This window comes from Fervidicella metallireducens AeB (assembly GCF_000601455.1).
GTDB classification, from domain to species: Bacteria; Bacillota; Clostridia; order Clostridiales; family Caloramatoraceae; genus Fervidicella; species Fervidicella metallireducens.
The window spans coordinates 1-57,671 of sequence record NZ_AZQP01000015.1; the positions used below are offsets into that span (position 1 = coordinate 1).

The window sequence follows — 57,671 nt, forward strand, 5'->3', positions numbered from 1 at the left end:
AGCAGAAAAATTATTATTTTTAATTATCTTATTAATTTATTAGATTAAATTCTTTACATACACTTCGGTGTGAAAATTAATAATGTTTGTTTTATAAATATTAGTCATGTAACAAATAATCTAAAATTTATTATTTTTTATTAATAATTATTTAGTTTATTAACTATAACTTTAAATAGCTCACATAACAAAAATTTGATTATGAAGCATTTGATTTGCAAATAATTTGGTTAAAGAAAGGATAAATATTTTATAAAGATAAACCTGTATGTTTCATAATATTTAAGCATGTATTAATAGTTTTTAATATTCTAAAATATTTATTTAATTATTATTATGTATAATTACATGGATAATAAAAGTAATATTAAATAAAAATGTAAAATTAGGAGAATGGAGGAAAATAAGTGATATTTAGTTCCATAAATTTTGTAATCTTTTTTTTAATAACTTTTTTTCTTTATTTTACTGTGAAAAGTAAATATAGATGGCTTGTTCTATTATCAGCAAGCTACTTTTATTATATGTCCTGGAGTTTTAAATATGCAATTTTGTTATTAACAATTACTATCATATCTTTTATTTTAGCAAAATTAATCGATAGAGAAAAGAACAATAGCCATAAGAAAAGATATCTATGCCTTTCTTTATTCTTAAATTTAGGCATTCTATTTATGTTCAAATATTTTAATTTTTTTAATGATATCTTTAGCTTGGTATTAACAAAAATGAATATACCTCAGGTAGTTCCAAATTTTAAACTGTTAATGCCCCTTGGAATATCTTTTTATACATTTCAAATAACAGGATACATGATAGATGTATATAAAGGTAGAATTAAAGCAGAGAGAAACTTCGGTGTCTTTGCATTATTTGTATCTTTTTTTCCACAGATTGTGGCAGGACCTATTCAAAGGGGAAATGAATTTTTATATCAGTTTTATCAGAAGCGTCAATTAGATTTAGTCAAAATAAAGGAAGGATTAATTTTAATATTGTGGGGATTATTTAAAAAAATAGCAATTTCAGATAAATTAGGGATATATGTAAATAAAATTTATAATAATCCATATGATTATTCAGGAATTATTTTAATAATTGCAACATTGCTCTTTAGCATACAGCTTTACTGCGATTTTTCAGGATATTCAGATATAGCAATAGGATATGCTAAAATCCTTGGATTCCAGTTAAAAACCAATTTTGATAGACCTTATTTTGCAAAATCTATTCAGGAATTTTGGAGAAGATGGCATATATCATTATCAACATGGTTTAGAGACTATTTATACATTCCTCTAGGTGGAAATCGTGTTTCAAGAATAAGATCGTATTTAAATATATTCGTAGTTTTTTTATTAAGTGGATTATGGCATGGAGCAAATTGGACATATGTAGTGTGGGGAGCCATTCATGGCCTATATCTAATTATATATCAATCATTTAAAAAAGCCGATGGTGGATATACTGTAAAAAAGATGCAGCCTCTTAAATTCCAAAAATTAAAAGATTTTATATGCATAGTTGTTACATTCAGTATCGTAACATTTGCTTGGATTTTCTTTAGGGCTAATAAAATATCTGATGCAATATATATAGTTAAAAATTTATTTACAGACGTAGGTCATATTTTTGATATTCATTATGTAGGAAAATTATTGATTGAAATAGGTCTTACAAAGTATGACTGTATTCTTATGTTTATTCCTGTCCTTATTTTATTTATGATACAAATTGGGCAAAAGGAGAATACAGTTCCAGAATTTATAACAAATAAACCATTGATAATCAGATGGAGTATTTATTATTTGTTGATTTTCTCAATAATTCTTCTAGGAGGATATGGTAATGCTGAATCAACCCAGTTTATATATTCACAGTTCTAAAAAAATTTGTTACTCAATAAGAATATTAAAGATATTTTTATTTATACTTATATTTTTATTATTAGATTCCTGGTTAGGATATGAATTAAAAAAAATTGATGGGGCAAAGGATACATATGCAAAGTATAAATGGCATGAGTTTTATAACATGCCTGAGGAAAGTATAGATTTAGTTTTTTTAGGCTCCTCACATGCCTATAGGAGTTTTGATCCCTTCGTATTTGATAAGGAGATAGGATTAAAATCCTTTAACATGGGAAGTCCATTGCAAAAACCAGTTGAAAGTTATTATGTCCTGAAGGAAACGTTAGAATATCAAAAACCATCGGTAGTTATCTTTGAGGTGTATTGGGCAATATTCAATGATGAGAAATATTTCAGCACAAAGATATGGAACTTCGATTCTATGAAACCATCACCTGCAAAATTTGGTTATTTATTAAATGTATTTGATACTGATCAATATCTTAGTGCGTTATTTAAATCTATCAGATATCATGAAAATACAGGTGAGTATATAAAAATTTTAACAGGTAAGGGTTCAAAAAAATTTACTGAGATTAACTATAATATAAAACCTAAAAACTATAAGGGTAAAGGCTTTGTTATTGAAAATAAAGTAGCTGAAAAAGAGGATATTGTAAAAGAATTTAAAGGCAGGGTAAAAGAAACTACAGCTGAGTTTAGATGGGACAAAAAACAAATAAGATATCTTGACAAGATAATAAAATTATGTAAAGAAAAAAATATAGAGTTGATACTTGTAACAGCACCTGTTGCTCCATCCTATTTTGATGCAATGCAAAAGTATAAATATAATTATGAAGACATTCATAATAAGGTAAAAGAAATTGCCCTGGAAAATAAATTGGAATATATTGATTACAATTTAAAAAATTCAGAGGCAGCTCTATTCAGTGATAAAGATTTTTCTGACAACAATCACCTGAATTATGAAGGAGCACAGAAAATTTCTTTACATCTTGCAAAAAAATTAAAGATTGATTATCTGGAGATGTATAACCGAAAAAAATAAACAGATATAATTAATTTTACTTGGCGTATAAATATTATTGTAAAAATTCCATGAGGGGTTTTGAGTGAATAAGAACATATATTCAAGAGTTGGAGCCGTAGAATATGCAAAGCAATATGCTTTGAACCCTAATATTAATTTTAGATATTTTAATAGCCATGAAGATGGTGGTGGAGATTGTACCAATTTTATATCACAGTGCCTGTTAGCAGGGGGTGCTTCTATGAATTTTGTTTTACAGCCTGTTTGGTGGTATAAAAAGGGAATGAGCAGCGTATTTGACACCTGTTCAACATCATGGTCGGTGGCACATTCTTTTTATTGGATGCTGAAAATACGTAGTGAGATGAACTATCCAGGTCTTAAGGGCTTTGAGGTTGAAAATATAGATGATTTGGAACTAGGAGATATTATCCAATATGAAAATATAAATAGAAGAATTTATCATTCGGCTATTGTGACTTCTTTTACATTTAACTCTGGTATAAAGGAGCCATTAATAAGCCAGCATTCAGTTAATTCATTAAATATCTATTATAAGAAAAAGGAAGCTGTAAGACTTCATTTAATAAAAATAGTGATATAAGGGGCAAGTAGCCCTTTATATTATTTTTTGCAATAACTTTGCCTATGAAATTATCTATCTTGATAATTTTGACGGTGAAAATATTTGAAAATATTACAGATTGAAATAGAAATTATTCAAATAAATGGTGTAAAATAAATATTAAAGAAATTATTGGGGGGATTTTTATGTTGAAAACCAATATTGATAGGGTAGTAATGCAGTCTGTACAGGGGAAAATACATCATCCATTATCAACATCATCACCATACAGAATAAGTCATGAAGGCGTTCCTCTTGTTCTTCCTGCCACAGGGGGCATAACATATAATGTAAAGCTAGGTGATTCTGCTTTTGGATGGGCAGGAGATCATATAGAGCCTGGAGTATCAATAAAAAATGATAACTCCTCTGAAAATGCAGCGTTAATGGCATTGTCATGTATTGGTAACGAAGCAAGAGTATTATCAGGGGATGCAAAGGGTGCTAAAGGGTTTGTAACTGGGACTCATGGAGGAATCGATCATGTATTAGCGTATTTTAAACAGGAAGACCTTGAAAATATGGGTGTAGAGGACAAAATATTAATAAAAGCATATGGTCAGGGATTAAAACTATTGGATTATCCAGAGATAACCGTAATGAATATAGATCCAAATTTATTTTTAAAACTTGAAATAGAAGAGGTAAATGGAAAACTAAGGATACCAGTTGTAGCAAAGGTTCCAGCTTATCTTATGGGTTCAGGAATAGGTTCATCTTCAGCTTATTCTGGGGACTATGATATCATGACGGCTGATGAAAAAGAGATAAAAGGACTTGGAATAGATAAATTGAAATTTGGGGATTTTGTATTGTTAGAGGATTGTGATAATACTTTTGGACGTGGATTTTTAAAAGGTGCAGTTACTATTGGTGTAGTCATTCATAGTGATTGCATTAAAATGGGACATGGCCCCGGGATAACAACTGTGATGACAAGTAAAAAACCTCTCATAGAAGGTATAATAAAGGAAGATGCCAATATCAGTAAATTTATAACTAGGGACATATAAGTACTGCCTAGATCCAATTTATAACATCTCCTTTCAAAGGAATACTTAATTTTGAGTAAACTTTGAAGGGAGATGTTTTCTTATGCCAAGGTATACAAAGCATAATTAACAAAACACTAAAAAGTGTAGAGAAAGCTATATAAAATTAAAATAAATACTTTGGTTAAGACAATAAGTATGTGTCCCCATTGAACTATTGGTTGATTGTGGGGTTGTCAGAAATATTAAAAAATTATGAACGTAATTAAAGCTATTGACAGACAAGCATAAAAAGATTTAAACTAATACTGACCAGTCAGTACAAAAAATGAGAGGAGAGGTGAGTAAATGAAATTCTTAAAAATAGCAACCAGGGATATTTCAAGTATTTTTAAAGACAGACTTTTAAGGGTTTCGGTGGTTGCTATCATTATCGTTCCGCTTCTTTATAGTTTACTTTATTTAGCAGCTTTTTGGGATCCATATAGTAGACTTAAAGATATGCCAGTGGCAGTTGTGAATTTGGATTCTGGAGCAATTAAGGACGGGGAGAAGGTAAACTACGGTAACGATATTATTGACAAATTAAAAGACAATGACAAAATTGGCTGGAGATTTGTTTCCCAGGAAGAAGCAGAAGAAGGACTTAATGGTAGTAAATATTATGCTGAGTTTATTATTCCTGAAGATTTTTCTAAGAAGGTAATCAGTGCTAAGGATAGTAAACCAGAGCAGCCACAGATACTATTTTCATCAAATGAAAAAAGAAATTTTCTCGCAGCACAAATAAACAGCAAGGTTCAATTAGAGTTAAAGGACGAAATTTCAAAAACAATTACAAAGGAGTATGCTGAAGTAGTCTTCGATAATCTGTATGATTTAAAGGATGGCTTAAATAAAGCTGCTGATGGAAGTGGAAAACTAAGGGATGGACTTGATGCTGCTAAAGATGGAAGTAAAAAATTAGCAGATGGTATATCTCAGGCGAAAAGTGCTGTAGATAAAGCGGCTGTAACTATGGAAAATAATAAAGAAATCATGAATCTATTAAAGAAAGATAACATATCTGCCGTTAAATCAATTATGGGTCAGGCAGATGCTTTAGCTAATGCGGATACTTCAATGCTTAAACTACTTCCTAAATTTGCTACTAAAGAATCAATAGATTTAGCTAAAAAGATATTGATAGATTATAAAGCAATAGACATTGAAAAACAGCTTAATAATCCTTTAATTAAAACTTTACCTTTGATAGCTACACCAGAAAATTTAAGCAATGCAAATAAATTGATTAAAGACACTGAGTTATTATCAAGTATTGATGTTAAAAAGTTTGAGCCTGTGATAGGTTTATTACAAAACAGCGAAAAAATCAGCAAGCTATTAGGGGATGCAAATGCTATTTCACAAGTTGATACTAAATCAATTAATAATTTTATAAATTCTCAAAAAAGCGGGGCGGAACAATTTATTAATTCAACAAACATTTTGAGTACCGAAACCAATAAGAATGCTTTGATTATGGCTGTAAATACCAATCAAAACCTAAGTGAAGAACAGAAAAATCAACTTATTAAAGTTGTTGATGGATACTATAATTTAACAAAAGAAACTGCAAACAATATGGCAAGTTCAGCCAGGCAATGGCAGAGGTTTCAGGAACAATAGAGAAACTAGCTGGAGTTCAACAAGAATTTAAAGAAAATGAAAAATTAATAATGGGATTACAGACTTTTTTAAATCCTGAAAATGCAAAATACATGGGCGATGTATTTCAACAGCTTGTTAGTATGAAACAGGATTTAGATGCGAATAAACAAAATCTTCTTGCAGTAAAGTTATTGCTAGCCAATGTCAATAATCCAGAAACAAAAGAAACACTTGCTAAAATAGCTGTATTACAGAAAGACATTGAAAAGGCAAAGCCTTTGATTGTAAGTATAAATTCAAATTTGACACCTGAAGCAATATCAAAATTACAAGATACTCCAAAACTTGTTGAGCAGTTATTAAGTATGCAGAATACTTTAAAGACCAATGAACAAATTCTTAAAGCTGCACAAAGTGCTTTAAATGATGGCAATATAAAGCTTGCAAATGATTTAATAAATGCAATCCCAACATTATCAGATGGAGTAAATAAGTTATATGAAGGATCAATGAAACTTAATGATGGTATTGTAGAACTTGCAGATGGGTCTAGAGAGCTTCATGAAAAGTTGCAAGACGGTGCTGATGAGCTAAATGCTAACCTTGTAAACACGAGTGAAGAAATGGGAAATTTCATATCTGAACCAGTTGGTATGGATGTAAAACCAATTAATCCTGTTAAAGATTATGGTACAGGGTTTACTCCTTATTTCATTCCGCTTTCATTATGGGTTGGCGCAATAATGATGTTCTTTATCATAACTGAAAAAGTTGATAATGACATCAATGCAAGTTCAGCATCAGTTGTTTTAGGAAAATTTTTATCCTATAGTTTTATTGGAGTACTTCAGGCTGTACTTGCCAGCATTGTCGTTTTAACCTTAGGATTAAAACCTAATAATATAGTATTGTACTTTGTATTTAATATATTTATGTCATTAGTATTTATTGCAATAATACAGAGTTTGATATTTTTATTGGGTCAGGCAGGAAGATTACTTTCAATTGTATTGCTTATTCTGCAATTAACTTCTTGTGCGGGTACATTCCCACTGGAAGTAGTACCAAAATTCTTTAAGGTATTGAATCCATTTATGCCATTTACTTATTGTGTATCTGCGTTAAGAGAGATAATATCAGGAGTGAATTATTCTGTATTAACAAAAGATATAACCATCCTTGCATTGATAATGTTAGTATTTTTATTAATATCAATGTTAATGAAGGGGCATGCAGATAAGGTCCAAGCAAGAATTCAGGAAAGAAAACAGTCAATAGCATAACTAATAGAAGCACATATGGTCAGAGATTATGGCCATATGTGCTATTTTTTTGTAAATTTAAATTTATTGATGTCGGTAATAAATAAAAAAACATTATATGGAAATACTTATAAGGTAAAGCTATGTATATTTTGTGTAGAAAGGGTGGTGAAGAGCCTGCATTTTGCAGGTTAAACTATGGCTGAATATAATTTAGACCATGATAAGTTAAAAAAGTTAGAAACGTATATCGACAACCTACAGGAGAAGGAAGGCGCTCTTATTAATATCCTACACGAAGCTCAGGATATATTTGGTTATCTCTCAAAGGATGTACAGCTTTTTATAGCCAGAAAATGCGGTATTCCTGCCGCTAAGGTATTTGGGGTAGTGACATTTTATTCCTACTTTACAATGGAACCAAGAGGAAAACATGTTGTAAACATTTGTATGGGCACAGCATGTTTTGTTAAGGGAGCTGATAAAATACTTGCTGAATTTAAAAGACTATTAGATATAAAAGAAGGAAATATGAGTGAAGATGGTATGTTTACCATTGATACATTAAGATGTGTTGGAGCATGCGGCCTTGCTCCTGTCGTTATAGTTGATGGCAAAGTTTATGGAAGAGTAAAAGTTGAGGATGTTGAAGGAATTATTAAGGAATATAAACAGGACTAAAAATGTAAAGGGAGGGTATTATATGGCAGGAATAAAAAGTCTTGATGAATTAAAAGCATTAAGGGATAAACACAGAGAAAGTGTATTGGGAAGAGATACTGGCGATTCAGAAAATAAAATCAGAATAACTGTTGGGATGGCTACATGTGGAATTGCTTCCGGTGCAAGAGAAACAATTAACGCAATAATCGATGAAGTGGCAAAGGAACATTTAATGAATGTGGTTGTTGTTCAATCTGGATGTCTTGGATATTGCTACGCAGAGCCTACCGTAGAGGTCAGATTCCCTGGAAAAGAGGCAGTATTGTATGGAAACATAGATGCCAAGAGAGGACGGGAATTAGTACAAAGACATATAAAAAATGGAGAGATTCAAAAAGATTGGATAATAGAAAAAACATTCAATAACATATAGCTTCTAGGAGGTGTTAATGTGGTTAAATATAGAATGGATTTGCTTGTATGTGGAGGTACAGGATGCCAGGCATCAGGTTCATCGGAAGTTGTTGAAACATTTAAAAAGGAAATAGAAAAAGAAGGTTTGGAAAATGAAATTCAGGTAATTACTACCGGATGTTTTGGATTCTGTGAAAAAGGGCCTATTGTAAAGATTTCTCCAGATAATGTATTTTATGTGGAGGTTACTCCAGAAAAGGCTGTTAGAATAGTTAAAGAACACATAATAAAAGGCAGAGTGGTAGAGGATTATTTATACAAAGAACCTGAAACTAAAGAGGTTTTACATGAACAAAATGAAATGCCCTTTTATAAAAAACAGTTGAGAATAGCACTTAGAAATTGTGGTTTTATAGATCCTGAAAATATTTATGAATACATAGCCGTTGATGGATATCAGGCACTTGGCAAGGTATTGACTGAAATGACTCCAGAAAAAGTGATAGAAGAGATAAAACGAAGTGGCCTCAGGGGAAGAGGTGGCGGTGGATTTCCAACCGGTGTTAAGTGGGAAATGACAAGAAAATCGAAATCAAATCAAAAATATGTAATATGCAACGCTGATGAAGGTGATCCAGGTGCATTTATGGACAGGAGTATTTTAGAGGGAGATCCCCATTCAGTGTTGGAAGCCATGGCAATTTGCGGGTATTGCATTGGTGCAGATAAGGGCTATATTTACATACGAGCAGAGTATCCACTTGCCATTCAAAGATTAAGGATAGCAATAAATCAGGCATATGAATTTGGCTTATTAGGTAAAAATATACTTGGAACAGGCTTTAATTTTGATATTGATTTAAAATATGGAGCTGGTGCTTTTATTTGTGGTGAGGAAACTGCACTTATTAATTCAATAGAGGGTGGACGTGGGGAACCAACTGTTAAACCTCCATTCCCAGCACAAAAAGGTCTTTGGAAACAGCCAACCAACATAAATAATGTAGAGACTTTTGCAAATATTTGTCCTATATTGTTAAAGGGGGCAGACTGGTTTAGTTCAATAGGTACAGAAAAAAGTAAAGGGACAAAGGTTTTTGCCTTGGCTGGTAAGGTAAACAATGTTGGCCTTGTAGAAGTTCCTATGGGTCTGACCCTTAGGGAGATAATCTACGAATTAGGTGGAGGAATCAAAGGAGATAAAAAATTTAAAGCCGTACAAACTGGTGGCCCATCTGGTGGCTGTATCCCAGCACAGAATTTAGATACACCTATAGATTACGACACATTGACCCAGATTGGTTCTATGATGGGTTCAGGTGGAATGATAGTAATGGATGAAGATGATTGCATGGTGAATATTGCCAAATTTTATCTGGAATTCAGCTGTGAAGAATCCTGTGGAAGATGTACAGCTTGCAGAGTAGGAAATACGAGGATGCTGGAAATACTTAATGAAATTACTGAAGGAAAGGGAACAATGGAACATTTAGATGAATTAAAGGAATTGGGTCAGATAATTAAGGATTCATCTTTATGTGGTCTTGGGCAAACGTCACCCAATCCTGTATTAAGCACAATGAATTTCTTCTGGGACGAATACGTGGCACATGTTAAGGATAAGAACTGTCCCGCAGGTGTATGTACTGCGTTATTAAAATATTTTATTTTGCCTGATAAATGTGTTGGATGTACAGCCTGTGCTAAGGTATGTCCTACAAATGCCATTTCCGGTGAGGTAAGAAAAACTCACATTATAGATCAAGAAAAATGTATAAAATGTGGGGCGTGTATGGCAACATGCAGGTTTAATGCAATAACCAGAAGATGATTGTGTTGAAAGGAGTAATGGAGATGAATATGGTTAACTTAACTATAAATGGATTCAAGGTTTCAGTACCTGAAGGAACATCTATTTTAGATGCTGCCAAAAAGGTAAATGTTCATATTCCAACTTTGTGCTATTTGGATTTACACGATATAAAAATGGTCAATAGGACGGCTTCCTGCAGAGTTTGTGTTGTTGAAGTTGAAGGAAGACGTAATCTTGCTCCAGCCTGTGCTACAGAGGTTACTGAGGGTATGGTGGTTAAAACTGATACTTTAAGGGCGATTAAAGCAAGGCGTACTATGGTTGAATTGTTATTATCGGATCATCCCACGGATTGTCTGGTATGTGAAAAAAATACACAGTGTCAGTTGCAAAAACTAGCAGCAGATTTAGGTGTTAGAAAAATTAGATATAAGGGGAAAATGTCTACTTATCCCAAAGATTCTTCCAGTGAATCCATATACAGAAATCTTGATAAATGTATAATGTGCAGAAGATGTGAAACAATGTGTAATGAGGTTCAAACCTGCAATGTTTATTCAGCGGTAGATAGGGGGTTTGAAACTGTTGTATCACCTGCATTTGGTCTACCTATGATTGATACACAGTGTACATTCTGTGGTCAGTGTGTTGCTGTTTGTCCAACGGCGGCTTTGACACAAATTAGCCATGTTGCAAAGGTTTGGGAGGCACTATCTGATCCTGATAAATTTGTTATTGTTCAAACAGCTCCTGCAATTAGAGTTGCATTAGGGGAGAAATTTGGTATGGAACCTGGAACAATTGTAACTGGCAAAATGGTTGCGGCTTTAAGAAGACTAGGTTTTGATAAGGTGTTTGATACCGATTTTGCTGCAGATGTAACTATTTTAGAGGAAGCACACGAATTTATAGATAGACTTCAAAATGGTGGAAGACTTCCAATACTTACAAGTTGTTGTCCTAGTTGGGTAAAATTTATAGAACATCAATTCCCAGATTTATTAGATATACCTTCAACCTGTAAATCTCCTCATATAATGTTTGGAACAATAGCTAAAACATACCTTGCAGACAAGATGGGTATTGATCCTGAAAAGATTGTTGTTGTTTCAGTTATGCCTTGTCTTGCCAAGAAATACGAGGTGGTTAGACCAGAATTACAGCATGAAGGTAAAAAGAACGTAGATTTAGTAATAACAACAAGAGAACTTGCAGATATGTTATTAGAGGCAGGCATTGATTTTGCAAGCTTACCAGATGAAGATTTTGATAATCCACTTGGCGAGTCTACCGGAGCATCTGTAATTTTTGGAACAACAGGTGGAGTTATTGAAGCTGCTTTAAGAACTGCTTACGAATGGTTAACAAATGAAACTCTTGAGGATGTTGAATTTCACAGTGTAAGAGGGTTAGATGGGTTAAAGGAGGCTACTGTTAATATTAATGGTGAAGAAATAAGGATAGGAGTAGCCCATGGTTTAGGCAATGCAAGAAAACTGCTTGAATCAATACAAAAAGGAGAATCCCGCTATCATGCCATAGAGATAATGGCTTGTCCAGGCGGATGTATAGATGGTGGAGGACAGCCATATCACTTTGGTAATCTAGAAATAGTAAAAAAGAGGATGGAAGCAATATACACTGAGGATAGAAATAAGAAGATAAGAAAATCACATGAAAACCCAGAAGTTTTAAAGATGTACAAAGAATATATCGGAGAAGTTGGCGGGGAAAAGGCCCATGAATTACTACACACACATTACACAAAAAGAGAAAAAATATAGTTATGTTTTAGGAATCAGCCATAGAAGCTGGTTCCTTTTAATTGTTGTAAAATTTAAAATATAAATATTGAAAATAATGGAAAAAATAGTATAATTAAAGTGTGCACATTTTGTGCACGTTATTAGGGTTATGGGAGTGGTTTGTATATGAAAAGGTTCGCATTTATTATTCATCCAATCGATTACAGGGATGTTTCAAGAAAGTTTGGTATATTTAGAAACGCATCCCAAAATACTGTGGAAAAAGTGACTAAACTAATTCCCCCACTAAAAGTTTCAGAGATAACTGGTGTCAGGAGTGATTATGGGGAAACAGAGGGTTGGTTTATAGCTGTCCCCTTAATTTCTAATCAATTAATGAATTATCCTGTTGAATATGTTTATCAAAAAATAATTAAGGCTGGGAAAATTGCTGAGAGGCTTGGAGCAGATATAGTTGGTTTAGGAGCTTTGACTTCTGTAGTTGGGGATGCAGGAATAACTGTTGCAAAAAACTTAGATATAGCTGTAACATCAGGAAACAGCTATACAGTGGCAACAGCAATCGAAGGAGCTGTTAAGGCTTCATATCTTATGGGGAAAGATATAAGGGATGCAAATGTAGCAGTAATAGGTGCAACAGGGTCAATAGGTAAGGTTTGTGCAGAAATATTAGGAAAACAATCAAAATACATAAATCTTGTAGGCAGAAATAATGATAAATTAAAGGAAGTGTCTGAAGACTTAAAAGTTAAAACTGGAAAGAAAATAAATTACACAACTGACATTAAATACGGACTTGAAGATGCTGATGTTGTTATAACGGTAACAAGTGCTATAGATGCAATAATTAAGCCTGAATATTTGAAGCCAGGATGCGTGGTTTGCGATGTAGCAAGACCAAGAGATGTATCTAAAGAGGTTCAAGAGGTTAGGGACGATGTTTTAGTGATTGAAGGAGGGGTTGTTGAAGTACCAGGAGATGTTAATTTTAATTTTAATTTTGGATTCCCTCCTAAAACAAGCTATGCATGTATGGCTGAGACAATGATTCTTGCAATGGAGCAGAAAATTGAAAACTATTCTTTAGGCAGAGAATTAACAGTAAAACAAGTAGAGGATATAGCACTTCTTGCTAAAAAACATGGTTTTAAATTAGGTGGATTCAGAAGCTTTGAAAGACCAGTTAGTAATGAGCAGATTAGTTTTATAAAGAAAAATGCACTGAAAAATAGAAAAAAAATAGAGGCATAGACAGCCATAAAAAAGACTAAGTTCCTTTGAAAATATAATTAGAAAAATCAATCTAAGCAAAATAGAAACGTATGGTTTGTACAGATGTTGTAAAAAACATGTAAGATAAAACCTTTGAATATCCAAACACGAAATTTCATGATGTAATCCGTGTTTGGATATTCTTCATTTAACCACTTCATATGGCCAGCTGGAAAATCCCTTGTAAAGATGATAAATATCTATAAATCCGTTTTTTATAAGGGTGTTTACAGCTATTGAACCCCTTCTTCCACTTTGACAATAAACAAGGGTTGGCTTATCTTTATATTTCTCTATTTCTATGATTCTTCTTTCAAGCTCGTTATATGGAATTAAAATTGCTCCTTTTATATGACCAGATTTAAATTCATCCTTTGTTCTGACATCTAGAATTAACATATTTTTATTTTCATTGATTAGTTTTAATGCCTGTGGAGCTGTGACGTTTGTAACAAATCTACTAAGGTTAGAATATTTTCTGTTGGCTAAAAATCCAAGATAAACTATGGCGGCAACTGGGATTGCAGAAAGTATAGCAAGTAAACCACTCATTATAAAGCCTCCTTTAAAAGACAAGAACAATTTATTTTTAGTATTATGCTTAATTTATATTAAATATACATTGATTATAAGGAAAAGTTTTTAAAACCCCATGAAATGACTTAAAACTCCTTCATCTATAAATTAAGTTCTAGTATATCATGGTTTCAATTGGTTTGAATATGAATTTTCTCTATTCTTAGAAAATCATTTCAAATATAAAAAAAGCAAGGCACTCTAGCCTTGCTTCAGATTGATAAATACATGACTTTGTAAACAGCCTGCATTCCTTTTAATATGCTTTTCCCCAATAAACCATGTGTTTTGCTTCTTTTCCACAGCAAATACATTTGTCTGAAAGATGTTCCTGCTCAAATGGCATACATCTAGAAGTTACTCCAACAACTTCTTTTATTTTTTCTTCACAAGCTGTTTCTCCACACCACATAGCCTTGATAAAGCCTGGTTTGTTATCAGCAATATCTTTAAATTCTTCCATTGTAACTGCTGTATAAGTTTTTTCATCTCTTAATTTTCTTGCACTTTCTAGCATTGAATTTTGAATGTCTTCAAGTATTTGAGGGATTCTATTTTCAAGTTCATTCATTGAAACTATTTCTTTTTCCCTAGTATCACGTCTAACAAGAACAACTTGATTGTTTTCAATGTCCTTTGGACCAACTTCAAGTCTTAAAGGAACTCCCTTCATTTCATATTCGTTAAATTTCCATCCAGGCATCTTATCGCTGCTATCCAGTTTTACTCTGGCAAAATTTCCTATCCTATTTTTTAATTCAGTAGCTTTTTCAAGTACTCCCTCTTTATGTTGTGCGATTGGAACAATTATTACCTGAGTTGGTGCAATCTTTGGTGGAAGCTTAAGACCGCTATCATCTCCGTGAACCATAATCAATGCTCCGATAAGTCTTGTAGTAACTCCCCATGAGGTTTGATGAACATATTGCTGTTTTCCAGTTTTATCAGAATATTGTATTCCAAAGGCTCTGGCAAAGCCATCCCCAAAATTATGTGAAGTTCCGGATTGAAGAGCTTTACCGTCGTGCATTAAGCTTTCAATTGTATAGGTTGCATGTGCTCCAGCAAATTTTTCTTTTTCAGTTTTTTGACCTTTAATTACTGGAATTGCAAGTACATTTTCGCAAAGCTCAGCATAGAGGTTTAAAATTCTAATAGTTTCTTCCTGAGCCTCTTCAGCAGTTGCGTGAATTGTATGACCTTCCTGCCATAGAAATTCAGTTGTTCTTAAAAATGGGCGGGTAGTCTTTTCCCATCTCACAACAGAACACCATTGGTTATATAGTTTTGGAAGATCATTATATGATTGAACTATTTTTGCATAATGGTCGCAGAAGAGAGTTTCTGATGTAGGGCGAACACATAATCTTTCAGTAAGTTCCTCATGACCACCATGGGTAACCCATGCAACTTCTGGTGCGAAACCTTCAACGTGATCCTTTTCTTTTTGAAGAAGGCTTTCAGGTATAAACATTGGCATATAAACGTTTTCATGCCCTAATTCCTTCAGTCTTGAATCTAAATACTTTTGAATGTTTTCCCAAATTGCGTAACCATAAGGTCTGATGATCATACATCCTTTTACACTAGAATAATCAACTAATTCTGCTTTCTTTACAATATCTGTATACCATTGTGCAAAGTCCACATCCATAGCTGTTATAGCCTCGACAAATTTCTTTTCTTTAGCCATATTAAGTCCCTCCTATATAAAAATCTAATCCTGAAAATCAAAAAAGCTCGTGTCCCTGAAAAAGGGACCGAGCTTATTATCGGCGGTACCACCCTAGTTAATATATAATAATATATTCACTCGTAATTTGTAACGGAAAATCCGCTGCAGCCTACTATTATTTCAGTGCAGGACTCGAAGGCTGGTTCAAAGTATTCCTTTAGAAACCTTTCAGCATATGGTCTCCTCTCTGTGAAAAGGAGAGTACTTTTACTATTCCTTGTCATTGTCTTTTATTATTAAATTATAAACAAAATGATATGACATAACAATTAAAAAGTCAATACTTCAGATTTCTTTTAAGTGGTAATATTATTCTTTATTTTTTAATTTTATCATATGTGTATAGATGAGTTTATGCTACAATGTGTGAATTTATTATACCCAATAAAGGTAGTTATATTATGATGTTTTTAAATAAAAAATATGCTATAATTGTTAAAAATATCATAAACATTCATTTTTTAATAGAAAGGAGTTTGTGGAATATAAAAGACTTTTAGATTTGAATTGAGTATAAAGAAAATAAAAAATATATAAAGAGGGAGAATAAAATGAAGAAAAGAGTATTTATATGGAGTTTAATTGTAATAATTTTGGCAGGAATGCCAATTTTAATGAAAATAAAAAGGAATAAAGGAGAATTGATTAAAGTAAGAACTGCCGTTGCTGAAACAGGGGAGATTAAGGCCTATCTTTCTACAACAGGAACAGTTGAATCAAAAAATAAAAAAGTTTATTACGGAAACCAGGGAAGGATTGAAAAAATCAATGTGAAGGTTGGAGATAGGGTTAAAAAAGGTGATATTCTTATTGTCTTTGAAAAGCAGGATTTATCAATTCAGGTAAAGCAGGCTCAAATACAGTATGAAAATGCTTTGTTGCAACGCAAAGAATTGATTAATCAAAATGAATCTATAAAGAGAAAAATGATAGAACTAGATAAACAAATAGCTGAATTAGAGAAAAGCTCAAACATTGCAGACAAGACTAAGTTAGAATCCTTAAAGCAACAAAGAAGTACCATTTCCCTAATATCAGATGAAAAATTAAAGCAATCTGAAAATGCTGTAAGCCTTGCAAAATTATCTTTAGAAGCAGCAAGACAAAATGCTTCAAAAAGTTCATTTTCGATAATTTCAGAAACTAATGGTGTTGTGACAGAAATAAATGCAGTTGAGGGTGGATTAAATTCAGGGGCACAGCCTCTGATAGTGGTTCAAGATATTGAAAATCTAAATGTTGTATTATCCCTTGGTAAATATGATATGGATAAAGTTATTATGGGACAGGAAGCAATAATAAAAACTGGAAATAACTCGTACAAGGGAAGAATTTCATTTATTGAGCCGGCAGCGAAAACAAAAATTTCAGCAACTGGGAGCGAAACGTCTTTAGGAATTGTAATTGAGGTATTAGAAAAATCGCCAAAATTAACAATTGGGTTTGATGTAGATGTGGACATTTTAGTAGGAAGAAAAAATAATATAGTAAAAATTCCAGTTGAGAGTATAAAAACTGAGAAGGGAAACAGAAACTTAGTTTTTGTTGTTGAAAATAATGTTGCTCATCAAAGAACAGTTGAAATTGGTATTCAATCCGATACCGAGGTGGAAGTTAAATCTGGTGTAATTAATGGAGAAAAAATTGTATTAAATCCTTCCACTAGTGTATCTGATGGAACAAAGGTTTTAGAAGAAAGTGGGAGATAAAATAATGTTAAGGATTAAGGATGCCGTTAAAATATATAAAACTGGTGATATAGAACTTGTAGCTTTAAAGAAGGTAAGTCTAGAGGTGGCAAAAGGGGAGTTTACAGCAATTATGGGTCCTTCTGGTTCAGGAAAATCAACATTTATGAATATTCTTGGATGTTTAGACAGGATGGACGAAGGGGAATATATTTTAAATGGTAAAAACGTTGCAGGATTAAAAGATAATGAATTAGCCTTTCTGAGAAATAAGGAGATTGGTTTTGTGTTTCAGGCGTTTAATTTAATTCCAAGAATGACAGTTCTGGAAAATGTTGAACTTCCAATGCTTTATGCAGGAATATCTACAAAGGAAAGGCGAGAAAGGGCAATGATAGCACTGAAAAAAGTAGGTCTGATAGACAGGGTTAAACATCTGCCAAATGAAATATCAGGGGGGCAGAAGCAAAGGGCTGCTATTGCAAGGGCTATTGTTAACAATCCTTCTGTAATTATGGCAGATGAACCCACTGGTAATTTAGATACAAAGTCCTCAATGGATATCATGAAAATATTCCAGGACCTAAACAATGAAGGTGCCACAGTGCTTATGGTTACCCATGAAAATGATATCGCTAAACATGCAAAGAGGATTATCAGGTTTAAAGATGGAGAAATTGTGTCCGATTTACCTGTAAAGGATAGAATAGTATTGTAAGGGAGGATAAAATATTGGACATATATGAAAGCATTAAGATGGCTTTTTCAAGTATAATGGCGAATAAAATGAGAGCATTTTTAACAATGCTTGGGATAATAATAGGTATCAGTTCGGTAATTACTATTGTATCTTTAGGTCAAGGTGGACAAAATGAAATTACTGGTGAATTTTCAAAAATTGGTGCAGCCTCTGTCAGTATTAAAGTCAATAGTTCAAGGGCTCAATCAACAGACTATATTACTATTGAAGATGTAAAATACATAAAAGAAAAACTGGATAGTGTTAAATACGCAAGCCCTATTGTACAAACAAGGGGAGTTGCATTTTCGGATAAGGACAGCAGGAGAGCTTTTATCAGTGGAGGATCTCCGGATCTTGCCTATCTGAATAATACTGAAATATTATATGGAAGATATTTTAATGAGAGAGAGTTTGAAGAGGGAGATGCGGTTGCCATATTAGATGAGGACACTGCAATGACATTCTTTGGATATGCTGATGTTGTTGGTGAAAGTTTAAAACTCAGAATAGATTCAACAACAAAAAAAGTTAAGATTATAGGCGTAGAAAAGGGTATGGAAATGATGTTTGGCGGTGTTAAAAATAATCAAAGACCTGCTATTTTAACAGTACCATTAACATTTCTCAGTAGTTTGGAATCAAATGGTTTAAAAATTGATTCTATGACGGTTATGGCTATTTCTCAGGATGAAAGTGAAGGCGCAGGAAAAGGTGCAATAAATATATTAGAGGCAAGACATGGCAATAAAGGTCAAGATGTATATTCGGCTGAAAGTATTTTAAAAATGCTTGATCAGATAAACAATGTCCTTGGCATCTTTACTGCATTTATTGGAGCTGTTGCAGCAATATCATTGTTAGTTGGTGGAATTGGAGTTATGAACATAATGCTGGTTTCTGTAACTGAAAGAACCAGAGAAATAGGAATAAGAAAAGCTATAGGTGCCACTACAGGCAGGATTTTGATGCAGTTTTTAATAGAGTCTGTAATTTTATCATTAATTGGCGGATTGATAGGGATGACTTTAGGGATATTAGGTGCAGAGGTAATAGGCGCTTTTGCTGGCATAGAACCTGCGATATCAATAAAGGCTATTCTTGGTGCAATATTGTTTTCATCAGCAGTTGGAATTTTCTTTGGTATATATCCGGCTAGAAAGGCAGCAAAATTAGATCCAATAGAAGCTTTAAGGTATGAATAATCAATAATATTCAAGTTTTAAAAATAAAGTATATAAATAAATTAATTAATAGGATTGTATAGATGGGATGGATAAATTAAATATGTATAATACAAAATAATCAAATAAAACAAGGGGGAAAATTATGTTAATAGGAATAGACTTAGGAGGAACTAATATAGCTGCTGGAATTGTTGATTTGTATGGAGAAATTAAACATCTCAAATCAATTCCAACAAATTCTGAGAGGGGTTATGAAGCAATTGTAAGGGATATTGTTAAATTAGTATTTGAACTATGTGATGAATATGGTATAGATAAGTCAGAGATTAAATCAATTGGAATAGGAATACCTGGAATAGCAGATAAGAAGGGAAATGTTATTTCATGTGTAAATTTAAATTGGAATGATGTACCGTTAAAAATTGATTTAGAAGAATATTTTAAAATACCTGTTTTTGTTGATAATGATGCAACGGTAGCTGCTTTAGCAGAATTTGAATGTGGTGTTATGAAGGGAGCAGAGAGTGGGGTGTTATTAACACTTGGGACAGGTATTGGAGGCGGAATTGTGTTAAATGGAGAAGTATATAGTGGATTCAATGGAGTAGGATCTGAAATAGGTCATATGGTGATTGGAGAAAATTTTTATGACTGTAATTGTGGGAAGAATGGATGTTTTGAAACATTTGCTTCATCAACTGCAATAATAAAATATTCAAAAAAATTATTGGAAGAAACAAATGAAGCATCTTTGTTAAAAGATGAGATAAAGGGAGACTTTACAAAACTTAATGCTAAATTGATTTTCGATTTTGCACAGAAAGGTGATAAGCTTGCATTAAATGCAGTGACAAGATTAATAAAATATCTAGGAATTGGTATAGGTAATATAATAACAATAATGGATCCGGAAATAATTGCAATAGGCGGAGGAATATCAAACGCCGGGGAGTATTTACTTAACCTAGTCAGGGAAGAAGTTGAAAAGAACAAGAATTTTAAAAATATGCCTATAGGTAGGATTGAGTTGGCGAAACTTAGAAACAATGCAGGTATTATTGGAGCTGCAATGATAGGTAAACACGGAATAAGATAATTTTAAAGAGAATCTTGACATAAAAATAAGATTTAAATATAATAATAAAAAAATAGTTGATGAACTTCGTATAACTCCAATAATAGGGTTTGGAGGTCTCTACCAGGAACCGATAATTCCTGATTACGAAGAGAATACATTTTGTATTTTCTTCGTAATCAGGATTTTTTTAACTGTTTTTAATGAGGAGGGTTAAGAAATGAATTTGAATGAGATACCTAAAATTGAACTTCATTGCCATTTAGATGGTAGTTTAAGACCTGCAACTATAATAGATATAGCTAAAATAGAGGGGATAGAGCTGCAACCTATGAATTAGAGTCAATAAAAAAATTAGTAACAGCTCCCTTGGATTGTCCATCACTAGATGAATATTTAAAAAGATTTACTTTACCTATTTCAGTCATGCAGTCTAGTGAATCCTTAGAAAGAGTGGCATTTGAACTTTTAGAAGATGCAGCAATGGAAAACACGAAATATATAGAAGTAAGATTTGCACCGATACTCCATACTAATAAGGGTTTAAATATAAAAGAGGTTATTAAAAGTGTATTAAAGGGGATAAGAAATGCAGAATCCAAATATGACATAAAGGGAAATCTTATACTTTCATGTTTAAGGCATATGCCAGTAGAAACAGCATATGAAATGATTGAAGAAGGAAAAAATTTTATAGGTGATGGAGTTGTTGCAGTTGATATAGCAGGCTCTGAAAAAGAGGGCTTTGTAGAAAATTATGTAGATTGTATGAGACTTGCAAGAAATTATGGTTTCAGGGTAACAATACATGCAGGTGAAACAGGAATTGGTAAAAATGTCTTTGATGCAGTTACTTTATTAGGAGCAGAAAGAATTGGTCATGGCGTTTATATTAAGGATTATGAAAAAGCATATAAGGTTGTAAAGGAAAAGGGAGTTGCTCTTGAAATTTGCCCAACCAGCAATGTTCAGACAAAGGCAGTTTCTTCATATAGAAATCATCCTATCTATGATTTCCATATGGATGGAATTAAGGTTACTATTAACACTGATAACAGAACTGTATCAGGAGTTGATCTTACAAAGGAATATAATATTTTAAGGGATGAATTAAAACTGAAATTAGAAGATTACAGGGATATATATATAAATAGTGTTTATGCATCCTTTGCAGATGAAACAACAAAAAATAAACTACTTAATCAAATTAATTTCAAATAAAGTATTGCATTGTTCTAAAATAGGTGATATACTGATATTCATGGTGGTTGAAAAAACCAATAGAAATAAGATTTAGCACGATTAACAACATTCCCTTTTTATAGGAACGTAATGTGAATCAGTTGTAAATCTTAGTTAATAAAAAGGAGGAATGTTGAAATGGCAGACAAGAATTTAGTATGTAAAGACTGTGGAAAGGAATTTGTTTTCACAGAAGGAGAACAAGCATTCTATAAGGAAAAGGGGTTTGAAAACGAACCACAAAGATGTCCAGAATGTAGAAGAGCAAGAAAACAACAAAACAACAGAGGTTTTAGAAGATAGTTATGTTTTCGAAATTTAGCCTGTAAGATTTATCTTACAGGTTTTATTTTTTTAAAAAATTTATAACGTGTTTTTGAAATATAATTAAAGTACAAATTTGCTAGATGCTTATAATCTGGATTTGTTACGGAATTGGTTAAATAAGCAGATTGGGTTGCATTTGGTTTTCTATTCTGATTGAGGATCGTTACAATGCTTTCAGTATTTTTTATACCAATGCCATGTCCAAAATAGGTGTCGTTTCCAAGATCAATGACATTTTCTCCTTGCCATTGAGATTTTTCAGGATCAAAATCTGGATTTTTGAAATATCTGCAGTCAGCGGGTAAAAAATCTCTATCTTTATAGTAGGTAAATACATTTAAGTCACTATCAATGTAATTCCAATTTCTTAGATAAATATTTTGGAAAGCTGTGTTAAAAAGTTCATCAGGAAATATCTTCAGGAGTGCTTTATAATAAATTATTATAATAGCAGTAGAACACTCAGTAGCATATTTAAAGCTGTTTGAAAAGATATCTTTAATACCTTGAGCAGGGAGGATATCTTTTTTTAATTGGAAGCCACCAGCGGGAGTTAATTCCCAAAAATCAGGGTTGCATCTAGCTTCACTGAATACCTTAAACTGAATTTTACTTTTATTGAATTCTTTTGATGCTTCAATTATATTTATTCTCAGTTCTATCTCAAACTTTAGTTGATTTAATGATGAATAGTTATAAACAAAATCACTTTCAGAAAGAATTTGAAAAATTTTTCTTTCAATTGGATTTAATGCATAATCATTGATAAAAGTTTTTGGAAAAATCGTTTCTGATATTTTAATCATTTTCGCCACCTATAAAAAACATAGTATAATAAATATATTATGACTTTTATAGCAAAATGTGATGAAAATTGAGTAGTGGGATACAAAGGTCATCAGAATGAAGATATTAATTATAATTATAAAATGGATAATTACAATAAAATGATTTTTTTAACATGGTAGAATAGAAAAGCACTTTTATGTTAAAATTTATTGAAGATGACAAGGTGAATATGTATATGGAGAGGGTGAAGGACTATGAAGCTTATATCATGGAATGTTAATGGCTTAAGGGCGTGCGTGCAAAAGGGATTTTTAGATTATTTTAAAAAGGTTGATGCGGATATTTTTTGCATACAGGAAAGTAAGCTGCAGGAAAATCAGATAAATTTAGAACTTGATGGTTATTATCAATACTGGAATTATGCAGAAAAAAAAGGCTATTCAGGAACAGCAGTATTTACAAAAATAAAACCAATAGATGTGACATATGGTATAAATAAGGAGGAACATGATAAAGAAGGAAGAGTTATAACTTTAGAATTTGATGAATATTATCTGGTTACAGTATATACGCCAAATTCCCAGGAAAAATTAGCAAGATTAGAATATCGTATGAAGTGGGAGGATGACTTCAGAAAATACATAAGTTCTCTGGATGAGATTAAACCTGTAATAATATGTGGAGATTTAAATGTTGCACATAAAGAAATAGATTTGAAAAATCCTAACAGTAATAGAAAAAATGCTGGTTTTACTGATGAAGAAAGAAATAAGTTTACGGAGTTCTTAGAATCAGGTTTTATAGATACCTATCGCTTTTTTAATCCAGACAAAACCGGAGTATATACATGGTGGTCCTATAGATTTAATGCCAGAGCTAATAATGCAGGTTGGAGAATAGACTATTTTTGTGTTTCAGAGCGTTTAAAAGACAGACTAGTAAGTGCAGATATACACACAGATGTATTAGGCTCAGATCATTGTCCAGTTGAATTAGTAATAAGCTAATTTACCTTGGGAACTATCTGCAACAAAAGTCAGGAATGATAAAAAATAGCAACTTATTGTAACTAAGCCCCACAAAGGATTTTCATTAACTCCTTTATGGAGCTTTTGTTTTATAAAATTTAAAATAGAATGATGGGAATCTGTGAAGCATAGTTATTTATTTTTTTAATTTAAATTAAATAAATATTTAATAGTTAAATCTTATAATATAAAATTAAGATAGTACAAGCAGTAGTCTAAAGAATTAATTATGTACATTTACATTGTAATGTATACAACAGATAAGGAGGTATATTGTTGCATCGAAGGATAGGAATTTTTTTGATTACTTTTTTTATGATAAGTTTAATTTTTGCTCCTGCTGCAATGGCTGCTACTACTTTAAAATATGGTTCAAAAGGTAAGGAAGTATCAGATCTTCAAAACAAATTAAAAGTTCTTGGATATTATAAAGGGACTGTTACAACTTATTTTGGTGATATGACAAGGGATGCTGTAATTAAATTTCAAAGGGATAAAAAAATTAAGGTTACGGGTATAGCAGATTCTGCAACTTGGAGCGAGCTAAATAAATCTATTAGCTCCAAAAATAAAAATACTAAGGTAACACTTGGGTACAGGGTGTTAAAAAAGGGATGTTCTGGTTCAGACGTAACTGAACTACAAAAAAATTGGTGCAGCTGAAATTTTTAAAAACAAGTACTTTTGGATATTATGGAGACATGACTGTAAATGCTGTAAAGGCATTTCAGAAATCTATAAAAATACCAGTAACTGGTGTGGCAGATAAAAATACAATTAATTTACTGATAAAAGCTTCGGCTGTGCCTAAAGCCAGCAATGGTAAGACTGAAAATCAGCAAAATACAAGCCAGGTTTTTACATTTAAAAAAGGAACACCAGGAAGTTTATCTGGTAAGATTGTAGTTATTGATCCAGGTCACGGCTTTAATGATCCAGGTGTAACACGGGAAAACGTCTATGAAAAAACTATGACACTTGATATGGGACTAAGACTCAAGCGAATTTTAACGGAAGCAGGGGCAATGGTAATAATGACAAGAGCCACAGATGGTAATAGTGGTTATAATTCATTGTATTATCGCTCTGCAGTAGCAAATAAATTGATTGTTGATTTAGAAAGAGAAAAACTGGAAAAAGAGAATGCTGAATTTGAAAAACAGATGTCAAATTTTCAGAATCTATTGATTAGTAAAGGAGCAGAGTTAGAAAAATTAAACTCCGAAGATCGAGAAATAAATAAACAAAAAATAGATGATTTAACTAAGGAAATTGCAGAATTAACAGAGAGCAGCGATGAATTAAAGGAAAAGATTGATTTAAACAAAACAAGGATAGAGGATTTATATAATATGTCATTAACTTTTAATTACTATATAGAACAGCCATCATATAAAGAACGTTACGGAATTATGAAAAATCCACTTGAGATGGCAAAGGTTTTTGAATTAACTAAAGAAAAATATAATAAGGACATAGTATTTGTATCAATTCATTGCAATTCTACAACAGCTGAAACACAAACATCAGCATCAGGTGTTCAAGTTTATGTTCAGACTGAAAATGACACATATTATACAGACTACTATAATAATTATGACTATGAAAGAAGAAAAATTTTAGGAATGAGTTTGCTGCAGGAGTTGAATTTAAGTACAGGCTTTTCAAAGAAATATACAAGTTTATTTAAAAGCAGACTTAGCGTTTTGAGAGAGAATAATCTTCCTTCAGTTCTTGTTGAAATAGGATTTTTTAATAATCCATCGGACTTGAAAATAATCAAAGATCAACAACAAAGAGAAAATGCATCCTTTGGAATGTATAAAGGAATTGAGAAATATTTTGAATATTGGAAAAAGTAATTCTAAAGAAAAAACACCTTTTCTATTGAAAAAATTTCAAAAGATAAAGGTGTTTTATATTAAAAAGTAAAAAGTATGAAGAGGTAAATTAAATTCTATAAAACTAAGTTGTTGTTTAAAGAACCAGAGCTTTAGAATTTTCTAAAAATAAAGCTATTTCATAGCTATCAAGATGGGGTTTTCCTATAACACTATGGTGTGTATTCTTAGTTTTTGTAGTGTGAAAGTCAGATCCCGCAGTATAAAATGAAAAACTATCTTTATTTTCTAAATCAAAATAACAGATGTTATCAGAAATTGAAGCACAATACTTCAATTCTATACCGTCAAAGGGAAATTGTAAAACTTCTGATAAAATTTTTTTGTTTATTCGAATTGGATGAGCTAGAGCAACAGAGGCATCAAAAGCACGCAATAAGTCTATGCCCTCAAGGACAGAAAGTTTATTACCTGAAGTTACTGTATTCATAAATTTATTCATTTCTTTTCTGGCATCTTTGGTTTTATCACATTTCAATAGCTGTAATATATTTTGGAAGATGGAGTCATTATATTTGTTACTTTTAAAATAACCTAAAATATGAACCTTTTCCCCTTTATACTTTGTTGATAGTTCGATTCCAGGAATAACATTAATGCCATATGTTTTACCTGCATTGACAGATTCCTGAATACCTTCTGTTGAATTGTGATCTGTTATGGAAATTAGGTCTATTCCAGATATTTTTGCCATTATAACAACTTCCTCCGGATCTAATTCACCGTCAGAAACGGTGGTATGAATATGAAGATCTGCTTTATTTAACATAACAAACACCTGGCTTAATGAAAATTTTGTACTAAATATGTTCAAAATATATTAGAATAGAGATTAGGATTTGAAATTCTATAAATCAAAAATTCACAAGAAATCTGATCACAAAATTATAATATGGTTTTAAATGTAATAGTGTGATACTTTTTTAACTTGTAAATTAAAGTAATTGAAAATTAAGAAGCTGTTTAGAATAAAATTTGCAGGTTAAATTATCTTTATGAAAGGATGATGGTATATGAAAAAAATATTTTCAATATTTCTAATAGTGTTTATTTTAACTTCATGTATTAATAAAGAAAAAGTTTCTGATGAAGTAAAGCAAAGCTCAGGGTTAAAGAGTTATACTGTAAAGGATTTTTTTCCGTTTCATCCCGATAGAAGAATGAAATATGAGGGTATAGGAAATGAATATGCAGAAAAGGAAGTTTTGGTGGATTATATTGCAGGAGATAGGATTCAATTACGAACTATTAATCCTGGTACTGAGATGGTTCAAGTTTATGAAATTAAAAATGGAGAACTTAGGATTGTTTATTATGAGGGTGAGGTTTATTATAGGGATAAATTTATTGATATGAATAATGATAAATCTGAGATTTTATTGAAGGAACCATTACAGGTGGGTACCCAATGGTATATAAATGATGGTAGAAAAAGATACATTTCCAGTATTAATAAAAAAATAAAATTGCCATTTGGCGAAGTAGAAGCTTTAGAAGTGACAACTGAGGGTAAAGATTATAAAACCTATGATTACTATGCATATAAATTAGGGCATGTGAAATCAGTCTTTGAATCAGGGGAAATGAAAATTGAAACCAATCTTGAAACTATTGAGGAAAAGGCTGTCTTAACAAAAAAAGTAAAAATTTATTACCCTGATTATAACAAGGATAGAATTGTTTATAAATGGGAAACAGTTGATTTTTCAACTAATGATACAATAAAGGATAAACTTGAATATTTTTTTAAAAAACCTCCTTATGAAAATTTAAGCAAAATATTGGGGGAAAATACAAAGATTAATAATATGTATTTTAATTCAAATGATAATGTAGCCTATGTTGATTTGTCAAAGGAATTTATTTCAGAGTTAAATGTTGGTGCGGGTTTAGAGGGTGACATACTGCAAAGTTTAGTAAATACAGTTGGAGAATATTACAATTGTGAAAGAGTTTCCATAACAATCGAAGGCAGTCCATACGAATCAGGCCACATATCCCTAGAAGATAAAAATCCAGTTAAGGTAGAAAAGAAAAATACCATAGAAATTAAATAAGAACTTTAACAAGAAAATTAATTTAAACAAGCTGCAACAAAGTAGGCTAATAACTACAAAAGTTGCAGCTTTATTACTACAAAAATGGGTATATTACCTATATTTACTATAATAGGTATGTGTTATAATAAATTATGAATTCATTAAATGGAGGCTAGTTAAAATGAAATTATTAAAGGCTTTATTTAGGTTATTATATAAACATGCTATTTCATTACTTTTATTAATGATTACAATAGCTGGCATAATTTTAATTTGGATAGATAATAAAGATATAAAAAATGTGACTTCAAGGCCTTTATATCATTTCTATTTTATTGTTCAAAATTCTGTGGATCCTTTTTGGAATGAGGCTATAAAAGGGGCTGAAGAATCTGCAAAGGATAATAATGCAGTAATAGAGGTTTGCAGGCCACGTTTTAATGATCCCCAGGAAGAATTAAAATATATAGATATTGCCACTTTATCCAGGGTTGATGGTATAATAACACATGTTTCCAGTACAGCAGATTTTACTGGGGTAATTGATAGGGCATATTATAAAGGTATCCCTGTTATAACTTTGGAAAACGATGATAGTATGAGTAAAAGATATGCATTTGTAGGTACAAACAGTTATGAGATAGGGAAAAAAGCAGCAGAGCTGCTAATAAGGGCAACAGGGGGAAGAGCAAATATAGCTGTTATTTCAAGTAACGATTCAAACCAAGGGTCCATAGAGTATGGTTTGAAAATGAATGGCTTTTTAAGTACTATAAGACCTTTTCCAGAAATGAAAGTTATCAATAGTTATACTTCACAAATGGGTATATTAAGTGCAGAAGAGATAACACAAAAAATAATCAATTCTAAGGATAATATAAATGCTATTTTTACTGTAAATTCTGCTGATACCTTGGGAGCTGCACAGTTTATTGTTGATAGAAATAAGGTTGGTAAAATCATATTAGTAGGGTATGGGAGTTCAGAGGAAATTTTAAGATATATTGATAAGGAAATAATCTATGGTACAGTGGCTAGTGATCCGTATAAAATGGGTTATGAAAGTTTAAAAACAATGATAGATGTGAAATGTGGTAAAAATGTACCCACTTTTATTGATACAGAGGTAAGAGTAATTACTAAGGATGATTTACTAAAATCAAAGAAAAAGGAGTTTATGGAGAACAAATATTGAATAGGAGTTTATTATGTTGAAGGATATTTTTAAATTTTATGGCATAAGGAAAAAATTAACAACTTACTTCATATTCACAATTCTGCTTCTAAGTAGTACAAGCCTTTTTTCATATTATAACGCAAAGGTTGTACTTAATAATACCAATAATATAATAACTGATTACATTTTTTTAAATAATCTTAAAAACAATGTAAATTCTCTTATGACAGAATTAGAAAAATATTTAACTACTGCTTCGTCAGAAAGTTTGCTCAATTATTATAATTATTATAATAAGCTTCAGGAAATCTCAAGGCAAATTCCTAGGACTATTGAGAATGACAATGAAATATTGATTTTAAAGGATATTGGGAATATGCTGGATGAACTAATGAGTGAAGCGGATAAGGCTGTATCTGCAAAACGTGGAAGAATTAGCAGTAGATATATTGCTAATTTTCAAAGATCTAATGAAATAAGTGAATATATTAGGTTTTACAACAATAAACTTTTAGATAATAAATTAATGGTTGGTTCAGAAAGATATAAAAGAATAAACAATAATATGAATCTTATTACCTATTTAAACTTGTTGGCGATAATAGTCTTGGTTTTTGTTACACTTTATATTGCATTTATTTCTACATATAGATTAACCAGACCAATCTCCAATCTATCTCAGTCTGCTGAGAAGATAGCACAGGGTGATTTTGATATTGAATTAGTTCAGACAAATACTGGAGATGAAACTGATATTCTTGCGGGTGCATTTATAAAAATGGTGGCGAGTATAAAAAATTATATAGATGAGTTAAAAAAACAGGCAGAGGTTGAAAATAAGCTAAAAGAACAGGAATTACAAAACTTAAAAATGGTTAGTTTGTTAAAAGAAGCTGAATTAAAATTCCTACAATCCCAAATTAACCCCCATTTTTTATTTAATACACTAAATGCAGCCGCACAGCTATCAATGATAGAGGGGGCTGAAAAATCTTCAGAATTTATTGAAAATGTTGCGAGTCTCTTCAGATATAATTTAAAGAATATAGAGGAGCTTGTGCCTCTTAGAGAAGAAATTGAACATGTTAAAAATTATATGCAGATATTAAAAATAAGATTTGGTGATAGAATTAATTTTTATCTTAATATAGATGATAGGGCTTTAGATGTAAAGATTCCAAGAATAACACTTCAGCCCATAGTAGAAAATGCATATATTCATGGACTTCAAAATTTAGAAAGAAACGGTGAAATTCATTTAAACGTTAGGATGGAGGATAAGGAGATTAAAATAGAGATAATAGATAACGGTATAGGGATGGATACAAAATGCATAGAAGAAATAATTGGATGGAATTCAAATGAAACATTAACAAAAAAACATGTAACAGGAATTGGTATTAATAATGTATTAGAAAGGCTTGAACTTCTATTTAATATATCAGATAGACGTAATTTGATTGATATAGAGAGTAAAGTAGGGAATGGAACCAAAATAACACTAAAATTACCTTCTATTAATTCATAGATAAAGGAAGTGAATTTCTTTGATAAAAGTGCTAATTGCTGATGATGAATATCTTGTTTTAGAATCTCTTAAGATGATTATAACCAAAAATATTGAAGATGTAAGTATTGTAGCTACAGCTAACAATGGAAGGGAAGCAATTGAAAAGACGTTAAGTATGAAACCAGATGTTGTATTTATGGATATTCATATGCCGGGAATAGATGGAATAGAGGCAATTAAACAAATAAAGACATCAAATAATGATGTATTATTTGTTATACTAACAGCATACGAATATTTTGATTATGCAAAGGAAGCCTTGAATTTAGGGGTTTTTGAGTATTTATTAAAACCAATAAATAAAAATAAATTATTAGATACATTAGGTAATATAAAAAGGGTTTTATATAATAAAAGAAATAGTTTTATACAAGAGGTTGAATTGAAGGAACGAATAAATAAAATGATTCCATTTTTAGAATCAAAATTTATTTCTCATAAACTCTTTAACATCGGTACAGTAAATGAGACTCACTTTTATGAAGATATATTTAATCTAGAATTAAAAGAAGGTTACGTAATAAATATATTATTGGAAAATGAAAACATAAAAAATAAAGAAATAAGTCTGAAACAACATCAGAATATACAGAATTTCTATGATTTAGTTAGTATAAAATTAAAGGGGCTAACGCCATGCCTTATTGGTGAAATATTATTAAATAGAATTACTGTTTTTGTGCCTACAAATTTTAAAGAGGATAAACATATGGTAAGAACAAAATCAACAGGAATTTGTAAAAAATTAGTGGAGAAGCTTGATGGATTAACGAATTTAAATTACAAAATAGGGATTGGAAGGCAATACAGCATTGATAACTTCAGCAAATCATATAATGAAGCATATGTTGCTGTAAATGCCCATAATGAAGCTATTGTAGTACATTTTGAAGACATTATAAACAAAATAAGTTCTTCAGATTTTAACATTGCCTCACTTGAAAACTCATTATTAAATTCTATAATTGCAGGGGATTTTAGTTATGCAAAGGATATATTTAAGGAAATGTACCTTGGATTAACTCTTAAATATAATGAGGATTTAGATAGAATAAAGATAAAGATAATTGAACTTATTTTCTCAATTGAAAGGGGCATACCTTATAAAATTGACTATATAACAGAACTTAAAAAATCTTTAATGCTAAATGTTTTAAAGACAGATTCTAAAGAGGACTTAAACATACAATTTCTTCAGTATTTAACAGAACTTGCTTATGAAATTAACAATCAGAGAAAGGGCAATTTCGAGGGTATTATTCCTAAAGTTTTGGAATTTATAAATAATAATTATGACAAAGATATTTCACTTCAGGATACTGCTAAAAACGTAAACCTAAGCTATCATTACTTAAGTAAAATTTTTAAAGAAGAAATAGGAAAGAGTTTTATCGATTATTTAACCGAACTTAGAATAGAGAAATCTATGAAACTTCTTATTAATCAAAACCTGAGCATAAAGGAAATTTGTCAAAGCATAGGGTATAACGATCCAAATTATTACTGCAAAGCTTTTAAAAGAGTTACTGGTATGACACCAACGGAATACAGATTATTAAAAAATAATAGGAGTGGTAATATTGGTTAAGGATAAGGTTTTAAAAAACTCTCTTATTGCGGCCCTGTCCATTGTTCTAATTATACAAATTGCTTTGATTTTAATTAAAATAGATAAACCAACTGTGAGTTTAAGTAAAACCCAGGATGTAAACCTTAGAGAAGAAAAGAAAATAAAAATAGGATTTTCATTGGGAACTTTAAAGGAAGAAAGGTGGATAAAGGACAGAGATATATTAATGACAAAAGCAAGGGAGTCAGGAGCAGAAATAATTATTCAAAATGCAAACAATGATGATCAAGATCAATTAAAGCAAGTAAGGTACTTAATAAATCAGGACATTGATGTATTGCTATTAGTTCCAAATGATTATAGTAAGGCAGCTGCAGCAGTTGACATGGCAAAAGAAAGGGGTATACCAGTAATTTCATATGATAGGCTTGTTTTAAATTCTAATGTTGACCTTTATATTAGTTTTGACAATGTGAAGGTAGGAGAATTAATGGCTAGAGGTATACTTAATAAAATTAAATCAGGAAACGTACTGATTATTAACGGTGCACAGAATGATAACAACACCAGGATGATCAAAGAGGGATACGATAAAATTCTAAAACCATTTGTAGAGAGTGGCAAAATAAATATTGTTGCAGAGGAGTGGGCCCCTAATTGGCTAAAGGAGTATGCCTTTAACATTGTAGATAAAGAGTTGCAGAAAAGAACAAAACTTAACGCTGTTATAGCAGGGAATGATAGTTTAGCTGAGGGTGCAATAGAGGCATTATCTGAACATAGGCTTATAGGAAAAGTACATGTTGTTGGTCAAGATGCTGATTTATGGGCATGTCAAAGAATTGTTGAAGGAACACAGGTTACTACAATATATAAACCTATTGATAAATTGGCAGATGCAGCAATAGAATTAGCAATAAAGTTAGTTAAAAAGGAACCTGTTAATATAGAAAAGCGTATATTTGACGGTAAATATTATGTTCCCTATTATGTTTTAGAGCCTATTGCTGTTGATAAATCAAATATTGACATTACCATAATTAAAGATGGATTTCATTTAAAAGATGAAGTATACAGAAAATAAAAATGGCAGTCTCAAATCTGAGACTGTAATTTTTTGCAGCAAAAAATTACTATTCAGAAATCTGATTTTTAACATGGACTAATTTGTCCCATTAATACATAAATGAATATAGGGACATTTAAGAAGAAATGTGGAATAATTTAAGTACAAGCTAATTATCAGAAAATTCATAATTAGCAAAAAGTTATGGGAGGTAAAAAAATGAAAAAATTTATCGCTGCGTCATTATTAGTTTTGATGATTTTAGGTTTGACAGCATGTGGTGGCAAAAAAGTTGAAGTTGGTATAGTATTACCAACAAAGGATGAACCAAGATGGGTACAGGATGAGGCTAGATTTAAGGATGCATTAAAGGATACTAATCATTCAGTAGAAATATTATTCAGCCAGGGTTCATCAGCAAAAGAAAAGGAAAATGTTGATGCTTTAATTGCTAAGGGAATAAAGGTATTAATAATTTGTCCACAGGATGGTAGTGCAGCAGCAGCAGCAGCAGAAGCTGCTAAAAAAGAAGGAATTAAGGTTATTTCATATGACAGATTAATAACCAACACTGATGCTGTTGATTATTATGTAACTTTTGACAGTGTTGCAGTAGGTGAAGCTCAGGCACAATATCTAGTGGATCAGGCAACAGGTAAGGGAAATCCATTATATCTATATGCTGGTGCTGCTTCAGACAATAATGCATTCCTATTCTTTGAAGGTGCTTGGAATGTATTACAACCTAAAATTGCTGATGGTACCTTTGTAATTAAGAACTCATCTGAAGCTGTTGCATTACAGGGAAAAGCAAAACTTTCACGTGATGAGATGAGTAAAATAATAGGTCAGGTTACAACAAATTGGGATTTTAATGAAGCTAAAAGCAAAGCAGAAGCTCATTTAACTTCAGCAACAAATGCAGATAAAGGAAATGTTTATATATTAGCTCCTAATGATGGTACAGCACGTGCTATTGCAGATGCATTTGCAGCAGATAAAGCTGTAACAAGCTATAAAATAACAGGTCAAGATGCTGAGAAGGCTTCTGTACAATACATTATAGATGGTAAACAGTCAATGACAGTATTTAAGGACGTTCGTACACTAGTTAAGGATTCAATAACTATGGCTGTTGCCATATTGGAAGGCAAAGAACCAGAAACAACAGGTTCATATAATAACGGTAAAATAGATGTTAAAGCAAAACAAACTGAAGTAATCGTTGTAAAACAAGATAATGTAAAATCTGCACTAATAGATTCAGGATATTATCCAGCATCAGATTTTACAGGATTAAAATAGCAATAAATATGCAACAGATAATTGTGAATAGTGATAGAATGACCTATCACTATTCACTTATACCTTTGAAAAGATAAGGATTTTAAAGGTAGTCAATCTTAATGTCTAATTGAGGAGCGAACTGTATTATGAGTGATTATATATTGGAGATGAGAAACATAACTAAAGTTTTTCCGGGGGTTAAAGCTTTAGATAATGTAAATTTCAAGGTAAAAAAAGGAGAGATACATTGTTTAGTAGGTGAAAATGGTTCAGGAAAGTCTACTCTTATGAAGGTATTAAGTGGAGTTTATCCATATGGGGAATACAAAGGGGATATTATTTTAAATGAACAAATACAAAAATTTACATGTATAACTGATAGCGAAAAAGCCGGCATTGTAACAATATATCAGGAATTAGCTCTTATACCTGAAATGACAATTTATGAAAACATATTCTTAGGTCATGAAATTAAAAAAGGAAGATTTATAGATTGGAATGAGACAGTAATAAAGGCTGAAGAAATGTTGAAAAAGGTAAAATTAAAAATTAACCCTTCCATAAAAGTTAAGGATATAGGTGTGGGGAGACAGCAGCTGGTAGAGATAGCCAAGGCCTTAAGTAAAAATGTTAAGCTATTAATATTAGATGAACCGACAGCTGCGTTAAACGAGGATGATAGTGAAAATTTATTGTATTTAATAAAGGAATTAAAAAAGCAGGGAGTTACCTGTATATTGATTTCTCATAAATTAAAGGAAGTAATTTCAATTGCTGATTCTGTAACTGTTTTAAGAGATGGGAAAACAATTTGTTCTATTGATTGTGATAAAGAGAAGATAACAGAAAGTTTAATTATCAGACACATGGTAGGACGAGAAATTGATGATATATTTCCTAAAAGAAGAAAAAAACAATTCGGTTCAAAGGTGCTTGAGGTAAAAAATTGGACTGTTTATAATCCTATTCTTGGTAGAGAAATTTTAAAAGATGTTGAATTTAATGTACGCAGAGGAGAAATTGTAGGTATAGCAGGACTTATGGGAGCTGGACGAACCGAACTTGCTTTGAGTATTTTTGGAAATCCTCTTGGATATAACATTAAAGGCGATTTATTTGTAATGGGAAATAAAAAAAGATTTTTCAATCCTAAGGATGCTATTAAATCTGGCGTGGCTTATGTTACTGAAGACAGAAAGGGTAATGGTTTAATATTGATTGATGATATTAAATCAAATATTAGTATAGCAAACTTAAAAGCTTTATCAAAACAGGGATTTTTAAATGAGAATGAAGAAATAAAAGTAGCAAATGAATATAAAAATTCTTTAAATATTAAGGCACCTAGTGTTGAACAAAAGGTAGGAAACCTAAGTGGAGGAAATCAACAGAAAGTATCATTGGGAAAATGGCTTTTTATCAAACCGAATGTACTTATTTTAGATGAACCTACTAGAGGAATTGATGTAGGAGCTAAATATGAAATCTATACTTTGATGAATGAGTTAGTTGAACAAGGAATGAGTATTATTATGATTTCTTCTGAATTACCAGAGGTTCTTGGAATGAGTGACAGGGTATATGTAATGTCAGAAGGTAAAATTGTTGGCGAGTTACCAATAGAGGAAGCGACCCAGGAAAAAATAATGGAACTTGCAACTAATTAGGAGGCAGTGTTATGGGATTTTTTGAAGAGGCTAAATATATAATAAAACAAAACATTCGTGAGTATGGAATGTATATTGCTTTGGCTGTTATTATGATAATTTTTACAATTTCAACTGGGGGATTATTTATTTCTTCCAGAAACATAAGTAATTTAATAAATCAAACAGGGTATATAGCTGTTTTAGCTGTTGGTATGACCCTTGTTATAGTTATTAGACATATAGATTTATCAGTTGGTTTTTTAGCTGGTTTTTTAGGTGCAATTGCTGCTATATTGCTGACCAGAACTGGGGTGCCAGTGTTTTTAACGGTTATTATCGTTTTAGTTATGGGTTTATTGATTGGTTTATTTAATGGATATTTAATTGCAAACGTTGGTATTCCAGCCTTTGTTGCAACTCTTGCAGGTATGTTAGTTTTTAGAGGTGCCTTACTTTTGGTAACAGAAGGTACAGGAACAATAATAATACCAAATAAAAGTTTTAATGCCATAGGTAATGGATATATTCCTGATATTGCAAATATCCCTGGAGTTCATCTTTTAACTTTGATATTAGGTATTTTAGCTATAGGATTTTATATATGGAGTGAGTTTAATACCAGACAGAATAAACTAAAATATAATTTTGAAGTTTTATCTTTAAAAATGTTTGTTGCTAAAATTATATTTGTTTCTCTTATAATGGGGTATATAACATGGATATTATCAGGTTACAATGGGCTTTCATGGACAATTGTTATTGTAATAATTGTTGTTGCTATTTACCATATTATTACAACTAAAACATCATTAGGCAGGCATATATACGCAGTAGGAGGAAACCCAGAAGCAGCTAAACTTAGTGGAATAGATGTTAGTAAAATTACATTAGTTGTTTTTGGTTCTATGGGAGCTCTTGCTGCTCTTTCAGGAATTTTATACACTGCAAGGTTACAGTCAGCAACCACTACTGCTGGAACGTTGTTTGAATTAGATGCAATTGCAGCAGCATATGTAGGTGGAGTTTCTGCAGCTGGTGGAGTTGGAAAGGTAACTGGTTCAATAGTAGGAGCATTGGTTATGGCATCCTTAATTAATGGTATGAATTTACTAGGAGTTGGTATATCATATCAATATATTATCAGAGGTGCAGTACTGGCTGCAGCAGTTATATTTGATGTTAAAACACGTAATAAAAGAAAATAATGCTTACTAGTTATCTATTTTAATAACTTCCCTTAAAAGGCCAGAATGTAAAATTCTGGCCTTTGTCTTTTACATAAAATACAAACTCATACTGTAGATTAAATTTTAAAGTTTTATCTAAAAATATAGATAATAAAAAGTTATATAAGGGGAGATAAAAATGGATAAATTCTTAAAAAAAATAGCATTTTGTAATTTAATAATTTTTATGCTGACTACTAGCATAGCATTAGCAAAAGACGATAACAAGATAATAGAGATGGATTTGAAAGTTTTTCAGGTAAATCAGCCACAAATATATAAGAGTTTAAACAATGGTCAAATTGTTTTAACTGCAGTTTTAGATGTTCAGAATAATATCTATAAGAATTTTAAGCTAAAAATAGGTAATACTGTGAAAAGTTTTGACTGGCAGAGTATAGGTAAAAAAGGATTAGAACCTACCATCAGGCTGATAAATATTGGTGATGAAAAAGAGGCAGGAGTTGTGGTTTTTACAACGAAAGCTGCAGGTGTAGGTGTCTTTATAAATGATGTAAAGGTTTTCAGAATTGACAATTTTTCACCTGTTCAGGTTGAAAACCCAGTTGATATAATTAAAAAGCATTTGAAGGCAGTAACTGAAAAAGATAAAATAATAATTACAATAGATGGCACATCAACTGTGTTAGATAAGGAGTATTTATCATCCATAGGGGTTTTAAACTTAACAAATAGATTTTACTTTGACAACCATATTGGATATGAACTTAGAAACAATAATTTGATAGCAGAAGTAGGAGTTTCAAATGAGAATTTGATATATATGGGGAAGGTAATAGTTGAATATAAATTCAGTGATGGAAGTTTAAAACCAAGCAGGATTTACTTTGAAAAATTTTAAATTATTTATTATCAGCTAGTCAACTAACAGAAATAGTTGATTAGCTGATTTTTTAAATAACAGTTATACAAATAAATTTTGTAAAATAAATGATAAATATATAAAAATATGATAAAATGTATTTATATCTACATAAATGTAAAAAAATATAAATAACGTAGAGACTACGAGGAGGAGTGTAAATGGATTCAATTGGGATAATTGGTGCCATGGAATTAGAAATTTCTTTATTACTAAAAAATATGAGTTTTGATAAAGAAGAAAAACATGCAGGCTTTAAATTTTATTTGGGAAAGATTTTTAATACAGATGTTGTTGTTACGTGCTGCAATGTAGGTAAAGTAAATGCAGCTGCCTGCACACAAATATTGATAGATAAATATAATGTTAAATCAATAATAAATACGGGTATAGCAGGGGGGATACACTCCGATGTTAAGGTTTGTGACGTTGTTATTTCTAGCGACGTTGCACATCATGATGTAAGAAAAGAACAGATGGAAACGTTGTTTCCATATAGGACAAGCTTTAAAAGTGACGAAAACTTGGTAAAAACAGCTGTATGTGCATGTGAATTTATTGGTGTAAAAGATTGGAATCATCATGTTGGGCGCATAGTTAGTGGGGAGTGTTTTGTTTCAGATAGAGGACTTAAGCAGAAAATAGTAAACGAGTTCTCACCACACTGTGTTGAAATGGAGGGTGCTGCAATTGGCCATGTTGCCCATATTAACAATGTTCCATTTGTAATAATAAGGAGTATCTCTGATAATGCAGATGATTCAGCCAATGAAACCTATAATAACTATGAAAGTGTTGCTGCAATACAATCAGCAAATATAGTTTTAAACATGATTAAGCTGATGAAGGATATGTAAAAAGTAAATAGATTTTGACTGGCACTGTACATTTGAAAAATGGCCAGTGCCTATTTATATGGGGTTGTTGTAGACATTAATAAATCAGCATATTAAAATTTTAAATAAAGGATAATACATTTACAAATGTACAATCTATCAAATATTTTTTTAAAAGGGGATGTAATCTTGAAAGAAAGTTTAAATCTTAATAGTTTTTTATTGTTTGATGGAGCAATGGGTACAATGCTCCAGAAATATGGAATAAATGAAGGTTTACCTGAAAGTTTTAATATTGTTAATCCAGAATTAATTGAAAAAATACATAAAGATTATATTTTATCAGGAGCAAATATAATAACGACAAATACTTTTGGAGCAAATAAATTTAAATTAGAAGGTACGAACTATAGGGTTTCTGATATAGTTAAAAGAGGAGTTGAAATTGCAAGAAGTGCAGCTGGTAATAAACTTGTTGCCTTAGATATAGGCCCAACAGGTAAACTTATGGAACCTATTGGCACCCTATCTTTTGAAGAGGCCTATTATGCTTTTAAAGAACAAATTGATAACTGTAGTGGTGCAGATATTATTTTGATTGAAACTATGTCTGACATCTATGAGGCTAAGGCTGCAGTATTAGCAGCCAAGGAAAATTGTAATCTACCTGTATTTTGTACAATGACTCTACAAAAGGATGGCAGGACTCTTACAGGAACAGATATATTCACAATGGTAAATATACTTCAGGGCCTTAATGTAGATGCTATAGGGTTAAATTGTTCAATGGGACCTTCTGAAATGCTGCCTCACATTGAGGAAATGTTAAGTTATTCTAGAATACCTGTAATTGCACAGCCTAATGCAGGACTTCCAAGGATTGAGGGTGAAAATACCCTTTATAATATAACACCTGAGGAGTTTGCTGACTATTTAGAGATAATGGCAAAAATGGGGGTTTTAATTTTAGGAGGATGCTGTGGAACAGAACCTGATTATATCAGTAAAATAAAGCAAAGAATTAACGGATTAAAACCTGTTAAGAGAAATCAAAAAAAATATACTACAGCTTGCTCATCCACAAAGACAGTAATTTTAGGTGATGGGGTTAAAATCATCGGTGAGAGAATAAATCCTACTGGCAGGAGAAAGCTAAAGGAAGCAATTAAATATGGTGATATGGAATTACTGAAGATAGAGGCTGTAAAGCAGGTAGAGTCAGGTGCAGATATACTAGATGTTAATGTAGGACTACCTGAAATCGATGAGACAGATGTAATGAAAAATGCTGTAAAAGAAATACAAAGTGTAGTAAATGCTCCATTGCAAATAGATAGTGCTTCTCATGAAGTTATAGAAGCAGCAGTGAGGATTTGCAATGGTAAGCCAATAATAAATTCAGTTAATGGTAAAGATGAAGTTTTAGATAAAGTTCTGCCAATTGTAAAGAAATATGGAGCTTGCGTTGTAGGTTTAACACTGGATGAGAATGGGATACCTGGTAGTGCTGAGGGAAGGCTTAGAATTGCTGAAAAGATAATTAAAAGGGCAGAGGAATATGGGGTAGATAAAAGTAATGTTATAATTGATTGCCTTGTGTTAACTGCATCTGCCCAACAATCTGAAGTAAGGGAGACGCTAAGAGCGCTTAAAATGATAAAGGAAAGATTGCATGTGTTGACAACACTTGGAATCAGCAATGTTTCCTTTGGACTTCCTCAGAGGGAATTAATAAATAGAACCTTTCTTGCTGCTGCATTAGCAGCGGGAGTTGATATGCCAATTCTAAATCCTCTTTCTAAAGAAATAGTTGATACAATAAATGCATTTAATGTTCTTTGGAATAATGACAAAGAAGCTAAGAATTTTATAAGAGTCTATTCAAATTTAGATAATAAAAATAATACAAATAATGATATGGAAAAATCTATGGATTTAAAAGAAGCAATTTTTAAAGGCTTAAAAAATGAAGCCCAAATTATAACAGAAAATATGTTAATGAAAGTAGAAGGAATAGATATAATTAACAATTATCTAATTCCAGCTTTAGACATTATGGGAAATGAATTTGAAAATGGAAGGGTATTTCTACCTCAACTTATACAATCCGCTGAAGCAGTAAAAGGAGCTTTTAAAATAATAAAAGAGCACATGAAATCAAATAATCTGGGTACTGTAACAAAGGGGAAGATTATATTAGCTACTGTAAAAGGTGATGTTCACGATATAGGTAAAAATATAGTCAGATTGGTATTAGAAAATTATGGATTTGAAGTGATGGATTTAGGAAAGGATGTAAGTGAGGATAAGATACTTTTAGAGGCAGTAAACAATGATATAAAAATAATTGGACTCAGTGCTTTAATGACAACAACAGTTAAAAGTATGGAAAGAACAATAAAATTTTTAAAAACCAATTTACCTGAATGTAAAATTTTTGTAGGTGGTGCAGTTTTAAATAAAAAATACGCTGAAATGATTGGTGCAGATTATTATGCTAAGGATGGAAGAGATGCTGTCAAAATTCTTCAGGATATTTTTAAAAATAATATGATTAAATAAACAGAATAATTATATTAATATATTGTTTTTTACTTTATAATATAATAAATATATAAATTTGTGGTTAGAAGGAGTGATGCAATGAAATTAAATAATTTATTAAAGGATGTATACACAGGTGTAGTTAATAGTCTAAGAAGATTTCCAATAGCCATTGGACTTTCAACATCATGTGTTGTGATGTTGATTATAATTTCCGAATTGCAACAAAGAGGAATTACAACTTCAATTGAGGAATTAACCAGAATAACTATGATAATAGCATTAGGTATACCCTTATCATTATGTATCAAACTTATATTTGAAAGAAAGGATGTTAATAAAAAGGGTTTTTTAATTATTAGCTATTCTCTAAGTATTCTATTCTTAGTTTTATATTATTATTTCCTGCTTAAAAATTTCAAAATGGTTCCAGTTACCAGATATATTGGATTGAATTTAGTATTCTATCTTGCTTTTTTATTTATACCATATATTAAAAAAGAAAATAACTTTGAACTGTATGTTTTAAGAATATTTACTAGATTTTTTACCACTATAATATATTCAGTTGTACTCTTTGCAGGACTTGCGGCGATTCTTTTCACAATCGATAAGCTACTTGGGGTAAGAGTTCCTAGTGATTTTTATTATTATACATGGCTCATTGTAGCTGGTATGTTTGCCCCTACTTTTTTCCTTGCGGGCATACCATTTAAAAACGAGGAGTTTTCTTTAATTGATTATCCAAAACTCTTTAAAGTCCTTGTGCTTTATATAATAATGCCTCTTTTAACTGTTTATACATTAATACTATACATTTATTTTGCTAAAATAATAGTAACACGAGAGTGGCCAAAGGGGCTTGTGTCACATCTTGTTTTATGGTATTCAGTAATTACTTCAATGGTACTTTTTTTCATTTCTCCAATACTAAATGAAAAAGCATGGCCCAGAAGATTTATGGAGTTTTTCCCCAAAATGCTACTTCCACTGATAACAATGATGTTTATTTCAATTGGAATAAGAATCAGACAATATGGTGTTACAGAAAATAGATATTTTGTTGTAGCATTAGGTATATGGGTCTTCTTTGTGATGCTGTATTACTCTTTTAATAAGAAGCTAAGAAATATTGTATTACCTGTATCACTTTCAATAATTATGTTTTTATCGGTGGTTGGACCGATAAGCAGCTATTCTATATCAAAGTATAGTCAAAATGTGAGATTACAAAGAATTCTTAATAAAAATGATATGGTACGGGATAAAAAAATAATACCAAATAAAAACATATCAACGGAAGATAAAAGGCAGATAATTGCCATACTTTCATATTTTGATAAAAATCACAGCTTAAATGATGTGAAGTATCTACCAAAGAATTTTAAAATGGAGAATATGGAAGAAATCTTCGGCTTTAAGTATGAGGCATACGATTATAATAATAATATGGAGTATTTCTTTTTTGCAGCGAAACAAAATGAAATGGTATTAGATATCAGAGATTACGATTATTTAGTTGATCCAAGGTTTTCAGATAAGATGGATACAGATGTTGGACAGTTAAAAATTGATTTTAACAGATATAATAATGTTATTAAGATAACTCAGAATGGAAATGAGGTTTATTCAAAGAATCTCAATGAATTTGTTGAAGTTCTTTTATCAAAATACGGAACAAATAATCTTAATAAAGAAATTTTATCAAAGGATCTATCCTTTGAAGAAGAAACAAATAAAGTTAAAATCAAGTTCCAGTTTAACAATATTTCAGGTCAAAAGGATTTAAGCACAGGTAAAGCAGAAGTGAAAGGTGCGGAGTTTTATTTTCTAGTAAAAATAAAATAACTATCCAGGCACTGTGGCAAATACTTTATATGCCCCAGTGCCTTTAGATTTTAAATTTAGTATCAGTTATTAAACTGTTGATATTTAAGTAAAACCAATTAAATGATAGAATTTATAAAATTAGCGCCTTTTTCACTAAGTACTGTTCCATGCCTTCCTCTTTTTTTAATGATAAGTCCCATATTTTCCAACTTTTCAAGTCTATTTCTAATCTGATATCTTGTAAGCTCAAAAGCAGTGCCAAGGATAGCTTTCTCTATTGTTTCACGTCCTGCTATTCTGCCAGATTTATTAAGATTATAAATAACTTGCAAAATAAATTTTAATTCATTGTCTAATGATTGGTCAATTTTTTCAGTAACTGAAGGATTGTACAAAGAATCTTGTTGAAAAAAACCCTTATCAGGAATATCTTTTAAAGTAATATAATTACTTTCTTTAACTGCCATAATATACATTATAGTATTTTTAAGTTCACGTATGTTACCTAGCCATTGATGTTGAGTAAGAATATCTATAACTTCAGGAGAAAATCTGATATCCTCAGTAGTCTCTTGTTTTATGAAATGCTCCATAATAGTGGGTATATCTTTTTTTCTATCTCTTAATGGAGGTATACTGATATATCCCATTTTAAGTCTATAAAAAAGGTCCTCTCTAAATTGCTTTTCCTTAGCCATCTTAGCCAGATTTTTATTTGTTGCAGCTATTACACGTACATTGATTGGCTTTATTTCTGTTCCACCAATTCTCATAACTTCTTTTTCTTGAAGTACTCTTAATAGCCTTGACTGTATTTTCAAAGATACATCGCCTATTTCATCAAGAAAAATTGTACCTCCATCTGCTAACTCAAACAAACCAGCTTTACCACCTTTTTTAGCTCCTGTAAAAGCACCTTCTTCATAGCCAAAAAGCTCACTTTCAATTAGTTCTTCCGGAAGAGCGCTAAAATTTACGGCTAAAAAAGGACCATTTCTTCTTTTAGATTCGTTATGTATAGAGCTAGCAAAGAGCTCTTTCCCGGTTCCACTTTCACCTTCAATCAGTATCGTTAATTCACTTTTTGCAAGCTTTTTAGCTATATCTTTTACTTTTTTAATATTTTCACTTGTTCCAATTATGTCATCAAAGGTATATTTTGCATATAATCCTTTCTTAATAAGTTCTCTTTTAAGACGATCATTTACTTCAATGGTCTCCTTTAGATTTTTAAATACTGCAATTGCTGAGTTATCCTTTGTGACATAGAATTTATTGATAAGTATTTCTGTTTCGTTGATAGTTAAAATTTTGTCCTCAGCAGGGAGATTATTTGTTAAAAAATCAATTAAAGATTTATTATTAAATACATTTTTAATGTTTTTACCTGATAGGTCATTCTGATGAATGTTAAGAAGCTTTTTGAGATTTTCGTTAAATACACTTATTGTACCTGAAGAGTTATATACCAGTATGCCATCTTTCAGCCCATCTATCACAAGATTAAGATGATTGTTTAATTCGTTAATTGCCTTATTGGAATTTGCTAATCTTTTTGCCATGTTTATTATTTTTTTAAGGTACTTATGGGAAAAGAGGTTAGCTCTTTCATCAAGAATATCAAGTTTCCTTAATATTTCAATAATAGATTCAAAATCTATTATTCGTACTTGGATATTAATGATTTTTTTTATATATTTAGGCACCTTATCGATTTCACCTGGAGTAATAGCTATATCTATATCTTTAACAATCTGTTCGTTACCGGGGTAATAGGGAATATACTCTAAATAGTCAATCCCAATTTTCTTCAGGATGTCAATGCTTTCGAATGTTGATTCGGGCATATCGTTTACAAATAAGACTTTTGTTTTAGGTGGAAGAAAAACTAACTCATCTATGTAATCAAAATTTATAGTGCGCTTAGCTGTAATAATTTCACAATTTTCATCAAGAAGGTTAGCCTCTAATAACTCATTTTTTAATAGACTGCTTGAAAGAATAACAAGATTATCGCTGATTTTATTGTTTATACCAACATCTATAGCATAACTTGTAATTTCTATTTCTTCAGGCAGATAATCTCGTAACTGCTGTAGAAGAGCAATCCTTGTATGTTCTGAACCAGTGACAAGGGTTATACTTTTTTTCATTTAAATCACCTGTATTATCTTTAATATACTGATTGTTCTTAATAATTTTCTTGAATAACTAAATATATATTTCTATATAAAACCAGAATTACCTTCATTATAAAAAAATATTTTGGTATTTAATTGGTTCTTTTGGTGGAAAATTAAGCCAAATATAAGACCATTTAAATAAATGTTATTTAGACTAAATAAACTGACAACATTATAATCAAATGTAAAGTCAGAAAATTTAAATTATTCCTGGCATTAAAATGTATTTTGGCATGATAATTGCTTTTTATTATGGCAAATCAAATTTAATAGGCATCTAAAGGATGCCAAAAAGGGGGAAGAGATAAATGTCAACAAAAACACAGCCGGAGAGTAAGACTAAAGTAATAACTAAACAAGTTCAAATGCCTCATACGTATTTAATTATTTTTGGAGTAGTAATTTTATGCTGGCTACTTACATTTCTTATTCCGTTAGGGAAATTTGACACACACAAGGTTACCTATAAAAATGCAGATGGTAAAGAAAAATCAAGAACGGTTTTAATTAGTGAGTCCTTTAGATACCAATACAATCTTGATATGAATAAATTAAAGACAAAGCTTAATGAACTTAAAGATAATGAAACAAAACTGGAAGGTATAGGAGTTGATAAAGCTAAAATTGAAGAATTTTTAACTTTAGATCCATCTCAGTGGTCACAGGATAAATTAGATGAGATTGGACTAACTGAACCAGTATTATATAGCTTATTTAATGATGAAATATATGATACAAGTAAAAAATTGAAATCCCATGCCGGTATATGGGGAACAGATGATTACTATGGTTTTGGTGTATTAAACTATGTTTTTGAAGGTCTAGTAACCGGGGATAAATATGGTTCTGCTGTAGGTATAGTTGCATTTATTTTAGTTATAGGAGGAGCTTTTGGAATAATATTAAGAACTGGATCAATTGATGCAGGTATACATTCATTTATAAAAATAACTAAAGGATACGAATATTTAGCAATTCCTGCATTGTTTATACTTTTTTCATTAGGTGGAGCTATTTTTGGAATGTCTGAAGAAACAATTCCATTTGCGATGATAGTAATACCGTTTGTAATTGCCATGGGATATGATTCACTTGTAGGTATTGGTGTTACATTTGTAGCAAGCCAAGTTGGAAATGCAACATCATGGATGAATCCATTTGGTATTGCCATTGCTCAAGGTATTGCCGGTGTTCCAGTTATGTCAGGTGCAGGCTTTAGAATAATTATGTGGATTATAACTACAGGTTTGGCTTGTGCTTATCTAATGGTGTATGCAAACAAAATTAAAAAGAATCCAACTAAATCTATCGCCTATGAAACAGATAATTATTTTAGAAAACAAGTTCAATCTATAGAAGAAAATCATTCCTTTACAATGGGGGATAAGTTAGTATTAATTTCATTTTTAATTGGAATTGTTTGGATAGTTTGGGGGGTTACTAAAAAGGGATACTATATTCCTGAAATCGCTTCTCAGTTCTTTGTAATGGGCCTTGTAGCTGGTATTATTGGCGTTGCATTTAAATTAAATGGTATGAAAATTAATGACATTGCTTCTTCATTCCAAAGAGGAGCAGCCGATCTGGCAGGTACAGCAATTGTGTCGGTATGGCGAAGGGTATTATTTTAGTATTGGGCGGTACAGATGCTGCAACTCCAACTGTTTTAAATTCAATATTGCACAGCATAGGAAAGGCTTTAGAAGGTCTACCAACTGCAATATGTGCAGTATTTATGTATATTTTCCAAACGATATTTGATTTCTTTGTAACATCAGGGTCTGGCCAAGCTGCACTAACAATGCCAATAATGGCACCCTTATCTGATGTTGTAGGAGTTACAAGACAGGTTTCCACTCTAGCATATCAACTTGGAGCAGGCTTCGCAGATGCAATAGTGCCTACTTCTGCAAGTTTGATGGGTGTACTTGGAGTAGCAAAAATTGAGTGGGGTAAATATGCTAAATGGCAAATAAAAATGCAAGGATTTTTCTTTGTAATAGGTTGTATTTTCATGATAGTGGCAGTTGCAATGGGGTTTAATTAAAGTTTGACATCAGAGATTAGAGGTGGGATGATGATAAAAATAATAAAAAATGCAAAGGTCTATGATCCAGAGTATTTAGGTTTAAGAGATGTTGTTATTGTTGGAGATAAAATAAGTAATATAGGAGAAAACTTTTATTTGAAAAATGAAGCTGTTGAAGTGGAGATAATAGATGGTAAAGGTAAGATATTGGTTCCAGGCTTTATAGATAGTCATGTTCATATTTTAGGAGGGGGCGGAGAAGGCGGTTTTAAAACAAGAACCCCCGAAATAACTTTAACTGATATAACAAGGGGAGGAGTTACTACAGTTATTGGATGTCTTGGTACTGACGGAATAACAAGAAATATGGTTTCTTTATTGGCGAAGGCAAGAGGACTTGAAGAAGAGGGAATTACAACATATATATATTCAGGTTCATACAGAATACCTATAACTACAATTACAGGAGATGTGGCAAAGGATATTATAGTTGTGGATAAGGTAATTGGAGTAGGAGAAATAGCAATATCAGATCATAGGTCATCACAGCCAACAGTTGATGAAATCAGAAGATTAGCAGCAGATACGAGATCAGCAGGGATTCTATCTGGAAAGGCAGGAGTTATTAATTTACATCTTGGTGATGGCAGAAGAATGATAAATATATTGAAAGATATTGTTGAAAATACAGAAATTCCATACTCACAGTTTATTCCGACGCATATGAACAGGAATCCATATCTTTTTAAGGAAGCTGTAGAATACGCAAAGTCTGGGGGATTTATAGATTTCACAACAAGTTCTGATCCAGTATTTTGGGAAGAGGGAGAAGTTAAAACCAGCAAGGCATTAAAGATTTGTTTAGAAGAAGGTGTTCCTGAAAATAGAATGACAATTTCCTCAGATGGCCAAGGAAGTCTGCCTATGTTTAATGAGAAAAAAGAGTTCATTGGATTAAGGGTTGGAAAGGTAACTTCAATTTTTGAGGAAATCAGGGATGCTGTTTTAGATGAAAAGTTGCCTTTAGAAAAGGTATTAAAGGTTGTAACTTCAAACCCAGCTGATATTTTAAAACTAAGAAATAAAGGTAGGATTAAAGTTGGATTTGATGCAGACTTTGTATTGATTGATGAAGAAAAATTTGAAATAAATACTGTCATAGCAAAGGGAAGGGTTATGATAAGGGATAAAAAAGTAGAGGTATATGGAACCTTTGAATAGTATTAATACTGCCAGCAAAGGCTAGGAATTTATTCATTTTGTACGGCAAAGATTTTGAACAAATCAAGTGAAGTATAATTTATAATGATATTGACAAAATTATAAATAATTGGTAACATAACAATGTGAGCAGTATAAGTAGTTGGCCCCTTGGTCAAGCGGTCAAGACGCCACCCTCTCACGGTGGAAACAGGGGTTCGATTCCCCTAGGGGTCACCACTTTAAAAATATTTTCATAACTTAAACAATAATTTTAAAAAAGAATCTCTAATGACATTGATTAAAATATTTTCTTAATCAATGTCATTTTTTTAATGCTCGCATATAATATATTGATGTATTTTTTTGGAGGTAAATAGATGCAAAACAACAATAACACTAATTTTTCATATGGTTATTATCCATGTTTTATGAATTGCCCTTTTATGCAGTATGGGGCAGAGTATTATAACCAAGGATATGACAATTATTTCAGAAGACAGGAGGATGAAGTAGAGAATACCGAAGAAACATATGAGGATTTTGATGAAAGAAATTATTTTATTGATGAAGATGCTGAAATAACTCAGGATGAAGAAGAGAAAGAATTTGAAAATTTAACAAGGGCACCAAGAGACGTTGACAGAGTAATTAGAATGATAAATCAAAAATCTTCCAGGGATATTGAAGAGATAATCCGAATAGGAGTAGATTCAAGATTAATAGATTATCTTGTAAGAGTAATGGTTGAATATATTGATAGGAACTATAATAGGTATAGAGGTTCAAGACAGCAGAGAATAGAGGAGGCTAAAAGGGATATAAGAAGGAATATGCCTTGGATATTTGATATCATGAGGATATTTAGTGTATCCCCTGCAACTCAGCAAAGACTTTTTGACAGCATAGTTTCAACATCCATTGATGAATTAAGAAGACAGCCCAAACCACCTATGCCAAGATAATTTTATTAAATTAAAAAATAATCCTCAAATCCAATTACATCTATAATTGAATTTGGGGATTTTTAAGAATTATTTAATTGAATTAAGATATTGTTTGCCAAAAAGCAAATCATATTGTATCATTTCATATTTTTTAACAATTTCATCCTCAGAATTTACTTTTTCTTTTAAATTATTATGCATAATTGGATATTTAGCTCTGATTTCCTTTAATATGTTAAAGTAATTAGGATACTTTACTTCTGAATCAGTCAATATTTCAAAGGCTATCTGTGCCGGAGAAATAAGTTGATTTATTGGCTGCATGTTTTTGTAATTAGACCATGTTACAAAGGGGGTTTTGTAAAGCCTTAAATCCTTATTAAGAACCGAAGCACCTTCAAAAAAACTGCAATTATTATAAATATCAAGGAGTCCCTTTGGATATCCCAATCTTGGTAAATGATCCCCGAAGAAATATAATAAAGTTGGCTTATTTGTCTTACTTAATGCATTTATAATTTGCCCTAATGATTTATCTGCATCATAAATACCTTGTCCAAAATTACTCAAAATGGATGATTCGATTTCATCAAGGTTATCAGATTTTGCTTCAACTTCTAAATTTTCATAATTTCCGTAGTAAGGATCGTGGTTTTGCATAGTTACAGCGAATATAAATTTAGGATTGTTATCCCTATTTAAAAGGCTGAGTATTTTTTCAACTGTTTTTTCGTCAGATATATGGGGTCCTTTCTTCTCAGAATTTTCGTCAAAGCCTTTTATATCGATAAACTCGTCAAAACCAAAATATTTATACACGCTGGTTCTATTGTAAAAGTCTCCTACATTTGGATGAATTGCAGTTGTTTGATATCCGTTTTCTTTAAATACAGATGCTATGCTAGGAGTGTTTCTTCTTAAATATACATTATATGGGATTATTCCTGGGTTGATATAATACATAGAAAAACCCGTTAATGCTTCAAATTCAGTATTTGCTGTACCACCCCCAAAAACCGGTGAAATAATTTCACCTTTTTTATATTTGCGGAGATTTTGAGTAATATCTTTATTGAAGGAGACACCATTTAATTGGGTTGGATCCCAAAAGGATTCGCTCATTATTACAATAACATTTGGTTTTTCAATATTAGATTCACTATGCAGTTTTTCAATGGAGAGGTCTTTATCAATTTCCAACATATTATTTTTAGAGTAGCCCTTTGGTTTGTTGTTTAAATACTTTTTCATTTCAGTCAAGTATAAATAATTTTGTACAAAGAAACCATTGGCTAACATCTCTTGTTTGCCAACATACCAGGATTTTCCCATGTTAAGTTCTGATAGAAATTTTGAGCTGTTGACTATTGTAAAATTTGGTATAACTACAGTTAAAGCAATTGGCAATGCAGCTATCTTAGGTTTAATTTTAAAGATTTTTTTTATATTTTTTTTGTATTTTAACAATATAAATATAAGTGTCAACAACAAAGCTGAAAGCCCTAAAATTATTTTAATGTTTATGTATTGTTTTGATATTAATAGAGCATTTTTAATTAAATACATCTCCCAAGGAAAAAAAGGTTCATTGAAAAATTTTATTTTAATATAGTTAGCAAAAACTAATAATAAACTTATAACTGATAAAATAAAGGTTGATAAATACTTACCAAATAAAGAAATTAGAGTTAAGTAAATTCCCGCTAAAAATATAATATTAAATAGTGTTTGATGATAAAAAAAGCTTTTAAGTGTTGGTTTTAAATGTCCTCTTAGTAGAAATTCACTAATGAAAATAGGTATTCCATTTATTAAGGCAAAACTTAAAAAGGTTGAAAAGTCTTTTTTAAATGTCTCCAGATGTTTATCATAGTGGCTATTATAAAATTTATTATACTCAAAGATGCCAGTAAAGTTAAACAACAGGTAGAAAATAGAAAATAAAAGCAAAATAATAAAGAGGTTAGTAAAGGTAAGGTATACAGCTGTTTTTGCATCTAAGGAGCTCAATTTTAAATACATAATATTATTAATTAAATCAAAATCCTTTACTTTAAATTCGAAAACAATCAGGACAAAGAGAGAAATTAAAATACAAATTAGATTAATAAAAAATTTGCCAAGGGATTTATCCAGCCAAAGATTTTTTATTATAACACCTAATAAATAAACAGGATAAAATACAATAGTAAATAATGGTATATGTATGTTTAGTAATGTAAATATGTAGACAGATAATAAGCTTACAACAATAGAAAGGCTTAGGATATTTTTATTAGATGTTAACAGTGGTGTAATTGTTCCCCATAAAACACAAGACAGTATGACGATATTGAATAAGTATACTTTACTTTTATAGGTGAACAACAAAAAAGCCACATTTAAAATAAATAGAAGCATATTTTTTGATTTACTCAGTTTAAGATCCAGAATACCAAGATAAAAAACTATAAAAGAGATAATAAAAAATGATAAAGAGGTAAGAAAAAGGCTAGTTTTGTTAAAAAAATCTGTAATACAAACAAAAATAAAGAGCAAAAAAGCTATAACATTAATCTTTTTATATTCAAATATTTTAATCATGCTAAACATTTCCCCTCTCTGAGCGGCATTAACCCAAATGTTAAATCTATGTTAATTGTATCATAATTACCAGATGAATTAAAGATTTGATAGAAAAGATTTGGTTTCTGCCAGAAATTTTAGGTAGAAATAAGATGAGTTTTGTAAAAACATACAAAAAGAAATTTTGGGAAAGAATATATATCAGTTAATTAAAAATTTAATATTAAATTCTATTAGACAATCAGGAGTGAAAGTATGAAAAATAAAGCTGGTATATCAATATTATTTATCTTAGCAATTATAGTATCATATATGATTCCTTTAAATAAACATGTGAATGTTACAAACAAGGGTGAAAGTGAATACGAAACAGTAATGAAACAGGATATATTATGTCTGATGCTCTCTTATCCTGGATATATTGTAGACCTTGAGAAAAATAACAAGAATGTTTATTTAATAACTAAGAATGGCAGAAAAATATTATATGATGATAGAAAGCTTAAAAGCCATGAAGAAAGATTAAATAATCCAGATGTTCAGGATATGCTAGAGGTTATTTATCCTTTGGGAGGTATATCTGATCTTTTGGAGAAGGATTATGATCCGGGTCGCATCAGGGTATATCAATTGTTTAATGAGGTCTATGGAAACAGTAAGAATGAGATTATGAAAAATCTAGTAAATGTTAATATAGGTTCTGGAACTTTTCAGTTTAATAGAGAGAATGCAGCAGCAGAATCATTAAACAGGGCAATAAGGGATATACTGACCATAGCTAAAAACAACAAAACTATAGGAAGTTATGTATTTCCGTGTAGTGGTACATTTAATTACAGGTATATTTCAGGAACATCCAGATTAAGTCCCCATTCATATGGAATAGCAATTGATTTAGCTAGAGATAAAAGGGACTACTGGAAATGGGCAACCAGGGAACAGGGAGCATCAAGATTAAAATCATACCCAAAAGAGATTGTATCTATATTTGAAAAAAACAATTTTATATGGGGTGGAAAATGGGGTCATTTTGATATTTTACATTTCGAATATAGACCAGAAATTATATTAAAGGCAAAATATTTTGGAGATAAACAAAGAATTAGAAGGTATTGGTATGAAGGAATATCCATAGATGAGGAATATACAAAGAATTGTATTAAAAAGATTGAGATTGTATTAGGAAGATAAAAAACTTCAGTTATACAGAAGGGGGAATTCCTTTGAAAACTGTTAAAATAAAAAGGCTTCAGATGATAGCGATATTGGTAATTACAGTGGTATCAAGTTTTTTGTTATTATTTTTTCAGAATAAGAAAATGTATTCTGTAAACCCAATTGACAATAAAGAAATTAAGGCAGTAGTTGAAGAAATTTTTGTTAAAAGAAATCAAGCAATTCTTGATGAAAATTTAGATTATGTTAAGACTATATATAATTTAAATACAAAATATGGAAAATGGGCATATGAATATGAACATAAAAAAATGAAATACATTCATAACTGGGAGCAAAAACAAGGGGTAAAATTTATTGGAGTCAAACCAGATATTGTTATTAAATGGATAAAAGGTGGAGGAGACATGTACACACTTAATTTGCTCTGCTCCACTGAATATAAATACGTTTATGATAATAACTTAGACTTTGTAAACACCTTCAAAATTGGAACATATCACTTTCTCCAACTGGAAAGGGTAAATGAGTCTTGGATAATAACAAAGGAATGGTATAAAGATCCATTTGGTGATTCCTTGAATCTTGATAATATTAAAGCTGATTCAATAAGAAATTATATACTTTCACAGGAGAGTAGGGATTTTTCTAATATAAATGAAAGAAGAAAAAAATCTGTTGAGTATGCAAAGAAATATTGTGGAGCAGCTGGGTATAAGGAAAATGGCTATCAATATAACAAAAAATATAGGGATTTTAATATTGATGGTGGAGATTGTGCTAATTTTGCTTCTCAAATTCTGTTTGAGGGTGGAAAATTCAGAAAAAATACTAAATGGAACTATGAGAAAGGAAATGCAACAGGGGCATGGGTTAATGCAGATAAGTTTAAGCAATACATGATAAATAGTGGAAGGGCATCGGTGATAGCCTATGGAAATTACGATAAGGTTTATAAAGCCTCATATAAACTATTACCAGGAGATTTTGTTGCCTACGAAAAAAATAAAGACATTACCCATATATCAGTGGTAACTGGTGCTGATTCTAAGGGATATGCATTGGTAACCTGTCATAATACAGACAGGAATGATGTTCCTTGGGATTTAGGATGGAGCGATAAAAAAATAAAATTTTGGCTTGTTAGAGTTCATTATTAGTTGAATTTAAAAGAGATGCCAAAGGAGCAGACACTTCAAGAATTATGCACAGCATAAACAAATTAAGCAAAATCCTGAAAAATTCAGAAAAAGCTATATTAAATTAGTATATAAATGCAGTGAAATCTATGGCCTCATTATTGTGTTAATTTTATGTAAAATATGGAACATAAACCTGTTTTTCTGGTCATATGTACAGGAGGTGTATATATGAAAAAGAAAAATATTTTTATTTTGCTATTGTTAATGTTAATAATTCTAGTATCATGTGGGAAAAAGTCAGATAAATCCATACAGGGTGAAGAAAATCGTGGATTAACTAAGACACAAAGTTCTGTAAATGTAAAAAATAAAACTAATGATTTGAATTTTACTACTGTATCTGACGGCAGTTATAAAAAAATAATTTTCAATGGAGAGATAGTTATTGAAGTTGATGATGATAAAAAGACTTTTAAGGATATAGAAAAACATGTAAACTATTTAAATGGCTATATTGAAGGTATGGAAAGCTACGAAAATGAGAGCAGAAGTGTTGTAAAAATTCCTTCCAACAAAATAGATGAATTTATAAATTTTTTAGAAAATAACTATGTAGTAAAATTTAAACGTACATCTTCCCAGGATATAACTGACAGCTATGTTGATAATGAGGCTAGACTTAAGAATTTATTGGCTCAGGAACAACAGATATTAGAAATAATGAAAAAAGCTAAAAATGTAGAGGAGATTTTAAAAGTTCAAAATGAGCTTTATAAGGTAAGGGGAGATATTGAATCTTTACAAGCACTTAAGAATAATTGGGATAGGCAAATAAATTATGGAACTATTACTTTGACTATAACCAAAAAAATTTTAATAAAAGAAAGCACGTTAGGGATAATAAGTGGAAGTGACTTTATCAAATCAATCAAAAGTGGATTCAATAATTCAGTTGTAGTTATAATAGTGTTGATACAGAAGACGATTATTTTCTTGGTATCAAATATATTAATAATTTTAATTTTAGTATTTGCCGGTATATTTTTTTATAGAAAATTTTACAAATCTATTAAAAAATGAAATGAGAAGCAGGGATATAATATAAATAATTAATTTTAAAAAGCTTATAGAGATGATGAATTCAGATTGTTGACATACATTATTTGCGAAAAAATTTACAGGAACATCATCAATTATTCATGATGTTCTAGAATAGGTAAATTTGTAAACAACCTGATGAATTGCTCTATAAGTTTTTTTATTGAAAAATTTATATATCTTAAAGTATACCAGGAGAATATTATGATGTATAATATACAATGTGAATTTTAAACAGTATAGATTAATATACATAAAATAGGAGGGTCAAATGGTTAAAGAATCAGCCTCAAGGGGGTTTGCAATACTATCAATTGCTGGGATTTTATCAAAAATCCTATCAGTACTTTATGTACCTATTTTACAGGGAATAATAGGTATAGATGGATATGGTATTTACCAACAAACATACGAAATTTTTGTTTTTTTATATGCGGTTCTAAATGTAGGAATGCAAACAGCTATTGCAAAATATGTATCAGAACTTAGTGCCCTGGGAAATAATAAGGCAGCACTTAGAACATTTAGATTATCAAGAACAATTTTAACACTGTTTGGTTTAATTTTGACGGGTTTATTAATTATAAGTGCAAAATTTATCTCAACAGCCAGTGAAAGTCCAGATATATACATAGGATTAATATATCTGGCACCAGCCATAGCAATAACATCGACTCTTTGTGCGTATAGAGGATACTATCAAGGTAAAAATTTAATGACACCACTGGCAGTATCACAGTTGTTAGAACAATTATTCAATGTGGTTGTAAGTTTGATTTTTGCAAAAATTTTAATGAAATATGGGGTTCAGTACGGAAGTGCAGGTGGTACAATAGGAACTTCAATAGGTGCTTTGCTGGCAGTTTTCTATTTGATGTATTTTGCTGGGGCAAGTGGAATATATAATTATGTTAAAAATACAAGTGAATGCAAAAAAACCATATCTGGAAAGAAAATTGTAAAGCAGCTTTTAATATATGGCTTTCCGATAACCTTAAGTGCAGGGTTACAAAACTTTGGTGCTGTTGTAGATATGTTTAATGTAAAATCCAGATTATTATACGCAGGTTTTTCTAATTATGAGTCAAATATGTTATATGGTGTCTTGAATTTTTATAAAACATTAATTTATGTACCTTTAATTGTTATATTTGCACTTTCCACAACTGTTGTACCAGATGTTTCCCAAGCATTAGTATTAGGTGATAGAAAGGCTATAAAGGAGAAAATATTATCATCCCTAAGGATTAGTTTCATAATATCAATACCAGCGGCATTAGGATTGTCTGTTTTAAGTTATGAGATTTATAAGGTATTATTTGGTACGGATTTAGGTTATAAATTAATGCTTTACGGTTCTTGTGTTGTAGTATTTATGTCCATAGTCAAGATTCAGAGTACAGTTCTTCAGAGTATAAATGAATTTTATTTCGTTGTCTTCTCCTTGGCTGTAGGGATTGTATTGAAGATAGGTTCTAATTTTATACTTGTTGGGAACAGGGAAATAAACATTAATGGAGCTGTGGTAAGTGGAATATTGTGTTTTCTAGTTCCGTCAATTTTAAATCACAGCAAAATGTGTAAGACGTTAAAAATAAAATTTTCATTATTTGGTTTAACAATTAAACCCCTTATAAGTTCTATTATTATGGCAGCAGCAACATTGTTAATAAAATACATATTGTTTAGTATGACTGGTATAATTAAAATGGGGAGATTTGTTAATATAATACCTCTAATGTTAACAATAGCTTGTGCGGGAGCAGTATATTTATATTCAATGATAAGAATAGGTGGTATAACTAAACATGACATAGAATCTATATCACCTAGATTAATAAAAAAACTGCCTTCATTTATGAAAAAAAATTTGAAATAAAATATAGAACAATAGACTTTAACGATTTAATTGACAAAAGTGACATTTATAGGTATTATTTATATAAAAAAAGAAGGAGGGTTGAAACAGCCAAATAAATTTTATAAAAATTTATAAATCTCTATAT

The 57,671-nt window shown here is 31.0% G+C and carries 43 protein-coding genes, 1 tRNA gene, 2 pseudogenes, 1 riboswitch and 1 other annotated feature; of the genes and pseudogenes, 40 read left to right on the top strand and 6 right to left on the bottom strand.

The annotated features are described in order from the left end of the window. Positions 1–524: 524 nt before the first annotated feature. The 11 genes from Q428_RS06155 (at position 525) to Q428_RS06205 (ending at position 13,340) form a co-directional block, all read left to right on the top strand. A complete protein-coding gene (locus Q428_RS06155; protein ID WP_242847784.1) occupies positions 525–1,886 on the top strand; it encodes an MBOAT family O-acyltransferase in 1,362 nt (453 codons plus the stop codon). Then, positions 1,849–2,922 carry a DUF1574 family protein gene (locus Q428_RS06160; protein WP_035379189.1) on the top strand — a complete coding sequence of 358 codons (1,074 nt, stop codon included), beginning with the start codon at positions 1,849–1,851 and terminating at the stop codon, positions 2,920–2,922. The genes Q428_RS06155 and Q428_RS06160 overlap by 38 nt, the downstream gene beginning before the upstream one ends. 64 nt (positions 2,923–2,986) lie before the next feature. Further along, positions 2,987–3,508 (top strand): amidase domain-containing protein, encoded by a 522-nt coding sequence (locus Q428_RS06165; protein WP_035379191.1) that lies wholly within the window; start codon positions 2,987–2,989, stop codon positions 3,506–3,508. Between the two features lie 167 nt (positions 3,509–3,675). Further along, entirely contained in the window at positions 3,676–4,542 is an 867-nt protein-coding gene (locus Q428_RS06170; RefSeq protein ID WP_035379193.1) for a DUF4438 domain-containing protein, read from the top strand. Between the two features lie 327 nt (positions 4,543–4,869). Next, positions 4,870–6,189 (top strand): YhgE/Pip domain-containing protein, encoded by a 1,320-nt coding sequence (locus tag Q428_RS14455; protein WP_051515003.1) that lies wholly within the window; start codon positions 4,870–4,872, stop codon positions 6,187–6,189. Further along, complete coding sequence (locus Q428_RS14460) at positions 6,165–7,454, top strand: YhgE/Pip family protein (protein WP_051515004.1); 1,290 nt, start codon at positions 6,165–6,167, stop codon at positions 7,452–7,454. The genes Q428_RS14455 and Q428_RS14460 overlap by 25 nt, the downstream gene beginning before the upstream one ends. A 177-nt stretch (positions 7,455–7,631) precedes the next feature. Next, positions 7,632–8,114, top strand: coding sequence for an NADH-quinone oxidoreductase subunit NuoE family protein (locus Q428_RS06185; protein WP_035379195.1), 483 nt, complete (start codon positions 7,632–7,634; stop codon positions 8,112–8,114). 22 nt (positions 8,115–8,136) lie between these two features. Further along, entirely contained in the window at positions 8,137–8,529 is a 393-nt protein-coding gene (locus tag Q428_RS15135; protein ID WP_051515005.1) for a (2Fe-2S) ferredoxin domain-containing protein, read from the top strand. A gap of 33 nt (positions 8,530–8,562) precedes the next feature. Then, the gene (nuoF, locus tag Q428_RS06195; protein ID WP_035379258.1) at positions 8,563–10,341 is read left to right on the top strand and encodes an NADH-quinone oxidoreductase subunit NuoF; all 1,779 of its coding nucleotides are present in this window, start codon (positions 8,563–8,565) and stop codon (positions 10,339–10,341) included. 23 nt (positions 10,342–10,364) lie between these two features. Beyond that, positions 10,365–12,107 carry an NADH-dependent [FeFe] hydrogenase, group A6 gene (locus Q428_RS06200; protein ID WP_035379197.1) on the top strand — a complete coding sequence of 581 codons (1,743 nt, stop codon included), beginning with the start codon at positions 10,365–10,367 and terminating at the stop codon, positions 12,105–12,107. Positions 12,108–12,254: 147 nt separating this feature from the next. Continuing rightward, positions 12,255–13,340, top strand: a complete 1,086-nt coding sequence (locus tag Q428_RS06205; protein ID WP_035379199.1) for a shikimate dehydrogenase — start codon at positions 12,255–12,257, stop codon at positions 13,338–13,340. A gap of 165 nt (positions 13,341–13,505) precedes the next feature. Here the strand turns inward: Q428_RS06205 and Q428_RS06210 are convergent, their stop codons facing one another. Together Q428_RS06210 and proS are read right to left on the bottom strand one after the other, a co-directional pair. Beyond that, positions 13,506–13,913: a rhodanese-like domain-containing protein gene (locus Q428_RS06210; RefSeq protein ID WP_084478171.1), complete on the bottom strand. Its 408-nt coding sequence runs from the start codon at positions 13,911–13,913 to the stop codon at positions 13,506–13,508. A gap of 280 nt (positions 13,914–14,193) precedes the next feature. Beyond that, the gene (gene proS / locus Q428_RS06215; protein ID WP_035379201.1) at positions 14,194–15,630 is read right to left on the bottom strand and encodes a proline--tRNA ligase; all 1,437 of its coding nucleotides are present in this window, start codon (positions 15,628–15,630) and stop codon (positions 14,194–14,196) included. Positions 15,631–15,689: 59 nt separating this feature from the next. Next, positions 15,690–15,905, bottom strand: a binding site (T-box leader). 318 nt (positions 15,906–16,223) lie between these two features. Between proS and Q428_RS06220 the strand changes: the two genes are divergently transcribed. The 6 genes and pseudogenes from Q428_RS06220 (at position 16,224) to Q428_RS06245 (ending at position 21,906) form a co-directional block, all read left to right on the top strand. After that, positions 16,224–17,381, top strand: a complete 1,158-nt coding sequence (locus tag Q428_RS06220) for an efflux RND transporter periplasmic adaptor subunit (RefSeq protein ID WP_035379203.1) — start codon at positions 16,224–16,226, stop codon at positions 17,379–17,381. Between the two features lie 4 nt (positions 17,382–17,385). Continuing rightward, entirely contained in the window at positions 17,386–18,078 is a 693-nt protein-coding gene (locus Q428_RS06225) for an ABC transporter ATP-binding protein (protein ID WP_035379205.1), read from the top strand. A gap of 14 nt (positions 18,079–18,092) precedes the next feature. Then, positions 18,093–19,304, top strand: a complete 1,212-nt coding sequence (locus tag Q428_RS06230; RefSeq protein ID WP_035379207.1) for an ABC transporter permease — start codon at positions 18,093–18,095, stop codon at positions 19,302–19,304. 124 nt (positions 19,305–19,428) lie between these two features. Beyond that, on the top strand, positions 19,429–20,382 hold the full coding sequence (locus Q428_RS06235; RefSeq protein WP_035379209.1) for an ROK family glucokinase: 954 nt from the start codon (positions 19,429–19,431) through the stop codon (positions 20,380–20,382). Between the two features lie 46 nt (positions 20,383–20,428). Then, positions 20,429–20,528, top strand: a riboswitch (purine riboswitch). A 53-nt stretch (positions 20,529–20,581) separates the two neighbouring features. Continuing rightward, a pseudogene (gene add, locus Q428_RS06240) lies at positions 20,582–21,582 on the top strand (adenosine deaminase). A 159-nt stretch (positions 21,583–21,741) separates the two neighbouring features. Beyond that, positions 21,742–21,906, top strand: a complete 165-nt coding sequence (locus tag Q428_RS06245) for a zinc-ribbon domain-containing protein (protein ID WP_035379211.1) — start codon at positions 21,742–21,744, stop codon at positions 21,904–21,906. 29 nt (positions 21,907–21,935) lie between these two features. Here the strand turns inward: Q428_RS06245 and Q428_RS06250 are convergent, their stop codons facing one another. Continuing rightward, positions 21,936–22,736 (bottom strand): protein-glutamine gamma-glutamyltransferase, encoded by an 801-nt coding sequence (locus tag Q428_RS06250; RefSeq protein WP_035379213.1) that lies wholly within the window; start codon positions 22,734–22,736, stop codon positions 21,936–21,938. 237 nt (positions 22,737–22,973) lie between these two features. Between Q428_RS06250 and Q428_RS06255 the strand changes: the two genes are divergently transcribed. The 3 genes from Q428_RS06255 (at position 22,974) to Q428_RS06265 (ending at position 25,609) form a co-directional block, all read left to right on the top strand. Then, positions 22,974–23,726 carry an exodeoxyribonuclease III gene (locus Q428_RS06255; protein WP_035379215.1) on the top strand — a complete coding sequence of 251 codons (753 nt, stop codon included), beginning with the start codon at positions 22,974–22,976 and terminating at the stop codon, positions 23,724–23,726. 336 nt (positions 23,727–24,062) lie between these two features. Then, entirely contained in the window at positions 24,063–24,410 is a 348-nt protein-coding gene (locus Q428_RS06260) for a peptidoglycan-binding domain-containing protein (protein ID WP_152539080.1), read from the top strand. Next, entirely contained in the window at positions 24,401–25,609 is a 1,209-nt protein-coding gene (locus Q428_RS06265) for an N-acetylmuramoyl-L-alanine amidase (protein WP_161633599.1), read from the top strand. Before Q428_RS06260 ends, Q428_RS06265 begins: the two co-directional genes overlap by 10 nt. A gap of 115 nt (positions 25,610–25,724) precedes the next feature. Here the strand turns inward: Q428_RS06265 and Q428_RS06270 are convergent, their stop codons facing one another. Beyond that, positions 25,725–26,417, bottom strand: a complete 693-nt coding sequence (locus tag Q428_RS06270) for a PHP domain-containing protein (protein WP_035379217.1) — start codon at positions 26,415–26,417, stop codon at positions 25,725–25,727. Positions 26,418–26,661: 244 nt separating this feature from the next. Here Q428_RS06270 and Q428_RS06275 point away from each other — a divergent pair, with 244 nt between their 5' ends. The 12 genes from Q428_RS06275 to Q428_RS06330 all read left to right on the top strand — a co-directional run bounded on the left by Q428_RS06275 (position 26,662) and on the right by Q428_RS06330 (position 43,343). After that, on the top strand, positions 26,662–27,705 hold the full coding sequence (locus Q428_RS06275) for a GerMN domain-containing protein (protein ID WP_035379218.1): 1,044 nt from the start codon (positions 26,662–26,664) through the stop codon (positions 27,703–27,705). Between the two features lie 163 nt (positions 27,706–27,868). Next, positions 27,869–28,882 carry a substrate-binding domain-containing protein gene (locus tag Q428_RS06280; protein WP_035379220.1) on the top strand — a complete coding sequence of 338 codons (1,014 nt, stop codon included), beginning with the start codon at positions 27,869–27,871 and terminating at the stop codon, positions 28,880–28,882. Positions 28,883–28,895: 13 nt separating this feature from the next. After that, a complete protein-coding gene (locus tag Q428_RS06285; protein WP_035379221.1) occupies positions 28,896–30,392 on the top strand; it encodes a sensor histidine kinase in 1,497 nt (498 codons plus the stop codon). Positions 30,393–30,420: 28 nt separating this feature from the next. Then, a complete protein-coding gene (locus tag Q428_RS06290) occupies positions 30,421–32,022 on the top strand; it encodes a response regulator (protein WP_242847785.1) in 1,602 nt (533 codons plus the stop codon). Beyond that, positions 32,015–33,088, top strand: coding sequence for a sugar ABC transporter substrate-binding protein (locus Q428_RS06295; protein ID WP_035379225.1), 1,074 nt, complete (start codon positions 32,015–32,017; stop codon positions 33,086–33,088). The genes Q428_RS06290 and Q428_RS06295 overlap by 8 nt, the downstream gene beginning before the upstream one ends. Positions 33,089–33,289: 201 nt before the next feature. Further along, positions 33,290–34,375, top strand: a complete 1,086-nt coding sequence (locus tag Q428_RS06300) for a sugar ABC transporter substrate-binding protein (protein WP_084478173.1) — start codon at positions 33,290–33,292, stop codon at positions 34,373–34,375. Between the two features lie 128 nt (positions 34,376–34,503). After that, entirely contained in the window at positions 34,504–36,024 is a 1,521-nt protein-coding gene (locus Q428_RS06305; protein ID WP_035379228.1) for an ATP-binding cassette domain-containing protein, read from the top strand. A gap of 11 nt (positions 36,025–36,035) precedes the next feature. Continuing rightward, positions 36,036–37,211, top strand: a complete 1,176-nt coding sequence (locus Q428_RS06310; protein WP_035379229.1) for a sugar ABC transporter permease — start codon at positions 36,036–36,038, stop codon at positions 37,209–37,211. Between the two features lie 160 nt (positions 37,212–37,371). Beyond that, a complete protein-coding gene (locus Q428_RS06315) occupies positions 37,372–38,094 on the top strand; it encodes a hypothetical protein (protein ID WP_035379230.1) in 723 nt (240 codons plus the stop codon). Between the two features lie 182 nt (positions 38,095–38,276). Continuing rightward, on the top strand, positions 38,277–38,972 hold the full coding sequence (locus tag Q428_RS06320; protein ID WP_035379232.1) for a 5'-methylthioadenosine/adenosylhomocysteine nucleosidase: 696 nt from the start codon (positions 38,277–38,279) through the stop codon (positions 38,970–38,972). A 126-nt stretch (positions 38,973–39,098) separates the two neighbouring features. After that, the gene (locus Q428_RS06325; protein ID WP_051515007.1) at positions 39,099–41,513 is read left to right on the top strand and encodes a homocysteine S-methyltransferase family protein; all 2,415 of its coding nucleotides are present in this window, start codon (positions 39,099–39,101) and stop codon (positions 41,511–41,513) included. An 81-nt stretch (positions 41,514–41,594) separates the two neighbouring features. Next, positions 41,595–43,343 (top strand): DUF4153 domain-containing protein, encoded by a 1,749-nt coding sequence (locus Q428_RS06330; RefSeq protein ID WP_035379236.1) that lies wholly within the window; start codon positions 41,595–41,597, stop codon positions 43,341–43,343. 98 nt (positions 43,344–43,441) lie between these two features. On the opposite strand, the gene Q428_RS06335 is transcribed toward Q428_RS06330, so the two are convergent. Beyond that, complete coding sequence (locus tag Q428_RS06335; protein ID WP_035379238.1) at positions 43,442–45,478, bottom strand: sigma-54 interaction domain-containing protein; 2,037 nt, start codon at positions 45,476–45,478, stop codon at positions 43,442–43,444. A gap of 395 nt (positions 45,479–45,873) precedes the next feature. On the opposite strand from Q428_RS06335, the pseudogene yfcC reads away from it, so the two are divergent. From yfcC to Q428_RS14465, 4 genes and pseudogenes are all read left to right on the top strand, one after another. Then, a pseudogene (gene yfcC / locus Q428_RS06340) lies at positions 45,874–47,555 on the top strand (putative basic amino acid antiporter YfcC). A 30-nt stretch (positions 47,556–47,585) separates the two neighbouring features. After that, the gene (gene iadA / locus Q428_RS06345; RefSeq protein WP_035379240.1) at positions 47,586–48,758 is read left to right on the top strand and encodes a beta-aspartyl-peptidase; all 1,173 of its coding nucleotides are present in this window, start codon (positions 47,586–47,588) and stop codon (positions 48,756–48,758) included. Positions 48,759–48,902: 144 nt separating this feature from the next. Beyond that, a tRNA-Glu gene (locus Q428_RS06350) sits at positions 48,903–48,977 on the top strand. A 140-nt stretch (positions 48,978–49,117) separates the two neighbouring features. Then, complete coding sequence (locus tag Q428_RS14465) at positions 49,118–49,702, top strand: hypothetical protein (RefSeq protein WP_051515008.1); 585 nt, start codon at positions 49,118–49,120, stop codon at positions 49,700–49,702. Positions 49,703–49,771: 69 nt separating this feature from the next. Here Q428_RS14465 and Q428_RS06360 read toward each other — a convergent pair whose 3' ends face one another. Next, a complete protein-coding gene (locus tag Q428_RS06360) occupies positions 49,772–51,706 on the bottom strand; it encodes an LTA synthase family protein (RefSeq protein ID WP_161633600.1) in 1,935 nt (644 codons plus the stop codon). Between the two features lie 798 nt (positions 51,707–52,504). Between Q428_RS06360 and Q428_RS06365 the strand changes: the two genes are divergently transcribed. The 4 genes from Q428_RS06365 (at position 52,505) to Q428_RS06380 (ending at position 57,544) form a co-directional block, all read left to right on the top strand. Continuing rightward, positions 52,505–53,440, top strand: a complete 936-nt coding sequence (locus Q428_RS06365) for a M15 family metallopeptidase (protein WP_035379244.1) — start codon at positions 52,505–52,507, stop codon at positions 53,438–53,440. 62 nt (positions 53,441–53,502) lie between these two features. Further along, entirely contained in the window at positions 53,503–54,585 is a 1,083-nt protein-coding gene (locus Q428_RS06370) for an amidase domain-containing protein (RefSeq protein ID WP_051515011.1), read from the top strand. Positions 54,586–54,795: 210 nt separating this feature from the next. After that, positions 54,796–55,647 carry a DUF4349 domain-containing protein gene (locus tag Q428_RS06375; RefSeq protein ID WP_035379247.1) on the top strand — a complete coding sequence of 284 codons (852 nt, stop codon included), beginning with the start codon at positions 54,796–54,798 and terminating at the stop codon, positions 55,645–55,647. A gap of 289 nt (positions 55,648–55,936) precedes the next feature. Next, a complete protein-coding gene (locus Q428_RS06380; RefSeq protein ID WP_035379249.1) occupies positions 55,937–57,544 on the top strand; it encodes a putative polysaccharide biosynthesis protein in 1,608 nt (535 codons plus the stop codon). Positions 57,545–57,671: the final 127 nt, after the last annotated feature.

What these genes read in the sequence shown, in the direction of transcription:
- Q428_RS06185 (WP_035379195.1), top strand. Translation starts at nt 7,632, where the DNA reads ATGGCTGAATATAATTTAGACCATGATAAGTTAAAAAAGTTAGAAACG.
- Q428_RS06375 (WP_035379247.1), top strand. Translation starts at nt 54,796, where the DNA reads ATGAAAAAGAAAAATATTTTTATTTTGCTATTGTTAATGTTAATAATT.
- Q428_RS06225 (WP_035379205.1), top strand. Translation starts at nt 17,386, where the DNA reads ATGTTAAGGATTAAGGATGCCGTTAAAATATATAAAACTGGTGATATA.
- Q428_RS06250 (WP_035379213.1), bottom strand. Translation starts at nt 22,736, where the DNA reads ATGATTAAAATATCAGAAACGATTTTTCCAAAAACTTTTATCAATGAT.
- Q428_RS06260 (WP_152539080.1), top strand. Translation starts at nt 24,063, where the DNA reads ATGATAAGTTTAATTTTTGCTCCTGCTGCAATGGCTGCTACTACTTTA.
- Q428_RS06360 (WP_161633600.1), bottom strand. Translation starts at nt 51,706, where the DNA reads ATGTATTTAAAATTGAGCTCCTTAGATGCAAAAACAGCTGTATACCTT.
- Q428_RS06255 (WP_035379215.1), top strand. Translation starts at nt 22,974, where the DNA reads ATGAAGCTTATATCATGGAATGTTAATGGCTTAAGGGCGTGCGTGCAA.
- Q428_RS06170 (WP_035379193.1), top strand. Translation starts at nt 3,676, where the DNA reads ATGTTGAAAACCAATATTGATAGGGTAGTAATGCAGTCTGTACAGGGG.
- iadA (WP_035379240.1), top strand. Translation starts at nt 47,586, where the DNA reads ATGATAAAAATAATAAAAAATGCAAAGGTCTATGATCCAGAGTATTTA.
- Q428_RS06335 (WP_035379238.1), bottom strand. Translation starts at nt 45,478, where the DNA reads ATGAAAAAAAGTATAACCCTTGTCACTGGTTCAGAACATACAAGGATT.
- Q428_RS06315 (WP_035379230.1), top strand. Translation starts at nt 37,372, where the DNA reads ATGGATAAATTCTTAAAAAAAATAGCATTTTGTAATTTAATAATTTTT.
- Q428_RS06310 (WP_035379229.1), top strand. Translation starts at nt 36,036, where the DNA reads ATGGGATTTTTTGAAGAGGCTAAATATATAATAAAACAAAACATTCGT.
- Q428_RS06235 (WP_035379209.1), top strand. Translation starts at nt 19,429, where the DNA reads ATGTTAATAGGAATAGACTTAGGAGGAACTAATATAGCTGCTGGAATT.
- Q428_RS14455 (WP_051515003.1), top strand. Translation starts at nt 4,870, where the DNA reads ATGAAATTCTTAAAAATAGCAACCAGGGATATTTCAAGTATTTTTAAA.
- Q428_RS06205 (WP_035379199.1), top strand. Translation starts at nt 12,255, where the DNA reads ATGAAAAGGTTCGCATTTATTATTCATCCAATCGATTACAGGGATGTT.
- proS (WP_035379201.1), bottom strand. Translation starts at nt 15,630, where the DNA reads ATGGCTAAAGAAAAGAAATTTGTCGAGGCTATAACAGCTATGGATGTG.
- nuoF (WP_035379258.1), top strand. Translation starts at nt 8,563, where the DNA reads ATGGATTTGCTTGTATGTGGAGGTACAGGATGCCAGGCATCAGGTTCA.
- Q428_RS06330 (WP_035379236.1), top strand. Translation starts at nt 41,595, where the DNA reads ATGAAATTAAATAATTTATTAAAGGATGTATACACAGGTGTAGTTAAT.
- Q428_RS06220 (WP_035379203.1), top strand. Translation starts at nt 16,224, where the DNA reads ATGAAGAAAAGAGTATTTATATGGAGTTTAATTGTAATAATTTTGGCA.
- Q428_RS06155 (WP_242847784.1), top strand. Translation starts at nt 525, where the DNA reads ATGTCCTGGAGTTTTAAATATGCAATTTTGTTATTAACAATTACTATC.
- Q428_RS06380 (WP_035379249.1), top strand. Translation starts at nt 55,937, where the DNA reads ATGGTTAAAGAATCAGCCTCAAGGGGGTTTGCAATACTATCAATTGCT.
- Q428_RS06270 (WP_035379217.1), bottom strand. Translation starts at nt 26,417, where the DNA reads ATGTTAAATAAAGCAGATCTTCATATTCATACCACCGTTTCTGACGGT.
- Q428_RS06370 (WP_051515011.1), top strand. Translation starts at nt 53,503, where the DNA reads ATGATAGCGATATTGGTAATTACAGTGGTATCAAGTTTTTTGTTATTA.
- Q428_RS06300 (WP_084478173.1), top strand. Translation starts at nt 33,290, where the DNA reads ATGAAAAAATTTATCGCTGCGTCATTATTAGTTTTGATGATTTTAGGT.
- Q428_RS06320 (WP_035379232.1), top strand. Translation starts at nt 38,277, where the DNA reads ATGGATTCAATTGGGATAATTGGTGCCATGGAATTAGAAATTTCTTTA.
- Q428_RS06305 (WP_035379228.1), top strand. Translation starts at nt 34,504, where the DNA reads ATGAGTGATTATATATTGGAGATGAGAAACATAACTAAAGTTTTTCCG.
- Q428_RS06285 (WP_035379221.1), top strand. Translation starts at nt 28,896, where the DNA reads ATGTTGAAGGATATTTTTAAATTTTATGGCATAAGGAAAAAATTAACA.
- Q428_RS06325 (WP_051515007.1), top strand. Translation starts at nt 39,099, where the DNA reads ATGTACAATCTATCAAATATTTTTTTAAAAGGGGATGTAATCTTGAAA.
- Q428_RS06280 (WP_035379220.1), top strand. Translation starts at nt 27,869, where the DNA reads ATGAAATTATTAAAGGCTTTATTTAGGTTATTATATAAACATGCTATT.
- Q428_RS06245 (WP_035379211.1), top strand. Translation starts at nt 21,742, where the DNA reads ATGGCAGACAAGAATTTAGTATGTAAAGACTGTGGAAAGGAATTTGTT.
- Q428_RS14460 (WP_051515004.1), top strand. Translation starts at nt 6,165, where the DNA reads ATGGCAGAGGTTTCAGGAACAATAGAGAAACTAGCTGGAGTTCAACAA.
- Q428_RS15135 (WP_051515005.1), top strand. Translation starts at nt 8,137, where the DNA reads ATGGCAGGAATAAAAAGTCTTGATGAATTAAAAGCATTAAGGGATAAA.
- Q428_RS06160 (WP_035379189.1), top strand. Translation starts at nt 1,849, where the DNA reads ATGCTGAATCAACCCAGTTTATATATTCACAGTTCTAAAAAAATTTGT.
- Q428_RS06275 (WP_035379218.1), top strand. Translation starts at nt 26,662, where the DNA reads ATGAAAAAAATATTTTCAATATTTCTAATAGTGTTTATTTTAACTTCA.
- Q428_RS06200 (WP_035379197.1), top strand. Translation starts at nt 10,365, where the DNA reads ATGAATATGGTTAACTTAACTATAAATGGATTCAAGGTTTCAGTACCT.
- Q428_RS14465 (WP_051515008.1), top strand. Translation starts at nt 49,118, where the DNA reads ATGCAAAACAACAATAACACTAATTTTTCATATGGTTATTATCCATGT.
- Q428_RS06365 (WP_035379244.1), top strand. Translation starts at nt 52,505, where the DNA reads ATGAAAAATAAAGCTGGTATATCAATATTATTTATCTTAGCAATTATA.
- Q428_RS06210 (WP_084478171.1), bottom strand. Translation starts at nt 13,913, where the DNA reads ATGAGTGGTTTACTTGCTATACTTTCTGCAATCCCAGTTGCCGCCATA.